The organism is Treponema sp. Marseille-Q3903, from assembly GCF_014334335.1.
In the GTDB taxonomy this organism is placed as follows: Bacteria; Spirochaetota; Spirochaetia; order Treponematales; family Treponemataceae; genus Treponema_D.
This window is the reverse complement of record NZ_JACSEU010000002.1, coordinates 1-57,671: the sequence shown is the minus strand read 5'-3', so window position 1 is coordinate 57,671 and position 57,671 is coordinate 1. Positions and strand designations below refer to the sequence as shown.

Below are 57,671 nucleotides of genomic sequence, written 5' to 3'. Positions count from 1 at the left end.
TCTATATGTTCCCGGATATAAGGTCTACCGGAATGACAAGCGAAGAATTTGCGACTGAGCTGATTCAAAAATACAATGTCGCTGTTGTTCCCGGAAGTGTATTTGGAAAAGCCGGTGAAGGTTTTATCCGCTGTTGCTATGCAACCGGTATCAATAAAATTAAAATTGCCCTTGAACGAATTAGTGAAATGGTAAGAGATAAAAAGAAGTAAAAAAAAGTTTTATAGTTTTATTAAAAGGACTTTTAAAAGATGATTATTTCAATTTTAATCGCATTTATCGTTTTTGCAGCTCTAGTTTCGCTTATTATTATTGTACGTGGTTTCATAGGAAAGAAAAATAAAACTTATAGAAGCTCTTCGGATAGAATCAGAAAAAGAGGTTCTTCTCATGTTATCAGGGAAGCTGAAAAAAAACTTTCTCGTGACCCTCACAACATAAATGCTCTCGAGACTCTTGGTGAAGTCTACTACACCGAAAAAAACTGGGAAAAAGCTTGGGCAATTTACAAGACGCTTCATGATATTGCGCCTTCGCACGTTGAAATCGATATTGTAAAATGCACTCTTCGTATGGGAATTGCTGCGTTCAATCTTGAAAAGTACGAAGATGCTGCAAAATCGTTTATGGTTTCTCTAAAAAGAGACCCTGAAAATTTTGAAGCTAATGTTTATCTAGGAAAATCATTCAATAAACTCGAAAATTACGATAAGGCAATTTTTTGTTTTAAAAAAGCGCGTATGGTGAATCCTGAAGATAACGAAGTAAACGCTCTTCTTGGCATAAGCTTTTTTAATTTTCAGAAATATCGTGAAGCGCTTCCATTTTTAAAGCGTGTGATAGATGAAGATCCTAACAATAAAGAAGTCCTTTTTGATTTGGCAGTTTCAATGTCCGAATGCGGAATGGGAGATAAAGCGCTTAAAATTTTTGTTCACCTTCGCCCTGATCCTTTGTATGGTCCTCAGTCGTGCCTAGAAGCGGGAAAAATGCATGAACGCTCAAAAGATTTTGCCAGTGCAATAAAAGATTATGAAATCGGATTGAAACTTCAGTATGTGCCGGAGCAAATCCTTTTTCAGATAAAGTATCGTCTTGCTAGCACTTACATCGCGATGAACGATATTTCAAATGCGCTGATTTATCTCAAACAGATTCAAAATGCAAAATCCGGATATAAAGATGTCGATATTCTTGTTGCTCGTTATTCGGAGTTGAACCAAAATAAAAACCTTCAAACTTATCTTTTATCAGGGACGAGTGACTTTGTTGCGCTGTGCCGTAAAATTATTTTGAGTTACTACAAAGATTCGTTTGTAAAAGTTGAAGATGTTCAGGTTGCTTCTGAATGCGTAGAAATCATCTGTTCTGTTGAAAATTCTAAGTGGGAAGCAAAACAGATGTTCCGTTTTTATCGCAACCAAAATGCGCTCGGTGATATTTATGTTCGAGAATTTCACAGCAAACTCCGCGATGCAAAATGCGATGGAGGTTTTTGTATGACGATGGGCTCTTTTTCGGAATCTGCTCATAAATATACGGAAGGACGTCCTATAGATTTGATAGAAAAAGAAGAACTCGTAAAAATCTTGAAACGCATCAACATGATGGGCTAAATAAATTGATGTGTTGAATGAACATTTGTCTTTTTAAAACCGATGAATTAAACAAGCCTCTTTCTTTGCATGATCAACGCGGCGAACATCTTATCAAGATTTTGCGCAAAAAAGTTGGTGACGCTTTTACTGCGGGAGTTGTCGATGGCAAAGCAGGAATCGCAACAATCACGGAAATAAATGATGATGGAATCACATTTTTTTTTGAGCCGAAATGGGAAGGGAAAAAACTCAATCCTCTGGAAATGATTATAGGGATTCCTCGTCCAATCCAGCTCAAACGTCTTCTTCGCGATATTGCGGCTCTCGGCGTATGCAAAGTTCATTTGACAGGCACGGAACTCGGCGAAAAATCGTATATGAAGTCTGCACTTGTTGAAAAAGGTTCTGCATATAAAATGCTTCTTGATGGAACTGTTCAGGCTGGAAGCACGCATGTTCCGGGATTTGCAATACATCAGACGCTTAAAGAATGCCTTGATTCCATTAGCGATGATTCTATAAAATTTGCGCTCGACAATGTAAATCCTGAATGTAGTCTGTCTCAAGCTATGGTTGATGCAAATATAAGCGCTGCGGAAAAAATATCCGACGGAGAAAACTTAGCTGATGGGAAAAACTTTGCCGCCGAAAAAAAACATGTTATTGCTGCGATTGGCAGTGAACGCGGTTGGACAGATAAAGAGCGCAAACTTCTTGAAGATTATGGTTACACAAAATGCGGAATAGGTGAAAGGATTATGCGGACAGAAACTGCGGCGACTGTAGCCGGTGCGATAATCTTATCTAATTTGAAAATTATCTAATCTGAAATTATCTGAAGTTGAAAACGGAAATATTTTAAAACCTACTTTTACAATTTTGGAAATACAATTAAAATATAGTAAAAATTAGAGTGCTTTTGGGCAGCATTTTAAGACAGCATTTTGGAATTGGAGTTTTTATGGATAACGCAAAAATCAAAGAAATCCTTTTAGATATATCTCCGGCAGACATTGATTTTTCTGTGATTCAGACAGGTAAAGAAAGCAAGAGAGTAAACGGCTTTTATAAACCGGATACACACGAAATCTATATCCATAATTTGAATCTAAAAACCGACAACATGCTCATCTATACTGCTATCCATGAATATACACATCATCTTATTACAATAGAAAAACAGAAGACAGATCCTACTTATGGAAACTCATGCAGAGTTCATACTCAAGAATTTTGGGCAAAGTTCGGAAAGCTTCTTGCAATTGCGGAAAATAAAAGATATTACAAAATCGGTTGGGAAGATAACGCAGAGCTGAAAGAACTCACTGAGGATATTAAAACAAATTACCTTGCAAAAAATGGTGAACTTATGCAGCAGTTCGGAAAAAAACTTGCCCGTGCTTTTGACCTTTGCAAACAGGCAGATATACGCTATGAAGATTACGTTGACCGCGTTTTGTGCTTGCCTCGCAGCACTGCCAAAGATATCCGCAAAGTAAGTGAAATCGACGTAAATCCTGCGATTGGGTTTGACAATATGAAAGTTGTTGCAAACATTCGAAAAAAGGACGAGCGTGCAGAAGTTGAAAAAGAATTTCTCAACGGTGGAAAAAGTCCGTCGTCAGTTCGCGAAATGATGAAACAAAAGTCATCACAACAGAGTGGAAATGACCCTAAAACAAAACTTGAAAAAGAAAAATCTCGTCTTGAAAAAACAATCGCGCAACTCACGCAGCGTCTTGAATATGTGGAGGAAAGCCTTGCAAATCTCTAATCGTGTTCGAAAGTATGCATTTATTTTTGCAGCCGCAGTTTTCGTTTTCAATTTGTTTGCGCAGAAAAATCAAAATTCAGCGACGGAAACTCTGGCTATGCCCGAGATGCCTGACATGCCGGAAATGCCTGATATGCCGACTGTTGGAGGGGCGTTTTATACACCGAGTTTTCCATCACGCACGCAAAACAATACTGCAACATCTTCTGAAAATCAGAGCGCAGGCACTCAAACCTCTCTTTCTTCTCAATCAAAAAAAGGCGAAACTGTAATCACAAACGCAGACTCGAATACTGACATCATTTCTTCACTGATAAAAGACAATCAAACTTTGACTGCAAAAGATATTTCATCGCTTCACGATTCGGGGCTGTTTGACAGTTTAACATCGCTGAATTCTGTCAACAATGCTGGAATTTCAAATTACGCAACTACTTCGTCGACGAATGTTTTGCTTCAGCAGATTTTGAACAGGCTGAACGAATTAAAATCGGTACAAAAAAATGCAGATTCGGTTCAAAAAGAAGCGTTGCAGGATACGCAGACAGATTCTCAAACGTTCAAAAAACGCCAGCCGTCTATTTTGCGTTTTAAAATCAACGGATATAATATTGCCGACTCTTTGTCAGATGTGTTTTTTAGCAAAACAGAACCTGACGGAACTTTTCTTTTGACAGGTGACAGAAAATATTACACAAATCAAAAAACGAGAACAGAGACTTTTTATTTTTTGTTTAAAGCAGTCAGCACAAACGGTTCTTCTGTGACGTATAAAGTTCAGCCGAGCATTGTCCAAGATTCTAAAAATGAAAATTCTTTTGTATACAAACTTGCTGAAACAAAAAATCTTACGGCTGAAAAAACAGGAAACCTTGTCATAATGCATTTTTCAGATAAAACACTTTCTGCGGATCTTCTTTTGAATATCGACAATTGATTTTGCGCATTTTGCACGTGAAAAAAGGGATTTTGTATGGAGAGAAAAGGATTTTGCATTTAAGGGAAAGGCGTTTATGGATTTGAAGATTGGATTGGAAATGTGTAAAATCTCCGGCGAATACATAGAAATAGTTGCTTCAAAAATGGAGTCATATATCAACGAGATTATACTTTTCAATTCCGCATATAATCTTACAAACACAAGTGACCACGATGAACTTGTTGTGCGTCATATTCTCGACTCTATCGCAGGCTTTTCAGAAATTAAAAAAATAGTTGATAAAAAGCTCTCAGGTGGTGCGGGCAACGTTCTCATTGGAGATATCGGTTCAGGAGGCGGATTGCCCGGAGTTCCTTTGGCAGCTGCTTTTCTTCCATACGAAAACGTAAAGATAAATCTTGTTGAGAGAATGAGCAAGCGGTGTGCTTTTTTGGAGAATTGTGCTGCAATCTGCGGATTAAAAAATGTAGAAGTTATATGCTCAGAAGTAGAGAAAATTCCTGCTCAAACTTATGATGTGATAACTTTTCGCGCTTTTCGTCCGCTCGATGAAAAAATGGCAAAGACTTTGCTTCGTATTGTAAAAGACGATGGAGTACTTTGTGCGTATAAAGCAAAGATTGAAAATATAAAAGAAGAGATGAGTTGTATCAAAAATTTGGTCCCGGAATATGAAATAAAAACTTTAAATGTTCCGGGAATGAGCGAATCGGAGAGAAATCTAGTGTTGATTTACAAAAAATAGGAGAAATAATATGGATTTATTCAATAAAAAAGAACGAGCTTCTGCCGAAGTTGTAGTGCAAGATGTTGTAAAAGTAAAAAAAGGTGAAAGAGTCTTGATAATCGCAAACCCTGAGACTTCGGAGATTGCGCAGGATTTATTTACTGCCTGCAGCGAAGCGGGGGCGTTGTCGACATTGATGTATCAGCCTTCGAAGACAAGTTTTGATAACGCAAATCCTGAAGTGCTTGCAGCAATCGCTTCGAATCCTGATGTGTGTTTTTCAATTTCAAATATCAAGCTCGGTAAAGATCCTGCAGGGGCTGCCAATCCTTATAAAACAGAAGACGGTCATGAATATACTCACATTTTTGACTATCTTGTTGACGGAAAAAAGACGATGAGAGGTGCGTGGACTCCGGGTCTTACAACCGAGATGATGAACAGAACTGCGCCGATTGATTATAAAGAATTGCAAGGGCGCTGCTCCAAACTCGGAGAATACTTTGAAGATGTTGTCAGCGTTCATGTGACATCTCCCGGCGGAACAGATTTAATTGTTCCTGTAGACGGCCGCAAACTCATGTTTGACGACGGGGATTTTTCTAAACCTGGTCTTGGCGGAAATATTCCCGCAGGAGAAGTGTTTATAAGCCCTGTAGTCGGAGGCTGTCAAGGGACAATCGTCTATGACGGTTCAATGACTTTCAGCGACGGAGACTCAATCATAGAAACTCCAATCGTGTGCAATGTTGAAAACGGATTTGTCTCTGATATAAAAGGCGGCGCAGAAGCAAAACGGCTTTTGAAGACAATTACAGAAGCGGAAACAAGGGCGCTCGCTTATGAAAAAGATGGGAAACTCCCTGAAGGGCAAGGTGCCGTTTACAAAAAAAATGCGCGCAATATCGGGGAGCTTGGAATAGGCTTAAATCCTTCCGCAAGAATTACAGGCAATATGCTCGAAGACGAAAAAGCGTTCAGAACGTGTCACTTTGCAATCGGCGAAAATTACGACAACGACGCTCCGTCTTTGATTCACCTTGACGGAGTTGTTCGTGAACCGACAATTGTTTTGACTTACAGAGACGGAAAAGAACGCACAATTTTAAATGGCGGTGAGCTTCAGATTGAAGACTAGCTTATTGATTATGGAAAAACCGGTTTACTGAAACAAGAAAGTTATAGGAAGATGTATATGAGATTAAACAGATTTTTTACAATTACAACAATTTTTATTGCATTTACATTTTTTGCAAGCGCAAAAGACTCAAAACAAAATCATGAAATTGAAAAGCTCAACAAAGTTTTAATCAGCATGAGCCGGCGTTGTAAAGACGCAATTCCAAACGGAAAGCCGGAAGAGTTTCTTGCAGATTTAAAAAGAGTGCTCGCAACAGAAACTGATTTTTCATCATCCGATTTGAGCCCTTTCTATCTGATTGATAAAAAACATCTCGTCGGCGGAGATTACGAGCCTAAAAATCTAGTTCACCTTGTAAAAAACGATCTGTTTGACATCAATAAACAAAATTTGAGCCTGCGTCCAGAGGCATACGAGGCTCTAAAAACTCTATCACATGCTGCACTCTCTGATGGAGTTCGACTGATGGTGAGTTCAACATATCGTTCCTATGAATATCAAAAAAATCTTTTCGATTATTGGGTAAAAGTTGACGGTCTTGAAGAAGCTGAAAGAGAAAGCAGCCGCCCCGGTTCAAGTCAGCATCAGCTTGGAATGGTCATAGATTTTGCTCCAGTCGATGACGCATTTTTTTCAACAAAAGCCGGCAAGTGGGTCAATGAAAACGCTTATAAATATGGTTGGAGTTTGAGTTTTCCACAAGGATATGAAGATGTAACAGGATATCGCTGGGAATGCTGGCATTTCCGTTACATCGGTGTTGAGGCATGCAAATTTCAAAAAAAATGGTTTAGCGATGTTCAGCAGTTTATGATTGAGTTTATAGACGCATGGAAAAATTACAAAGACTGATTTATAGGAATATTTAGGATTTTTTTAGGAAATATTTATGGGAAACAAACTTAATGTAAAATTGATTGCTCTCGACTTAGATGATACGCTTTTGGACGACAATAGAGAAATTGACGATGGAAACGTTGAAGTGCTTAGAAAATGTTCAGAAAAAGGCATTTACATTGTGCTTTGTTCGGGGCGAGCAGAAGATGCAATTCTCCCTTTTGTAAGACGAATTGAAATTGCCGGCGAAGAAGGCGGAAGATATATCATCGCAATAAACGGGTGCAGCGTGTACGACATGCACAAACGCCAGCAGATTTTCTGCCGAAAAGTTGAACCGGAAATCTTACAGCGAACAAATGAAATTGCAGAAAGTTTCGGTTTGTTTACAGAAGTCTACACGGCAGACTCAATTTATTACGGTAAAGAGACAAAGTGGACTAAACTCGATGCACAGTTGTGCGGACTTAAAGGCGTTCTAGTGAAAGATTTCAAAAAATTGCTTGAAGAGCCTTTTACAAAAATGCTTGTTCCGGGCGAACCTTCTGTTTTGCTTAAACTTCAGGATGTATTAAAAAAAGAGTTCGGAGAGCGCGCTGTAATTTTTACGAGTAAACCATACTTTCTTGAAATTCTTCCGCCAAACTGCGGCAAAGGAGAGGCTATTCTCTGGCTTGCGAAACACGTCGGAATTGACCCAAAAACTACAATGGCGTTCGGTGACAGCATGAATGATGAAAATATGATTGAAAGATGCGGATACAGCGTTGCAATGTGCAACGGTCTTGATTACATAAAAAGTATTGCTGATTTCGTCACAGATAAGACTAACAATGAATGCGGGGTCGGCGACTTTATTTTAAAAAATGTAAATCTAGATTAATTTTTACATGGATATTTTTTTTGATTAGTACAAAATTTAAATATCTGTTAGAATGTGTGCGTTATGGAAAATATCGATATCGAAGAATTTGATTATATAATTATAGGAGCTGGGGCAGCAGGACTTGCTTCTGCACAATACGCTGCACGTGGCGGTCTTAAAACTGTAATCCTTGAAGGAATGGCAGAAGGCGGTCAGATAATGCAGATTACAGAACTCGAGAATTATCCTGGTGTTTTTCCGGTCGTAAACGGAATTGATTTTATAAAAAAAATGAGAGAGCAGGCTGTATCTTTTGGAGCAGAAATTCAGACAGCTCAAGTTCTCTCAATCGACAAAATTGAAAATAAGTTTGTAATAAAAACGAAAAATAAAACTTTCACAGCTCCGTTTTTGTGCATTGCGACAGGAGCCGTCCATAGAAACTTAGAAGTTCCGGGTGAAAAAGAACTTACAGGGCGCGGAGTGTCTTATTGTGCAGTCTGCGATGGACCTTTTTTCCGAAACAAAAAAATTGTCGTGATTGGTGGCGGAGATTCCGCATGCAGCGAAGCGACGTATCTTTCTTCAATTTCAGGTGATGTTTCTATAATCCACCGTCGCGATTCATTCAGAGCGCAAAAATCAGTCATAGATAAAATGCTTGCGGCCGGCGTAAAACCTATCTACGACACAGTTGTAGAATCGATAAACGGAAGCAATAAAGTTGAGTCGGTTACGCTTAAAAACGTAAAAACAGGAGAAACTTCGGAATTTCAAACAGACGCCGTGTTTATATTTACAGGGATGATTCCTCAAACAGAACTTGTTGGAATGCTCCCAAAAGATGATACCGGTTATTTAATCACCGATGAAAATATGGAAACTTCAATGCCAGGATTGTTTGCGGCAGGAGACGTCAGGAGTAAACCATTCCGTCAGATTGTAACAGCGGTTGCCGACGGTGCAATTGCGGCTCTTACAGTTGCGTCGCGAGTTGAGAACTAAAAGATGTACATAAAAAAAATAACAGCATCGCTCGTTGCGTTAGTGATTTTTGCAGTCGTGGTGAATTTTGATATTTGTGCTCAATCTTCAGAACATGTAGATTTTTGGTCTGATATTCCGAATGAAAAACTTGCAGCGACACTCATAGACGAAATGACAGACTCAGAACTGCTTTCACAGACTTTTATGTTCGGTTGGGCAGGAGCGGAACCTTCGGAGCTGCTGTATCAGTGGGTTGCACGCGGGCTTGGAAGTGTGAAAGTTTTTGGCTGGAACACTGACGATATCAAACTTGTCGCAAAATCAATCACTGGTTTACAAAAAAAATCAGCTGAAGGGCGTTTTAAAATTCCTCTTTTTGTTGCAACAGATCAAGAAGGCGGTTGGATTCGCCACGTAAAAGGCGATACTTCTATCACTCCCGGTAATATGGCAATCGGTGCAAGCGGATACCCTTCAGATTCGTGGTACAGTGCGTATTACATCAGCAAGGAGCTCAAGGCACTCGGAATCAATATGAATTTTGCTCCCACTGTAGACCTCTTTACAAATCACAATTCTACGATTATCGGGACGCGTTCATTCGGTGAAGATCCTGACAAAACAGGCATTCTCGGAGCCGCATTTGTTGCAGGTTCGGAAGCTGCCGGCGTTATTCCAACTGCAAAACACTTTCCCGGTCACGGCGACACTGAGTTGGATTCGCACGGAAAACTTCCTGTAATCGATATAAGTTTTGACACATTTAAAACTCGCGAAATTATCCCATATACTTATCTTATCAAGGAAAAAGTCCCTGCAATTATGTCCGGTCACTTGAGTTACCCAAATATTGATAATTCCGGGGCTCCTGCTTCTCTATCAAAATATTTTCTTACTGATTTGCTCCGCGATCAGCTTGGTTATCAAGGGCTTATCATCACTGATGATATGATGATGGTCGGCGCTACAGTCTATGCTGGTACAATGTCAAATGCATTTAAAATTGCGCTCGAGGCCGGAAACGATATTGTTTTGAGCTCTACAACTGCACGCCTGAATGAAGCATTGTGGATTAAAAATCTTGAGCTTATGACAACTGATGAAAAGTTCCGTCAGCGTGTAAAAGACGCCGCCTACCGAGTTATTAAAACAAAACTTGAATATTTTAAAAGCGAAAACAGCGCTCCACTTTTCCCCGACTCAAAAGATGTTGATAAATATATCCCGGACAGAGATGGTGAAAAGTTTTTTATAGAGCAGGCTTGCCGTTCAATTACAGTCGAAAAACAAGGGAGTTTGCCAATCACAAGAGACACTGCCGGCAAGATTCTTTTGATGGGGTCTCTTCATGAATTTTTTAAAGCCGCAAAAGAGCGTTTCCCGGATGCCGGAGAATTTTCTTTTACTTATGAAACGGGTCCAAATGAAACTCAGTGGGTTTTAGACAATATTGGAAAAGTTGAAAGTGGGTTTGATACAATTGTAATCTGCGTCTCAAATGAAAATCATGTAAAAATTGCAAACTATTTTAAGAATTCTCGCAAAAAAGTGATAATCCTTTCGACTATGTCGCCAACACTTACAGCAGACTTGCAGTGGGCAGACTCGATTTTGTTAGGCTACAGCTGGAGATGCGGCTACACGATGGAAGCTCTTATGGCAGTTGTAAACGGCGAATATGTCCCAAAAGGTGTCCGCCCATATAAAGATTAGCTGTTACCAGTCACACAGTCACTAAAAGACGGGATTTCCCTCAATTTGTTGTATTTTGAGTCGTAATCGTGCGAATTCGGTCTTATCCCTAAAATCCTTTCATTTTCCGCCTGCAATTGAAACTTTATCATCTGTTTAAAAGCGTTCATCATCGGTTCAGGTTCTACATCTTTATCTACGAGAGACTGAGATTGCATCTCTTTGATAAGGTAATAGCAGCTTTCAACAGTCGATATGTATTCAGGGCGCGGCTCGTGCTTAAAAGTAAAAATTGAACGGTATTCTCCTTCGAATGAAAATTTCGGCAAATCAAAAAGGAATTTATTGCGTTCAATAAGTTTTCGGGCACAAAACCATGTTGAATCGAGGATTATCACAAGGAGTTTTTTCCCGTTTAAAATCTGTGAAAGACCTTCCTTTTTTGCAGTCCATGCATCTTTTGCGGGATAGAGCATGACAGGAAAATACTGAGGGTCGTGTAAAAGAGTCTTTAACCGCTGATTGTTTTCAAAATCAATTCCAACAAGAATTTCAGAATCTTTTAGAGAAATGTGAGCGATATTACCTGTTCCCGTTCTCTGCCTTTTTGCTTCTTTTGTGTGCATGAGCAATACGAATTTAATTCCGCAGTCGATTTCTTTTGTGTATTTGCACAAACATGCAGAAAGTGGTTTATAGCATCTGTAACAGCGTTCGCTCATAAGGTAAAGTATCATAAATTTTTACAATAATCCAGAAAGCGTGAAAGAGATGTCGAAAAAAAAATGGTATAAAAACAAGCTTTACAATAAGAATATCTTGATATGTAGTTGTTCATTTTATAGCTTTGCGAGACATAATCAACTATTTTCGCAATTTAATTTTTTTTATAAAAAATATTGACAGAAAATTTATGGAGTGATATATTCAAAAAAAAGTTAGTTATGACTAACAAAAAAAATATGATTCTTATAAAATAAGATTATAAAAGGAGAAATATATTTTATGAAAAAAGGACGGTTATTATTAGCAACTATAGTTTTTGGTGCTATTTGTCTAAGTGCATGTAGCAAATCACAGCATGAAGCAAGTAAGGAAGATTCAACAGTGCCTGCACGTCTTATTAACAAAGAAGAGGTACGCATTGCAATACCTGCGGCTAAATTTGAAGGCGGGTTTGATCCTTGCCGTGGTTGGGGAACTTTCGGTGGAGATCCGATTTTTCAGTCTACATTGACGCGAGTGGATGTAAATAATAACCTTGGTTTCGACCTTGCCACGGAGTATAAAGTTTCAGAAGACAAAAAAACATGGCAATTCACAATTCGAGATGATGTAATGTGTCATGACGGGCAAAAACTCACAGCGAAAGACGTAGCGTTTACTTATAACAAAGCAAAAGAGTTAGGTTTGGCTATGGATTTTTCTTTTCTTGAGAAATCTGAAGCAACTGATGAAACACACGTACAGTTTGAGTTAAATACGCCAAATTCTGCATTTTTATATTATACATCGGTTTTAGGCATTGTCCCGGAACATGCTTATGGAAAAGACTATGCCGAAAAACCTATTGGAAGTGGTCCCTATAAATTTATTTTTGAAGATAACGGCAGTCAATTGATTATGGAGAAAAATGAACAATACTATAAGCCTTTTGACGGATTTAAAAGAGTAGTTTTGCTTTCAATGAAAAAAGATCAGGCTTTTGCTGCTGTGCAAGCGGGAGAAGTTGATGTCGCAAACATAGAGAATAATCTTGCTAATGAAAGTATTCAGGGATATCACTTGAAACGACTTCCTTCTTTTGACTTTAGAAATATCAGTATGCCTCAAGTAAAACCTCGAGCTCTTGAGGATGGAAGAGAAGTGGGAAATGAAATTACGTCGGAATTAACAATTCGAAAAGCTATTGCGGTAGGTATCAGCCGCAAAGAGATTATAAAGAATGCCCTTTACGGTTATGGAGAAGTTGCTTTTGATATGTTTGACAGGCTTCCGTGGGGGATTAAAGATGATTTCAAAGACTTCAAAGACGGGGATGTTGAAAAAGCGATAAAGATTCTTGAAGATGACGGATGGGTATTAAACGGCGATGTTCGGGAAAAAAATGGAAAAAAAGCAGAGTTTACTTTGATGTATCCTACAGGAAACCTTCATCAATTGATTGCAAATGCTTTTGCGGAAGAAGTTAAAAAATTAGGAATTCATGTTACTCCTGAAGGATTAAGTTGGACAGACATTGCACCTCGCATTAGAAAAGATCCATGTGTTTTTGAAGGCGGATTCTATAACCCTGACAGAATTCAGGGAGCTTATCAGAGTAAATATGCTTTTAGCAATTCATGGGATAACGTGAGCGCATATCAAAATTCAGTAGTCGATGAGCATATTGAGGAGGCTTTAAAGGAAAAAGATCCTGTTAAATCAATAGAAGAATGGAAGAAAGCCCTTTGGGATGGGCAGACAGGAGGAAGCATCCTTGGAGATTGTGGATATATTACAATCTGTTATTTGGAACATCTTTATTTTATACGTGACGGTGTAGATATCGGCAATCAACGAGTACATCCTCATGATCACGGGATTCCTATTACTGCAAATATTGACGAATGGACTTATAAAAAATGAGATATTCATATTCCGGGAAGATACTGACACGGTTTATTTCACTTATATTGGCTGTCTTATTGTTGACTTTTGGACTTATGGAAGCTTCTCCAATGGATCCGGTCGAAACCTATATAGGGAGTATCAAGCGTATCAGTACGGAACAAAGGCAAATGATTCGTGAACGTTGGGGTGTTGATAAGCCGCTCCCAACAAAAATCTCAAATTGGGCAAAAAATGCAATTAAGGGAGATCTCGGATATTCAGTTACATTCGAAAAAGATGTTTCTGATGTTATACGGCAGGCATTTTCGAATTCTTTGCTTTTGATTTTAACTGCTTGGATTTTGAGCTTTGTATTTGGGGTGCTTTTGGGTGTGCGGGCGGCGATCCGCCAAAATCGATTGACAGACCGTGTAATCAAGACTATAGCATATCTTTTTAGCTCCATCCCTGCATTTTGGTTTGGAATATTGCTTTTGCTTACATTCAGTGTAAAGTTGAAATGGTTTCCGATTGGGTATGCTTCTCCGATCGGAAAGTCGGAGAATATCTTATTTTTCGAAAAGTTATACCACATGTTCCTTCCTGCATTAACTTTAAGCATAATGGAAATTTCTACTATTTGTATTTATACACGAGAAAAGCTGATTGAAATATTGGACAGCGATTATGCTCTTTATGAATATGCTCGAGGAAAATCCGTTATGGAAGTTGTAAAAGAACATGGAGTCAGAAATATCCTTTTACCTGTTGTGACTTTACAATTCGGTTCGATCAATGAAATTATAGGCGGTACTCTTTTAATTGAATCGGTTTTTAGCTATAACGGAATTGGTCGAATTACGATTCAGGCCGGGTTACGGGGAGATCTTCCTCTCATTCTTGCAATTACAATAGTCACTGCAACTATTGTATTTATCGGTAATTTAATTGCCAATATACTTTATCCCCTTATTGACCCGCGTATTAGGGAAGGGGTGGCAAATTGAAAAATTCACGTATTCGCACATTATTTATGATATGCAGTGCGATAATATTACTGTCGGTAATATATATATGGGGCTCAGCTTTACCGAAAGAATTATATGATGTCAATTTTAAAATGCGCGATACAGCTCCGTCGTGGAGTCATATTTTTGGATGTGATTGGATGGGACGAGATATGTTTTATCGCACATTAAACGGAATGACAATCTCTATCCGTATAGGACTATTTGCCTCCATCATTTCTTGTATCATTGCAATTGTATTAGGGATTGCTGCGGCGACATTAGGAGAGAAAGTCGATCAGTTTATTTTGTGGTTGATTGATCTTTTCCAAGGAATGCCACACATGATTTTCTTGATTTTTATTTCAATTTTATTGGGAAAAGGAGTACGAGGTATCCTTATTGGTGTAGCGTTGATACACTGGCCTCGATTAGCACGGGTTGTTCGGGCAGAGATCCTTTCTATAAAGAAACGACCTTACATTTTAATCAGCGAGAAATTAGGAAAAGGAAAGCTGTATATTGCCGTCCATCATATTTTCCGGCATATTATTCCACAATTTATTATTGAGTTGATTTTGATGTTTCCTCATGCCATTTTACATGAATCGTCAATAACTTTCTTGGGATTCGGAATCCCTCCCGACCGCCCTGCCGTCGGTGTTATCCTTTCGGAATCCATGAGATACCTTACTCAGGGGAGTTGGTGGCTTTCAGTGTTTCCCGGGATTATGCTTCTGGGTATAGTCCTTTTGTTCGATACCATAGGGAATAATCTTTCAAAGCTTATTCAGGCAAAAAGTGCACAACTTTAAAAAGGGGGAGATATGTCCATACTTAAAGTAGAGCATCTCAAAGTTCAATTTCAAATGTATATAAAAGGATTGTCTCAAATACAACAGCAGACTATTCATGATGTTTCTATTGAATTGGAGAAGGGTGAAATCCATGCGGTCATAGGCGAATCGGGAGGAGGGAAATCTCTTCTTGCACATGCAATTCTTGGAATCTTGCCGATAAATGCTAAAACAGATGGAAGAATTTATTATAAAGGAAAACTTTTAGAGCCAAAGAATTTGGCCGATTTTCGCCGTGATAATGTAGGATTTATACCACAGTCAATCAGTTTTCTCGATCCGTTAAAAAAGACGGGATATTACATGCAGAATAAAAATAAATCCAAATATGCAAAAAAATATGGGTTATTCGGTTTAGATGAAAAGGACTTACAAAAATACACGTTTCAACTTTCTGGGGGAATGGCTCGCAGAGTTCTGGTTTACAGCGGAATTATGAATGATAAAGAAATCATTATTGCAGATGAGCCAACACCGGGACTGAACAATGCGTTAGCTAAAGAAATATTAAGCGTTCTACGAGATATGGCGGACGATGGAAAATCGGTTCTTCTCATCACTCATGATATTGATGTTGTTATGGATGTTGCAGATCGGGTTTCAGTTTTTTACGGAGGACAAATATTGGAAACCGTAAGAGTAGAGTGTTTCAAGTCCGGACGATTGGAACATCCTTATACACGTGCAATATATGAAAGTCTGCCTCAAAACGGTTTTAAGAGCGTAGAATTTGATGAAATCAAAAAAAAATGTGTGAAGCTGGGGCTCCCTTTTGAAAGGAACATCATAGTATGTTAGAAGTAAAAGATTTAACCTTCCGATATTTGAAAGGCAAACCTCTATTTGAAAATTTTAATTTGAAACTGGAAACTGAAAAAATAACCGGTCTCTGCGGACCAAGCGGATTCGGGAAATCAACATTGGCAAAACTTATTGCAGGATATATAAACCCATTAAGGGGAGAAATCCTATATAACGGTAAACCTTTTGAAAAAGGGTATCAAAAAGTACAATTGATATATCAACATCCTGAATTGGCAGTTGACCCTCTATGGCATATGCATGAAGTTCTTGCCGAAGGGAATGAGATTTCTCGGAGCGTACTTAGAAACATGGGGATAAAAGAAGAATGGAAAGATCGCTTCTCCAGAGAGCTGAGCGGAGGGGAATTACAAAGGCATTCAGTTGCCAGAGCATTGGGTAAAGGCACGGAGTATGTTATTTGTGATGAAATAACAACGATGTTGGATCCTATTTCACAAGCATCTTTATGGCATGGTTTGATTAACGAAGTAAAAAAAAGGAACATCGGGTTATTGGTGATTACGCACAATCTATATCTAGCAGAGAAAATTTGTGATTCAATTATAAATTTAGATAAGCCGTATTAAGACTGTGATAACGTCTTTATGCTGCAAAATCTCAGTTGTATTCCATAAAAGTGTGAAAGAGAGATGTCGAAAAAAAATATCATTCTTTTGTCCAGCTCTCCTTTTTATCTGACTTTTTGCATATCATTTTATAACCGAAATCAACAATGCGCTGGTTTGCATGTGAAAAAAATGATATTATAAATCAATCTGAAATCAGAGGAAAACATGGATACAAGGGCAAACACTCTTTTTACGATTTTTATATTTATTTTTTCATCTGCGGCAGTTTCGTGCTCTCTAAAATACGAGGAGCCTGTTTCTGTTGAATCGAAAGTTCCCGAATTTATTTTCCAAGATACTGCGATGTCTCGTTATCAGAGTAGCAAGATTAAATTGCATGTTACAGCAGAGCGTTTGGAACAGTACAAAACAAATTCCGAAACTTATGCAAAAGGTGTCAATTTTTCAACTTTCGATAGTGATGGCAACATCTCGACAAAAGGTTCCTGCGGATATCTTTCAATTGATGCAGAAAAAAAACTCTACGAAATGTACGACAATATCGAGCTCGAAAACATATCCGAAAAGACAAAATTTTATGCTAATACATTAAAATGGAATGAACGCACTGAGCAGCTTACAGGGGGTCGCGCTGATATTGTAAAAGTTGAAAAAGAAGATGCAATTATCAGAGGGACGGGCTTTTCCGCAAGTGGAATAAGTAAATCTTTTTCGTTCAGAGGTAATGTAACAGGTGATATTCAAACAAGTGAAGTTCAAAATGAAAAATAGTCTAAAACGAATAACAGTTCTCATTTTTGCTGTTTTTTTTTCAAATATTGTTTTTGCTGAAAAAATTTTATTTTCGGCAAGCAGGATGAGCGGCAAAACCGGTGAAAAAAATACGACAACTTCTCTTTCAGGAAACGTCTATATAAAAACAGATTCAATGGAGATTCAGGCAGATGATGTTGAACTTTCAGGAGATGATTATCGGTACATAAAAGCTGATGGAAAGATTACAGGAAAAAATTTTGATTCCAATATGGAGTTTGAGTGCGATTCTCTTGAGTTCGACCGCATTACAAAAGTTGCGGTATTAAAAGGCAATGTGAACCTTGACGACAAAGACAATAATGTAAACGTAAAAGCTCAAATCATCAATTATAATCAGGAAACGGAAATTGCGATTATTCAGATAAAGATTGTCCTAACTCAAAAAGACAATGTCTGTTCTGCGTCATATGCTGTTTATTACAAAAAAGATCAGATGCTAGAGCTTTCGGGCAACGCACAGGTAAAGCAGGGTGAAGATACTTTCCGTGCTCAGGAAATCACTTTCAACATGGATACGCAAGATATCACGCTCGGTGGAAACGTAAAAGGGACAGTCACAGATAAAAAAAGTAAGTCGTCAAAAACAGATGCAGCTTCAAATACAGAATCGGACAATTCTAAGCAAGATAAAGACAAATCAAAAGTCGAATCAGGACAATCTTCCGATGCAAATGCCGGTGAAAAGCTTAAAGACGCGGAGAAATCACATGGAGAATAAAACAAAAGACAATGTTGAACAAGGCAAAAAATCAGATAATTTCCCTCACTCAGAAAGCCACATTCTCCGTGTATCGAGTTTGTTTAAACAGTTCGGTCATAAAAAAGTTGTTCGAGGAATTGAATTTCAAATGCCGATGGGTGAAGTTTTGGGACTTTTAGGTCCAAATGGGGCAGGAAAAACAACAACATTTTACATGGTAGTCGGATTTTATAAACCTACTGCAGGAGATGTTTTTCTCGATGAGCAATGCATCACATCTCTTCCGATGTATAAACGTGCAAGGCTCGGCATCTCCTATCTTCCTCAAGAACCGTCAGTTTTTCGCAAATTCACTGTCGAAGAAAATATTTGGTCAATTCTTGAAACGCGCCGAGATCTCTCAAATGCTGAAAAAAAAGAAAGGCTCGAATCCCTTATAGACGAATTTTCAATTGAAAGAATTCGGAAGCAAAAGGCATTTACGCTCTCAGGTGGTGAACGGCGTCGTACAGAGATTGCCCGCTCGCTCGCTATGGAACCGAAATTTCTCCTTCTTGATGAGCCTTTTGCAGGAATCGACCCAATCGCAGTTGCCGATATCAAAAACATGATAAGGCTTCTTGCCAAACGCGGAATCGGGATACTGATTACTGACCACAACGTTCGCGATACGCTTGAAATTACAGATCGCGCAATCATCATAAATCAGGGGACTATAATGACGCAGGGAACAAAAGAAGAAATTTTGTCTAGCGAAGTCGCACGCGAGATTTATCTTGGTAAAGATTTTTCTATGTAAGTAAAAGTAAGTAAAACAAAGTTCCTATAACGCTTCATTACATAAACAATCACTGTAAGCTTTTTCATATTTCGCATATTGTTGAAAGTGGAAATTTTCAGTTTGACATGGACTCGTTCATACGGTATGATTGTAACGAATTATTCTAAATTTTTTAAACAGGAGTTGAATTATGAGCAACGTATTGCTGTATATTGCTCTCCCTGTTGTTGGAATTGTTCTTGGATGGATTATTCGCTGGATTTATGCCAGATTTCAATTAACTGCTTCTGAGCAGAAAGCTGACCGTGTTAAGCAAGATGCAATAAGGGAAGCTGAAGCACAAAAAAAAGAAATTTTGTTAAATGCGAAAGATGAGCTCATTCGGGAAAGAAATCAGCAGGAGCGAGAGAATCGTGAACGCCGCGCCGAGGTGCAGCGGTTTGAAGCCAGAGTAAACAAAAAAGAAGAATTACTTGAACAGCGTGCAGCAGAATTTGAAAAAAATGAAAAAGAACTTGCAGATAAAAAATCTGCAATGCTGAGAAGAGAAGAAGAACTTTCAAAAAAGGAAGATCTTTACAGACAAGAACTCGAAAAGATTTCGGGACTTTCCGTTCAAGAGGCAAAAGATCTCATCATTAAAAATCTTGAAAATGATGCACGTCATGACGCTCAGGCTCTCATCAACAAAATTGAACAGGAAGCGCAGCTTAACGCTGAAAAAAAAGCTAAAGACATTCTCATAACGACAATTCAGAGAATCGCTCCTGAAACTACCGGCGATATCACAGTTGCTACAGTTTCATTGCCTAGCGACGAGATGAAAGGTCGTATCATAGGGCGAGAAGGACGTAACATCAGAACGCTCGAAACTCTTACAGGTGTTGATATCATAATAGATGATACTCCTGAAGCTGTTGTAATTTCGTGCTTTGATCCTGTCAGAAAAGAAATCGCAAAACAATCTCTTGAACGTTTGATTTCCGACGGCCGTATTCACCCGGCACGCATTGAAGAAATTGTCCAGAAAGTTACGCATGAAATCCAAAATAAAATCTACGAAGAAGGTGAAAAGGCTTTGTTCGATCTCGGTATTCACAACATGAATACAGACGGTATTCGTGCACTCGGTCGCCTTTACTTCCGAACAAGTTACGGACAAAATGTTCTTACACACTCTAAAGAAGTTGCTATGGCTGCAAGTCTTATCGCAGCAGAAATTGGTGCAGACCGAGAACTCGCAAAACGTGCAGCCATCCTTCATGATATAGGAAAAGGAGCAGAATCCGATTCTGATCAAAACCACGCAGAAGTCGGTGCTGAAATGGCACGTAAGATGGGTGAAACGCCTGCAGTTATAAATGCGATTGCCGCACACCACAACGATGTTGAACCATCGAGCATCGAGGCAGTTATTGTGCAGATTGCCGACGCAATTTCGGCTGCACGTCCCGGTGCTCGTAGAGAAACAATCGATAACTATGTAAAACGTCTTGAAAATCTTGAATCGATTGCGGAGACATTCCCTGGCGTTGAAAAAGCTTATGCTATTCAAGCCGGTCGAGAAATTCGAATTCTCGTCAATAACGAAAAAGTTTCTGATTCAGATGTAAAAGAGCTTGCAAGAAATATTGCTAAACAGATTGAAAGCGACCTTCGTTATCCTGGTCGTATTCGTCTCACGATGATACGAGAAACGCGTATAATTGAATATGCACGTTAGTTTGCAATTTTCGTGAATACATTGCTTTTTATTTTCGCTGATGCGTTTATAAATTAGGAGGTGAGGGACTGTCCTTTCTTTTTGGACAGCTCCTCTTTTTTTTAGAAGTTACTGTTCAAATAGAATATTATTAAATTGTCAAAGCTGTTGTCACCACGCGGCATGCGATTCCACGCAATCCCGAGCGATGGATAATATTTTGATTTACTTCTATGAGAAAAATCGTATTCCGCAGAAAATCTAAACCCATTGCCCCATGGTGAACGGCTGGTTATTTCTACATTTTTTTCTCCTATTGAGGTTTTTATTGAGTCGGTTCTAAAGCCAAATACATAAGAGATTCCGACATTGAAGCCGCCAATGTTCGGATAAATCTTGATTCCCAATGGAAAAGAAAAATGGAAATGATTAGAATGTTTTTTTGAATCCCATAAAAGGTCGCTAAAAAAATCACCTCCAAAGAAAAATGTTGCTTCTTTTACTATGATTAAATTTATGTAAAAATCGGAACCAAAAACTATCTTATTCGGGCGCAAAATGCTGTTATCGGCTTCTATTATTGTTTTTGAATTGTATATGGGCACTCCTGTCAGAACTCCTGCCGAAAAACCGATCTTATTTTCAATTGCAAATGATTTTGTGTATGGAATAATAAACAAAAACAATAAAAATAAAGCGTGCAAAAATAATCTACGTTTCATGTTTTATTTCTCCGGTAAAGTTATCTGTAAACAACCTTAAATCTTTGGAATACAAGTTTTATATCCTCTGTAAATTCAAATCCGAGAATTGCTCCTTCGTCTTCAAGATATTCAATCTTTTTTTGACGCCATTCTTCAAGATTTTGATCTTCACCTTCAAGTTTTGCCATCTCCCAAGTAACTTGATTAAAAGGGACTATCTCTACAGATTCAGTCTCGATTATGCAGCGAGGATTATTTGCACGATCGAGAACGACGTACAATTCTCCTGAAAGAGGGAGAGGCTCTCCGTCTATTGTGTAAGTTGCCCATGTCGTGAAAAACGCATTTTTTTTGCCTGAAATCACAAGAGCAATGAGTTCATCGCTGACAAAACCTTTTGCTTCAAAAATCAGGTCGCCGGAACATCGGTCACTTTCTTTTCGGCCTGTATCTTTTATAAATTTATTCCAGTATTGATCGATACGATTATTATTATTTGTCACGTCTGTCATTGAGCCTATCCTTTATTTTCGGCTTTTTATAATCATCACAGTCAGCGAAGTTATAAAACAGACTGATGGTAAAATTACAAAGATGAGAGTTGTTATTGGAATTCCGAATAGACTGTATTTTGAAACTACAAAAACTCCTAATTTTATCAACAGCTCATAGACGAGTGCTGCGTATGAAAACAAAAATCCTGCTACCATCATTGTCCATGCAAAATCCATTGTGCGCGACATCATAAGTATTGCCAAAAATGCGACAATTCCACCTGCAATCAGTTTGATTATAAATAATAAGATTTCCGGAGACATGCTGACCTCATTTTTTATGTAACTATATTTATTTTCGACTTTTAATAAGCAAAAGGTGAATTTTTTAGCGACGTGAATACACCTTTATCTGCTCCAAATGGAACTATAGAATGTTTGTTGTAATCGGGGTTGATCGCAATTCCAAGTTTTAGACAGAATCTCACAAAGTCATCATATTTTTTTTCAGGGACTTTGCAGCAAAGATAAGGTCCATTGCGTTCAAAATATTTTGTTAGAACTTGATCGTATATAAACCAATCTTTTTCGCTTCTCTCTTGAATAGCTTGAATCAAATTGTATGTTGCACGAGTGATAGCGGTCTGCATTGCAAAAGGTAAATAAACCTGTCCTTGTAATTGAGAATTTTCTTCTATCAGATTGGCTTTTACAGCCAGTATAAATATAGTGTCTGTCCAAGGAAGAGGAGGAGCAATGACCATGCAGTCAATCTCGCTGTTTATTTTTTGTGGCACGGCCCACGGAATGTAAATTGAAGTGCCTTTTTGAGAGATTTTTATCGCTGCTTTCATTGCACAGACTTTATCGGAAAAGAAAAATATTTTTCTATCCGATGCAAGAAGTTGCGAAATTGCTCTCTGCAAACGAGAAGATTCTTCACAGATAAAACTTCCTGTCTGACCACGCGAAAGAACATTTTTTAAATGTGTAAAAGCGCTTCCGCCTTGCCAGCCAAGTATTGCCCGCCCGTCTTCCTGATACATGTCTGTAATTCTCACTCCTTTTTTTGTGTATAAAAAACAGTCGCGAGCTCTTGTGACAGGTCCGTAGAGGTTGAACAGTTCTCTTGCAAAGTCGGTCTTATTCATAAAATTCATTATAACAAAAAACAGGTGCAATGTCTTGCAACACCGCACCTGAAAACTTGGTATACAATTTGTTTTATAGTTTACCGGCTTTTCTTTTTCTTTGAAACAACGTCAAAAATTACAGCAAGAAGAAGTACCATACCTTTTACAGCTCTCTGCCAGTTCATATCTACACCGAGAATCGACATACCGTTGTTCAATACACCCATGAAGATTGCACCGACTACGGCACCTGAGACAGTTCCTGTTCCACCGTAAGCAGAAGCGCCTCCGATAAAACATGACGCAATCGCATCCATCTCGTAGTTTGTTCCGCCGGTCGGTTGCGCAGAATTGAGGCGTGCAACAGTTACGAGAGCTGCAACAGCAGAAATAAATCCCATATTTGTGTATGCAAAGAACATTACATTGTTTGTGTTTATTCCGGAAAGCTGTGCGGCTTTTACGTTTCCGCCAATTGCGTAAAGGTAACGACCAGGGACAGTGTTTTTTGTGAAGTAAGAATACACAGCGATGATTATTCCAAGCAAGATCAGTATTACAGGAAGTCCGCGGTCACGAGCAAGGAACTGACCAAGAATGATTATTACGATTGAAAGGATTGTGAGCTTTGCAATAAAAGAACCAAAAGACGGCACTGTATAATTTTTCTTGATTTTTTTCTGACGGCTTACAATTTCCAAAATGATGTATGCAAGCACACATATTAAACTGATGATCAATGTGACCATAAATGTGTATTTGTCGATAAATTCATCAAAAAGGTCAATTTCTCCGAATCTTTCGATTGTCGCTTCGCTTGGAGAAGGAAGGAAGCTTTCAAAAAGATTCAGATATTTTTGTGGAAATGGAGCGATAGGTTTACCATCGAGAACGATTGTCGCAACTCCACGCCACAATAGCATACCGGCAAGGGTCGTGATGAACGGAGGAATGTGTATGTATGCTATGAAAAAACCGTGAAAAGCGCCTATCATAGTTCCTATAAGGAGACAAAGACATATAGAAAGCCATACCGGCAGTCCAAGTGTTACAATGAAGACTCCTGCAAGTGCGCCGACGAGTGCTACTACCGAACCTACAGACAAATCGATGTTACCGCCTGTGAGGATACAAAGGAGCATACCAGTAGCAAGGATGGCAACATAGGCGTTCTGTCTGATAATATTAGTGATGTTTGCCGGTGCAAACAAAGAACCGTGGTCGGCAATCCTAATCAGGACTTCAAAGAGAATCATCACGCCGACGAGTACAAAAATCATTGTATTAGATTTGAATACTGACTTAACTGTGCCTGAAATTTTGTTATTTCTTTGCATTTTATTTAACTCCTAAATTGTCATTTTTTCCAGCATTGATAATTTCTGTCATGATTTTTTCCTGAGTGGCGTCTTTTCCGTCCATCTCAGCAATCATTTTTCCTTCATTCATCACGTAAATGCGGTCGCACATACCGAGAATTTCAGGCATTTCTGATGAAATCATTATCACAGATTTACCTTCTGCTACCATTCTATTTATAATGCAGTAGATTTCATATTTTGCACCTACGTCTATACCTCGAGTCGGTTCGTCGAGGATGAGGATATCAGGCTCTGCAAAAAGCCATTTTCCAAGAAGTACTTTCTGCATGTTTCCGCCGGAAAGGTTTCCTACATTTTCTAAAACCGTAGCACATTTTGTATGCATTCCTTTAGCCATGTTTTCCGAATATTGACGTTCTTTGTCAAAATCAAGAATCCAGTTTTTAGAAATTTTTTCGGGTTTTGCTGCAGTCGTATTCTTGCAGATAGATTCTGTAAGGATAAGTCCGTTTCCTTTGCGGTCTTCTGTTACGTATGCAATCCCTGATTTTATTGCAGATTTTACATTAGGGAACGAAACTTCTTTTCCGTTCAAATATATGTGACCATGTATGTTTGTGCCGTAAGAACGTCCAAAAATGCTCATAGCGAGTTCCGTTCGACCTGCACCCATAAGTCCTGAAATGCCAAGTACTTCGCCTTTTTTCAGATTAAAGCTGATGTTGTCGCAAACCTTAATTCCTTCGAATACAGGATGCTCAACGCACCAATCCTTTACTTCAAAACAGACGTCTCCGATATGATGTTCTCGCTTAGGGAATCTGTCTGTGAGACTTCTTCCTACCATTGCCGAGATGATTGTATCTTCAGTAAAATTATCGTTTGTTTTATCAAGGGAAGTGATTGCTTCTCCATCGCGGATAACAGTGATTTTATCTGCAACGTAAGAGATTTCATTCAATTTATGCGAAATGATGATAGATGTCATTCCCTTCTTTTTGAATTCAAGAAGCAAATCGAGAAGATGTTTTGCTTCTGTATCGTTTAGAGATGCTGTAGGTTCATCGAGAATGAGAAGTTTTACATTTTTTCCAAGCGCTTTTGCAATTTCAACAAGCTGCTGTTTTCCTACACCAATATCTTTAATTAAAGTCTTGGAAGAATCTTTAAGTCCTACCATTCTTAAAAGTTCATCAGCTTTATCGAATGTTTCGGACCAGTTTATTTTTGCTTTTGTTCCTTTTTCGTTGCCGAGGAACATATTTTCGCCGATTGTGAGAAGTGGTACGAGTGCAAGTTCCTGATGAATAATTACAATACCTTTTGATTCGCTGTCTCGTATTGTCTGGAATTTACAAACCTCACCATCATATATGATGTCTCCGGTGTATGTTCCGTATGGATAAATGCCACTCAAAACATTCATCAAAGTTGATTTACCAGCTCCGTTTTCGCCACAGATTGCGTGGATTTCGCCTTCTTCAACTGTAAGATTTACGTTGCTGAGTGCTTTTACACCAGGAAATACTTTTGTAATATTTTTCATTTCCAATAATGTTTTAGCCATTGGAACCCCTCTTTTTAAATTTGATGATTGTATAAAGAAAAGGACAGAACTGTCCAAAAACTTCAATTTTTGGACAGTTTTTTCAATCCCAGTAACTGTTGTCTATTTCAACTGAGCTTCTGTGTAATATCCAGAGTCAATCAACAATGCTTTGTAATTGTCTTTAGTTCCAAATACCGGTTCGCAGAGGTATGAAGGAATAAATGATTTTGAATCTTTAGGATTTTTTGAGTTGTTGTTGTATGTTTTTGTATCATTTACAGGAGCTTTTTTACCCTGAAGGATAGCGTCAACCATTTCAACTACTTTAGAAGCGAGAGTACGTGTATCTTTGAAGATAGACATAGCCTGTGTTCCCTTGAGCATGTTTTTTACAGAAACAACATCACAGTCCTGACCTGTAACGATTGGGAAGTTAGCAGCTGTATAGCCAGCAGAAAGAAGAGCGTTTGTTACACCGATTGCTGTTGTGTCGTTTGAACAGTAAACAGCGTCAAGTTTTGTTCCTTTTGGACCGTATTTGTTAGATGTGATGAGGTTTTCCATACGTTTCTGAGCTTCTTCTGTAGACCAGTTCAATGTAGCGCACTGAGCTTTTTCTGTCTGACCTGAACGGCAAACGATAACGCCTTTGTCCATGTATGGTTTCAAAACATCCATAGCTCCTCCAAAGAAGAAGTTTATGTTGTTGTCGCCTGGGTCTCCTGTGAAGAATTCCATATAAACAGGGTCTGATTTTGTTCTTGTTTTAAGGTTTAATGCGTCAACAAGATAATCGCCCTGAATTGTACCTACTTTGTAGTTATCAAATGTAGCGTAGTAAGAAACTGCATCTGTATCCATGATGAGGCGATCATATGCAATTACAGGGATTTTCTTTTTCTTTGCTGTTGCAAGAACGTTTGAAAGAGAAGAACCGTCGATTGAAGCGATTACGAGAACCTTACATTTGCTTGTAATCATGTTTTCAATCTGTGATACTTGTGTTGGGATATCATTTGCAGCGTACTGCAAGTCTACCTGATAGCCGGCTTTTTCGAGTTGAGCTTTCATGTTAGCTCCATCCTGATTCCAGCGCTGCAAGTCTTTTGTAGGCATAGAAACACCAACTTTTAATTTTGCTTTTGCAAATGCAACAGTTGATAAAGTTACAACTGCTAAAAGAATAGCGATAATTTTTTTCATAAGAAAAAACACTCCTGATTTTTTTTATTTTAAGGTCAACGACCCTTACGTCTAAGAGTATAAAATCAATCTTGCAGTCAAGAATAAAAAAAATCTAAAAATTTTTGCTATTTTCTGTTATCAGACTAGGTGATTTTGCGTATGTCCGATGTACAAATCTGGATTTTTTTGTTGTGGTTTTTATGCTAGTTGTGCAGGCGGTTTGTACATACAGTGCAGGGCGATTTATGTCGTTTATGAACGATTTGTGTCTGGTGTGTAGAGCTGTCTATATCGGTTATTGAGTGAATTGAGTGATTTGTCCGATTGTGTAAATCAATTTGTTCTGTATATAGAAGTTCTGTTGTGAAAACCGGAATCTATTATCACTTCGTCGAGGTTTGTTTTATCTACCAAAGTAGGTTCAAGCCATACTCCGGGAATCTCACCGAATCCGTTGTTTATGGTTTTTATTTCAAATTCTTTTGAATATATATTTTCACCGCGCGCAAGGGCAACTGCATATTCTGCCGCAATCTCTGCGAGTTTTATGATAGGTTTGTAAATTGTAAAATCTTGTTTTCCCTGTACAATATATTGGCAAGCTGCGATGTCGGCGTCTTGACCGCAAATTGGAATATGGGTGTCGGGATAATATTTTGAAAGAGCAGAGATGACACTCGCTGCTACTGCATCGTTTCCGCAGACAAAAGCATCAGGTATTTTTTCATTTTTAATTATGTTCAATGCTTCCTTATAAGAAAGGTCGTAATTCCATCCTTCTGTATAATAGATATGAGAGATTGTCACAGGAGTACCTCTAAGAACTTTTGTGATACCGTCTTTGATTAAAGTTGTATTGTAATCTTCTTTTGGGCCTAGTATGCAATACCATGTGTTCCCTTTCACTATTTTCATCAGCCCGATGCCCATTAGCTCTCCAACTTTTTCGCTGTCTATTGTGATGTAAAGGTCTATGTCTGCATTCAAAGTCAGGCGGTCGTACGAAATAACCGGAATGCCTTTATTTTTAATTTTCTGAATTGAATCTGTAATCGAATCCGCATCTTTTGGAAGAACGACGATCACATCTACATTTCTTTCAAGAAGGTAGAGCAATTGACGATTCTGCTCTTCAATGCTGTTTCCTGCATTTTGAACAATTGTCTCAGCTCCGAGTTCACGAACTTTATTTATAAAAATATCTAAATCGCGCTGCCAGCGTTCAAGTGCAAGCGTGTCTATAGAGAACCCGATTGTTATTTTATGGGTGGAAGTTGAATCGGTTTTTTCTGTAATTTTCTGATTTTTTTTATTGCATGATATATTCAACAAAGATGAGATGATAAACAACGTCAACAGACAAAAAAAATTAACGAACAAGTTTTTAAATTTCATCGTTTTAATCCTGCCTTACTTTTCTGTATTCTTTTGGTGAAAGCCCATATTTATTTTTGAATATTCTGCTGAAATAATTTTGGTCGTTGTAGCCGACTTCTCCCGTTATCTCCTTTATAGACAAATCTGTTTCTGCTAGCATCTGCCGTGATTTTTCGAGCCGCTTATCGGAAATAAAGTTGATATACGTTACGCCTTTTTCTTCTTTAAAAAGTTTACTCAAATAAAATGAGCTTACGCCGACAGTGCATGCCATCTGTTCAAGTGAGATATCTTCTGAAAGCTTTGAATCTATTATTTCGCAGACTTTTTTTATTATTGGATTGCTGTCAAAAGATTTTGCTTCGGAAATTGTTTCTATGCATTCAGATAAAAATTTTTGTGTAAACTCTTTTATCATGTTTAAATCGTTTTCGTTGCTTAAAACAGAGAATGCGTTTTCAAAGTTGCTGCTGGCAAAGTTTTTTGCAATTTCTTTTGTTGAATTGTTTGCCGTCACAATTATTTCAAAAAAAGAGTTTTTGATTTTATCGGCAGGCAGTTTTGAGAAAATCAGCTCGCTTGAAAAAAGTTCAAGAAAAGATTTTACTCCGTTTGCGTCGGCAAGCTTGAGTTTGTTTATTATCTGATTTTTGAATTCTTCAGTGCTGTTTTGATTAGCACTGTATTCAAATGATGAATCTTGAATCCGGCTTTTATTTTCTATGCCCGAAAAAGCGATGCCGCCGGAAAACTCTGTTTTGTTCAATGCTGAAAGCGCTTCGTTGTACGATGATTGCAGCAGCGTTATGTCGGAGTTGATTTGGCTTACTCCGCAGCGAATTCCAGCCGAAATTGTATAACTCAGAGTTGAATAGATTTTATTAAACTGAGCTTGCACATCTTCATAATCAGGAGTCTGCGAAAAAAGAGGAAAGTAGACGGCGATTCTGTTCATCATAAAGGAACTGACAAGACAGCGGTGCTCTGTATTTAAAAGCTCATGAATTTTTAAATAAGTGTTGTATTGGTTGTCTGAGTTTATATTTGGAAATTCTAAACATGCAAACACCCACTTGTTATCTGAAAGATTAAAATATTCAAGATATGAAGAAATATCTGTCGTTTTGTCGTTGTTGAATATGCAAGCGTATATAAAGTCGTTTTCGATCATCGGCGAAACAAGGTCGAGTTTTTTATGGAGCTCAATATCAGCGCTCATCTTGCCTTTCTTTTTTTGAACTAAATCCATTGCTCCACGGATTGTCTCGATTACGACATTGCGGTTTACAGGTTTTGTGATGTATTTGTATGCTCCAAGGTTGATAGCTTCTTGCGCATATTGAAAGCGGTCAAAAGCGCTTAAAATTATAAACACGATGTTCGGCTTTAACTTTGTGATTACGTCTACAGTTTCTAATCCGCTCAGCCCCGGCATGTTGATATCTATGAACAGAATATCGATGTTTTCTTTCATCACAGTCTCAATTGTTTCTGTCCCTGAAAGCGCCGTGAAAATTTTTGCTTTATCAGAAAAGTTTTTATTGATGATGAATGAAAGAGAATCTATTACTATCTGCTCGTCGTCCGTAACTAAAATATTAAACATTTTTTGGAATCCTGATTATAAATTTTGTCCCTTCACTGTTGTCGCTTTTTGTTATATCAAATAAATCGTCGCGGCGGAACTGCAACTTCAACCTTAAAAACACGCTTATCAAACCTGTCCCGTTGTGAGACGAACGATTGTCTATCAGTTCAGAAGGAAGCCTCGTTATGCCGCTTGAGACAGCTTGAAAGACTGCTTTTTTAGTTTTTTCAGACATGCCTTCGCCGTTATCGGAAACTGTTATTACAACATATCTGCCTTCTTCGTATATTTTTAAAGTGACTTTGCATGTCATATTTTTGAGTCCGTGCTTTATGCAGTTTTCAACAAGCGGTTGAAGAGTCATAGAAGGAATCTGCTGAGTGAAGCGGGTTTTTGGAATATCTTTTGTAAATATCAGGCGGTTGCCAAAGCGGACTTTCATAATGTATACAAAGTTATCTATAAGTCCGAGCTCTTCATCTATTGAAGCTGTTTTTTTCTGTTGTTGAATGTTGTAACGGAAAAAATCTGCAATCTGTTCAATAAAATAACATGTCTTATCGGCATTCTCCATCATCGCAAGTTGGGCGCCGGTGTTTAACGTGTTGAACAAAAAATGAGGGTTTATCTGATTTTGCAAAGCGCGCAGTTGGGCGTCTGTGTAAAGAGACTGCATTTCAATCTCCTTTTCTTTCAGCTCCGCTTCCGTTCTGGCTTTTTCCCAAATCGTATCAATATATTCGCGGATGCTGATTATCATTCTGTCAAATGCTTTACATATATTACCGATTTCGTCGTTTGAATTATTGTTGAAAAGCGGAACATCAAAATCTCGTTTTGCGACTTTATGTGCAACTTCGGAAATTTCAAAAAGTGGAGCCGTAATCGAAGTGATTGTAAAATACAGCAAGATAAAAATCAAAAACACAAATATAACAAAAAAAAGAATGCTGAGAGTGCGAGTCATTGTGATTTTTCTGTGGTTTTCTTCGTAGTTTGCAGCGTTTTGATTCAGCCTTAAGTTGTTCAGCTCAAGGATTTGTGATTGAAGATAATTGTAAGAATCGAGGCTGTGCTTGTAAAAAAAATCCATCTCTTCAAGGTTGTTAGCGCGTCTTGCAGCAACTGCATTTCCGCTGTAATAGATAAACGACTCCGTAAGCTGGTGAACTATATATTCTTTTTGAATGATTTCGTTTCGTGAAGGAAACTCCTGTGTGTCATGATTTAATATATCCAATTTATTTTTTGAATTATAATAGCTGTCTATGCTTTCAAATGTCCTGTAGTTTACGTAATCTTCCATCGCGCGTTCAGTTGCGGAAAGTTTTTGTGAAAAATATGTAAGTTCCGAATTCGACTGATAAGATTCGCTCAGCGTTTTCATTGAATAATTGTCGAGAAGCATTGTGATGATGAGGCTTGAAGTAAGAAATATGATTGCGATTGCTATGCTGAAAAGGATTCGCCAGCGGAGACTTTTATTTTTAAGATACTGTTTTATTTTTTTTATCATCCGGGCGACCTGCTTATTTTTACATCAGCTGTGATATAACTGTTTGCATAACCTTTTGTTCGATATTCGAACAGCTCTTCTATGGCCGACTCCCCGATTTTTTCAGGATTTTGCGAAATCAATTCGCTTATATATCCTTTTTGAAGATAGAGATGGCAGACCTCGTTGTTCCCGAACCCAATCAGTTTATATTTGTTGTCCACAAACTGTTCTAAAAGAACTTGTGCCATCAAAATCGTATCTTCCTCATTGAGGCATATAAAAATATTATTTTTGTTTGAAAACTCAAGAGATGGGTCGAATTTTTCAAGCACATAGCTCTGAATTGAATTGTAGTTTTGCAGAGCAAGTTGAAGACTTGAAATCATATTGTTTGAGTTGAGCGCTGTCGAATTGCTTATAATATATGCGTTTCCGCCGTTTTTAAGAAAAGAGGCTGTCTCGTCAGCGAGCTTTTTACCGAGCTCCCAGTTGTTTATTCCGATGTACGAAATCTGATGGAGGTTGGGAGAAAGTTGACCTATCGTTACAAGCGGTATTTCGGGTTCGTCTTCACGGCAAAGCAAAATTGGAGTTTCATCCTGTGAATCAATATATGCGATTATTCCATCGCATGTCAGATACGAACAATAATTTAGAAGTTCCTGAAGTGAAGATTTTCCGGCAAGCGTTTGCGGAACGTGGAGCTCAACTATGCAGTTATATTTTTCGGCAAGACTTAAAGCACCTTTGTAGACTTCTTCGAGAAAAGTTTTATTTTCATACGTGCCAGTCACCATCACGTGATACATGCAGTTTTCATCTGTATTTTCTTTGCCTGCCGTAGAAGAAATTGTCCTAGATGTGTAAAAAAAAGAGTAAGCGAAAACTAAAATAAGAGAAAGAAACGCAATCAGCGTAAAAAACAAAGAGGTTTTTTTAATAAAGTTTATTGCTTTCTGTTTCATCTGTATTCAAAAAGAATCTTGTCATCTTCTTTGTTGTAATCAGCAGTAACTTTTCCGCCTTTTTCAAGCTGTCCGAACAAAACTTCATCTACGAGCTGGCTCGCAATTTGGTCTTCAACAGTTCTTGCGATGTTTCGAGCTCCAAATTCGCGTGAATATCCTTTTTCTGTAAGGAAATCTGCACATCTGTCCGTAACTGTAAGGTGAACTTTCTTTGCAAGCATGAGTTCTGCGAGTTTTCCGATTTCTTTTTTGCATACTTTTTTTGCTACGGCGATGTCGAGCGAGTTGAACGGAATCACTGCATCTAAGCGGTTTCTAAATTCAGGAGGAAACTCTTTATTTACAGCTTCGAATAAAGATGCCTGCGAGTTTTTATTGCTCTGTGAACCAAATCCGATACCGCTACGTTCAAGTTCCCTTGCTCCTGCGTTGCTTGTCATGATTATTATGCATGAACGGAAATCAGCTTTGCGCCCCTGATTGTCTGTAAGCTGACCATAATCCATCACTTGCAAAAGCACGTTGTAAATATCTTCATGTGCTTTTTCAATTTCATCAAATAAAATGATTGAATGAGGATTTTTGCGGACGTCTCTTACAAGTTGCCCGCCTTCTTCAAAACCGACGTAACCCGGAGGCGAACCGACCAATCGGCTGACTGTGTGTTTTTCCTGATATTCACTCATGTCGTAGCGAAGCAGCGGTTCTTTGAGGACTTTAGCAAGGACTTTTGTCAATTCTGTCTTGCCGCATCCTGTAGGACCGACAAACAAAAAACAAGCTTCCGGGCGTTCGTGATTTCTAAAGCCTGCACGCGCCCTTTTTACCGCATTTGCAAGCGCTTCTATTGCACTGTCTTGTCCGTAAATATCTTTCCCGAGCTGATTTCCTATTGTTCTAAGTGCGTCCTTCTCATTGCCTTTTACGTTTTCCAGCGGAATCTTTGCGATTTTTGCTGTGATTTTTCGAATTGTGTCGGAAGAAACTGAAGAAACGAGTTTTTGCGGTGCGATGACTTTATCAGATGAAAGAACTTTATTGTGTCCTTTGAAACTCCCTGTCTGTTTGATATGCATATATGCGCCTGCTTCATCTATTATGTCGATAGCTTTGTCAGGCAGACGTCGTTCCGGCATTGTCTGAATAGAAAGTTTTACAGCTTCTTCTACTGCACCTGGCGAATACTTTACGTTGTGATGTTTTTCGTATTTTGGGAGGAGACCTTTTATGATTTTTACTGTTTCTTCAGATGTAGGTTCAACAATATCGATTTTTTGGAAACGACGAGCAAGAGCTCTGTCTTTTTCAAAATTTTTGCTGTATTCGTCGTATGTCGTAGAACCGATGAATTTAACTTCGCCTGTTGCAAGAACAGGTTTTAAAAGGTTTGCCGCATCAAGTTGCGAAGAGCCGTTTGTGCCTGCCCCTATAATCATGTGTATTTCATCTATGAACAAAATTGATTTTTTATTTTGTTTCAGTTCATCTAAAATAGAGTGAATTCTCTCTTCAAAATCTCCTCGGAATTTTGAGCCTGCGAGCAAAAGTCCCAAATCGAGCGAGTAAATCGTATAATCTTTCAGAATGTCAGGAACGTTTCCTTCTACAATCCGTTGCGCAAGCCCCTGCGTGATTGCGGTTTTACCGACTCCAGCATCTCCAACGTGGAGTGGATTGTTTTTTGTGCGGCGGCAGAGAACTTGGATTGTTCTTTCAATTTCGTCTTCGCGACCGACGAGGTTGTCGTAAACTCCATTTTTTGCGAGTTCCGTCATATTTATCGTAAAGCGTTTGAGCCCGCCAACGTTGTTAGAACTGTTTGGGTCAAATCCAGGTGTAGTTCCGTTTCCGCCGATTCCGGGCTGTCCGCTGAGCGGTTGACCTTTTTTGAGAGGACGGACGCGTGTGATGTTCTCCATCAATTTAAGCCTGTCAACACCGCTGACTTTTAAAAAATAAGAGCAGTAGTTTTTGCTTTCATCTATCATGCTCATCAAAATATCTGTGATATCAATTGTGTCTTGTTCGCTCGAAATGCAATGGAATACAGCACGGCTCATCACAGCTTGAAAACCTGCTGATTCAACAGGGCTTTTTAGAATTTCAGGGTTTGCGTTTTTTGAAATCACAGGCACTTTTGTCGCAAGAAAATCTGCTACATTTGAACGGAGTTCCTTTGTGTCGGAACCGCTGTTTGCCAAAAGCTGCTCGACAAATTCGTCTTTTATAGCAGTTGCAAGAACATGCTCGGGAGTAAAAAATTCATGGTGAAAATCTTTTGCAATCAGGAGAGATTCCGAGAGAATCCTGTTCAGCATTGTGCTTACTTTCATCTGTTTGATGAACCCCTGTTGTTTATTCTGTACGCTCATTCTTCTACTTCAACCCTCAGTGGAAATCCATTTTTTCGTGCAGCCTGAATTGCGAGGTTTGCCCGAGAGACTGCAATATCATAAGTGTAAGAGCCCGCAACCCCATATCCGGTTTCGTGGACTGAACGCATAATCTGTTCTGCCTCTTGATGAGATTTGTCAAAAATCGACACAAGAACATCTACAACAAAATCCATAGTTGTAAAGTCATCATTGTAAAAAACAACTTTGCGTTCAGGAGGAAGTTTGAAAGATGTATCTTCGGCTAATCTGTTGCCTGCATCGGAATATTGATTATTCAAATCACCCATACTCTAAATATAACATAAATCGAACTAAAAGGAAAATTCAATATAGAACATTATCGTGCGTTTTAAAGATGATTTGCACTAACTGCTTTGTAATCAAACTGTCATTGGTGTATAATCTTTTTATATGAGAAAGAAATTAAAATTTAAGTTTGAATTTGATGCGCCGGTTACAATCACTTTTGCTGCTGTTTCCCTGCTGATGTTTTTATCTGATACTTTTATTTTTAAAGGCAAGCTCGGAGTTTTTATGAAATCGTCAACTGCGGCTTCGGGTGAACTTCCATTTGTTGCGTCAAATTTTTCTTCATATCTCAGTTTTATATTGTATCCGTTTGTTTACACAAGCTGGGGAGTCCTTTTGACAAGTCTTGTTTTCATCCTTTTACTCGGTCCTGCTATGGAGCTGCGTTACGGTTCTGTCGTAATTGGAATCATGATGTTTGTCTCTGCGATTTTTTCCGGTGTCCTCAACGCCTGTTTTTGCAAAACAAGTTTGACAGGTTGTATTTCGATAGTTTTTATGATGTTTTTCCTAAATTCTTTTATGGAACTTTCGAGAAATAAAATCCCTCTTTCTTTTGTGATTGGATTTTGCCTTTTTATTTTGTATGAAGGGTTTGTCCAGGCAAATGGGATTGTTCAGATTATCATTTTGATTGCAGGCGGTTTGTGTGGAAGCCTGCTAGCGTTTCTCACTTCTCCAAGAGCAAAAGCGGAAAAAAGGAGAGCAGATTATATTGAAGAGTTAGACAGCAGAAGCCCTCGCAATAAAAAAAATAACCGTAATTCTGACGATGATGACGGAACTACGGTTATCGGAACATTGAAGTTCTAAATTATCTGTTTTTTTTGTATTTTTTACCTTTATCCGAAGATAGGTCTTACTCTGCTTACAGTGTCACAAGATGCCAACTTTGCGATTATTTCATCACTTACAAAGCCGTCAACATCGATTATGTTGTAAGCGATATCTCCGCGCGCCTGATTTATAAACGATGCGATGTTTAGTTTTGCATCGCCGAGTATAGACGTGAATTTAGAAATCATATCAGGGATATTTTTGTGGCATATACAAAGGCGAGTTCCGCCGGAAGGAATTGGATTTTCTGTAAGCGTCTTAGGGAAATTTACAGAATTTACGATATTCCCATTTTCAAGAAAATCTTTGAGTTCGCTGGCAGCCATGACAGCACAGTTGTCTTCTGCTTCAGGAGTTGAAGCTCCGATGTGCGGCAAGCATATAACATTTTTATGGTTGAGCAATTCTTCTGCAGCAAAGTCTGATACTAGGCAGCTAACTTTTCCGCTGTCGATTGCAGCGAGCACATCGGCATTGTTTACAAGCCCACCGCGTGCTATGTTTATGATTCGGACTCCGTTTTTCATATTTTTGATTGCGGCAGCGTTTATCATTCCTTTAGTGTCGTTTGTTTGTGGAACATGAATCGTGATATAATCTGCTTTTGCGTACACTGAGTCGAGCGTTTCTGCAAGTTTAATCTTTTTATCTAGAAATAAAGCTGATTTTACAGACAAAAACGGATCGTAACCGATTACCTCCATTCCAAAATGCTGAGCGAGGTTAGAAACCATTGCACCAATAGCCCCGAGCCCAATTACTCCAAGCGTTTTTCCCATCAGTTCCGGACCTACAAACTGGGATTTTCCTTTTTCGGCAATTGCAGGAATCTCATCACCTTTGCCTGCAAGTTCATTTGTCCACTTATTTGCATCGATAACTGGACGGCTTGCAAGAAGCAATGAAAGCATTACGAGCTCTTTTACTGCGTTGGCATTTGCACCTGGAGTGTTGAACACTACGATTCCTTTTTCTGAAAGTTCGGGAATCGGGATATTGTTTGTTCCTGCCCCTGCACGTGCAACTGCTTTTACATTGTCTGAAATCTGCATATCGTGCATTTCTGCAGAGCGAACGAGGATTGCGTCAGGATTGTTGATGTCTGTTGCAATTTCATAATTATCACGGTCAAGAACATTCAGTCCTATTGCAGCAATCTTATTTAAAGTTTGAATTTTGAAACTCATATCATATTCCTTAAAAATTATTTTATGTGAACAAGTGCAAGAAAACGCATGATATAAAAATCATATTTTTCAATGCAAAGCTGTGTTCAGCATTGTTTAAAATTACTTGTTTTCTTCAGCAAATTTCTTCATAAATTCAACGAGAGCCTTGACCCCGTCGAGTGTCATAGCATTGTAGATAGATGCGCGCATTCCGCCGACTAACCTGTGCCCTTTTAGATTTACAAGCCCTGCCGCTGTCGCTTCCTTTACAAATTTATCGTTTATCTCTTTTTCTTTTGCAATGCTTGCTTCATCGGTAGCACCGGTAGAATATTTTGTAAGGAAAGGCACGTTCATCAAAGATCTGCTTCCTTTTTGTGCAGTTGCATGATAGAAATCACTGTTGTCTAGGAAATTGTAAAGATAATCGGCTTTTTCAACATTGAGCTTGTGAATACCTGCAGCTCCACCTTTGCTTTCAACCCAATGCAAAACTTTTCCAAGCACATAGATTGTATAGCACGGAGGTGTGTTGTACATAGAACCGTTATCTGCGTGAGTTTTATACATAGACATCGTAGGAGTTCCCGCACGGCATTGCTCCGGTTCTGGAATTAAGTCTTCACGGATTATCACGAGCGTTACGCCGGCAGGGGCAAGATTTTTCTGAGCACCGGCAAAAAGAAGCCCGAACTTTGAAACGTCGAGCTCTTCAGAAAGGATGCAAGAAGATATGTCTGCTACAAGCGGGATGTTCCCAGTATCAGGAATATATTCGTAATGAGTTCCCATGATTGTATTGTTAAAACAGATGTAAGCGTAGTCGTAATCGCCCTCGATTTTGTCTACTTTTGGAATATACGAATATCCTTTATCTTTTGATGAAGCTATCACGTCAACTTCAACACCGAGATGCTTTGCTTCCTGAGCAGCTTTTTTTGCCCATACACCTGTTTCAATATACGCAGCTTTACCGGAGTGAATACCTAGATTTTCTGCAACCATCGCAAACTGCGTAGAGCCTCCTCCCTGCAAAAAAAGAACTTTGTAGTTTTCCGGGATTTTCATAAGCTTACGAACCATCGCTTCCGCATCTTCAATTATAGGCTCATATACATTTGAGCGGTGGCTCATTTCCATCACCGATTGCCCGGTTCCTTTGTAATCAAGCATCTCTGCTGCGCATTCTTTAAGAACTTCTTCCGGTAGGCAGCTAGGACCTGCACTAAAATTGTACACTCTACTCATTGTTATACCTCTTTGTTTTATTGAACCACACAGGCACCGCATAAAAATCAGCGGGACAGCGTGGAATCTATTTAATTAAATTTAGAGCGTTTATGATGGAAAGGTTTTCCACTTTTACTCCATTTGAAACCTTTATCACAACGTTCGTCATATTTACAATTCCTTTTATTCCAGAATCGACAAGCTTGTCTGCCATATTCTGAGCTGATTTATCGGCAACAGCTAGAATTGCGTATTCTATTTTTTCATGCTTTATAACCCTCGCCATATCGTCCGAAGGGTAAAGCGGAAAAATCGAACGCAAAATTTCGACTCTGTATAAGTTTGAATCGAAGCCGGCTTTGATGGAAAAATTGCTTTCTTCAAACAAGTTTTCATCGAGCAAGGCGGCACCAAGTCTTCCTAATCCAACAATGCATAGATTTTTTGATTCCAAACCGAGCAGTTTTTCTATAGAATCCCGTAAATCATTTGCATTGTAACCGTTTGAAACGCCTTGGACATTCAAACCGCACATTTTTTTTACCAGAAATAAATCATGTCGGATAAGCGAATCTTTCCAGCATGTTTTTTCACTTATTTCCGCTGATGTAATCCGTTTGTCTTGCCATTCTTTCAAAATCTGAAGCAGCTGAACGAGCCTTTTTTTAGTGGCTTCCGGTAAATCAGTTACAGTTTGCATTATAAATTTTAACCTCCGGCATCGTCAATTTGAAATAAGATGATAAAAGATAAAACAGAGTGAAATCATCGTAAAATTTGCTTTTTTTATTGATTATTGTTAAAAAAATAACAGTAAAGCTGAAATAAATCAACATCAGTTCGACAATCAGGCTTTGCGGGAAAATTTTTGTGGGAAAACATTTGCGCAAAACATCTATTGATATTGAAATGATATTGAAAACAGCTTTGCAGGGAATCACTTGTTGCAAAAGCTCTGTTGCATCTACATAGAGAGAAATCGTATCGAAATGATTTTAAACAAAAAAAAGAGAAATCGGGAAAAACTACGAAACCCGATCTCTCTCAAAAATTAGGAGGCTGAATTAATTATGCGCGTAAGCGACTGATATACTTGGAACAAGTTGAGTTTCAAAGTAAGCAGAAACTTGCTCGCTGAACAGCTGGTCGAGCATTTTTTGGTAAGATATTATCTTTCCAACGTAGTTCAAAGTAGACTGTGGAGTCTTATTTGAACGAACACGTCCCGTTCCTGCGTTATACATTGCAAGCGCAGAGACTTCGTTGCCGGCTGTATTTAAGCAAAATTTAAGATGCGTCATGCCGTATTTTGAGCTTATCGACGGATCAAAAAAATCTGCTTCTTTTAGTTGTGGGAAAGAGTTACTGTTCAACTGGAACAATCCTCTATCAAGCGTATTGTTAGAATTTCTATTGATTGCTTTTGTGTTGTAATTGCTTTCCGTATGAGCAAGCGCAAATGCGAGCGAAAGCGGAATATTATTTTTTTCAGCTTCTGTAAGGATTGCCTGAACGACACTTTTATCTCCGGCAATTTGAAAATAAAACCATTCGACAGCTGTTCTTGACAATGGTTGTCTGTAAAGCCTTAGACCGTCATCTACATTTTCCGACATCTTCAGTAAAGAAACTTCAGTAAAATAATCTCTAAAAGCTGCAGAAAGTTCTTCTTCGGTTTCTTCTGAAAGATCTGCAATCGTTATTTGAGGAGACTTAAATCTCTTATCAGGTGTTTCTTCATTTGGAAGCAAAAAATGCGTCAACAATCCCGCTGTAACAAGAAGAATGCTAAGAAAAGATACAGAGAAACATGTTTGTGCAAAACGATTTGCTTCTTTTTTACACTGCATAAAATATCCTTTTGTCTGTCTAAAGACAACGCGGGTATAATGCCACAAATGAAACAATTATGCAAGCGAATTTTGAAGAAAAATGATGAAAAAAATATGTTTTTATTGCAAATGCTGCGTTTTCTTGCGGTTAAGTACATGTATTGACTGTTCAATACAAAACAATCATATCTGACGGAATCTTTTCTGTTTTGCTGAAATAAACGTACTGTGCATGCTTTAGAGCAATCGTTTCCATAAAGTTTTTGATATCTTTAAGCTCGGATGGGAGTTCATAGCCTGCAACACTTACACAATCTTTTACACGGCGGGCAGCGTGATTATATGAGTTGATGAAGCGTTCAACTTGTTCTTGAGTTTGGAGAGGTTTGTCTACAATCGGAACAAGAATTGCAAAATCTCCCAAATCATCGAGTTTTTTGAGTTGTTCTCGGAGCAAGGAGAGGAATTCTTCATTATAAGAGTCTTCCTCAATTTCTACTGTGCTCCATGGTATTTCTATACGGCGGAAAGCCGACGTGTCGACAGCAGAATTGTCTGCAATTTTGTAGAGTTTGTTTGCTTTTACTGTGAAGACAGGAGTGAGTTTCATGTGAACCTCCATTCATGTTAAATAAAAACTGTCGGGGATGTTAGCCCGACAATTATTTGAGTAAAACCAAATATTATTTGGAAAAATCTATTCCGTTAAAATACGGATAACTTCAGCTTTATCTTGTGTGTCAAGAATTTCCTGACGTTTTTCAGGACTCTTAAAAAGAAGGCTTACTTCAGCGAGGAACTGAAGGTGAGGCCCTGTTTTATTCACTGGAGACAATGTCATGATAAAGATGCGGCATGGTTCCTGATCTAGAGAATCGAAATCTACAGGATTATCAGAAATTCCAATACAAGCAACCAAATCTTTTACAGTGTCTGTTTTCCCGTGAGGAATTGCGATTCCATGTTTCATTCCTGTTGACATTTTGCGTTCGCGGTCCAATACACATTCGCGTGCAGCAGCTTTGTCTGTTACTTTTCCGGCTTTATACAAGACGTCGAGCATTTCGTCAACGATTTCTTCTTTTGTTGTGCCTTTTAAATGAAGGTCTACTGTGTCTGTAGTTAATACTGTTCTTAAGTCCATAATGTAAATGTTATTTCCACTTGCGAAAATTGTCAAGTAGAAAAATCCCCTAAGTGCTTAAAATATCGGTATAAGTGCGATTGTGTTGTGTGTTCCAAAGCTATCGATTTTGCAAGAGGCGTGAAACATTTTCGTGAAACAAAGAATTGTGGATAAAGTGTGGACAAATTGTAGGTTATTTTTCGGTTTTGAATTATCAAAAATAAAAATGTAGGTTATTTTGTTAATGTACACTAAAAAAAATTAAGTAGCAGTAAAGTTGTTGTTTGTAAATATATATACTGTAATGAAATACAAAGTTTTTTGATAAATTCTTAAAAAGATGAAAAAAAAACGATAAAATCTATTGACATGTCATTTTGACACATTTTTAGCATAAATGATGTGGATAACTTGTGCGTAAATTGTGTGCAACTTGTGTATAAATACGAAATTTCTGTGAATTAATGCAGTATCTTTATGTGTGATATTAAAGATAAAAAAAAATCCAGTCTGAAACTTTATTCAAACTGGATTCTAAATCTACCGGTGCAATTTAGCCTAGAGAAACTTCTCCGTCTTCACTTATTGCAAGTATGGAACGGCAACCCGAACACCTGAAACGACCGGCTTTTGTAGCGCGCAACCTCTTATTGCAAACAGGGCAAGTGATTATGATTGGAAATAAAGAAGCTTCCGTAGTGCTCGCTGCGCTGTTAAAAAATGCAATAGCTTCATCAGCGGAATTCTTGATGTTAAAGAATTGTGAAAATCCGAGAAGCTGAAAAACTTCATACACTTTAGGTTGGATTTCAAGGAGGACAATATCTCCGCCCTTTGGCTTAAGAATCTTGAGAAAAACTGTAAACGACCCAATTCCTGTTGATGAAACGTAGCTCAGCGAAGAGCAATTAAAAATTAAGTTCACAAAGCCTGCTTCAATCGCTTTTGTAATCTGCTTTTGGAAAAAAATGGAATTGTATGTGTCAATATACCCTGTAAGGTATACAAAAAGTCCGCGATTAACTTTTTCAGCTTTTCTTAGAGTTATAGTGAGACTATCATCTTTTTCTGAATCAAAACCCGGAACTATTGCGTTGTTATCCATAAAAAATCCTATCTATATTTCTGATATTATATATAACAAATGACTTTTATGTCAAACCGATTATCGGCAATGAAGTATATTTTCTACATTTAGTTTTAATTAAATATTATTTATTTATTTGACGATAATAGAAATATGAAGAAAGCGTTAAATTTATTTGGAATGTATTTTCTCTTTTTTATCAGTGGTACAATAGCTATTGCAATTATTTATTCATTTTATATCAATATACAAAACTATGTTGCAGGCTCTGAAATAAAATTCTTTTCTAATGTTGATATGGTTAATTCTTTGTTCACAGCTTTGTATTACATGATTATCCTTATATGTCCGCTTGTTTCGTATTACAGAATCAGGCACCCCGGTGGAATATGGCAGTTTATTTTTTATGTTCTGATTTGTCTTATAACATGGGTTGTCCTACTGCCTTGTCTTTATTTTGCTGAAGATTTTTGTTATAAACGCTTGCCGCATCAGACTAAGGAAGTGACACTTTCTAAAAACTATTTCCGTCAGTTAGATAACAAGATTTACTATCTTATAGATGATTTTAATATTTCCGAAGCTGATTCAAAAACCGAAGAGACAACTGCTGTCATCATTGATACAGATGAGAACGGTAAAGTTAAATACAAAAATATTAAAAATGATAAATTGCTTGATTTAATAAAAAAAGCTGCACCTTATAATGAATTGCTGGTTAAAGAAACTTTTAGTTATGATGGAATTCATCTTCCTGTAGACGTAAAAGCTATCATCAAAGCCGGACGAAAAAATCTCAAAAGCGGAATCACTTATTTTGCAGCTTTTCTTTCTATAGGTTTTATCATAAGTTCTCTTTACAGCCTTACAAGTTTTTTTAGCTGGAAGCTTTTGAATGCCGTTCTGCTGTTCTTTATGACTGTAATAATTCTTGTTGTAAATTCTCTATATTATTTGAGTTTTTTTAATAAAATCATCGTGAGAATTTCAGACAATGGATTTTTCGCTCTGCTTTCAAAGTTTACAAACGATCCGTTTATTTTTATTGTCAACTGCGCTTTTATGCTGCTGTTTATCATAGTCGGGCTTGTGCGTTTCTTTGTCAGCCTTCACAGAAAAAATGCAATATAGGAGAAAGTAGATATGAAAAAAATTTTGGGCATTTTATCTTTCTTCCTTGTGTTAGGGGTGATTTTTTGTATTTCAATCGGGTTTGTAAAAGGCATTCCTATTTCTGTTCCCACAAAATCTGCTTTTGTTTATAAATTATTTACAGGATTGGAATATTTTTTAATTTATATTCCTGTGATAACTATTACCGGGTTTGTTGTAAGCTGTGCAGTATATTTTGGTCGCAATCCTGAAGGCAGTACATCTCGTTTTTCAAAAGCAATGGTTGAGCGCTATAAAAGCGTGATGATTTCTTCAATAGTAATTGTTTTTGTGCTTTCAATTTCAACTGAAGTTTTGGGAGTTTTTATAGGGCAAAAGAAGCAGAACATCATAAACAGACCGAAACTCATAAATGAATACATAAAAGTCGGCAACAACCTTTTCGATAACGGCTACTATGAACGGGCAATGCTTTATGGTGATGCAGCATTAAAACTAGACCCGAATTCCGTCGAGGCGTCAAGTTTAAAAGATAAAGCCGATGTAGAATTAACGCGTGCGAAAAACAGCAATATCCGCATCAAACTTTACGAATCTGTTGAAGAGGCGGAAAAAGTTGACCGCGTTCGGATTGAGCCGGGGCAATTAAAAGAAGTGTACGAATATTATCAAAAGTCTAAAGAAGCGTTTGATAAAAAGCAGTGGTTCAACGCTCACTATTTTGCAGAACTTGGAATAAAACTCGCTTCTCCGAAAGACCCTAACTTTGAAGAATTGAAAAAGCTTTCAACAGCAGCGTGGAACAATCTCACTGAATATCACAATCTTGAAAAAACTCGAGACCAGAAGCTTTTTGATATGAAATACAAAGGATATTTGGCACTTGTCGAAAAAAATGATTTGAAAGCGTATTATATTTTCCGAGAGCTCTATCAGTCGTCACGCGAATTTCAGTCAGACCCTGATGTTGTATTTTATCTTAAGATCGCAGAAAACCGTATAAACGAACGATTCTTTTTTATAGATGAAACTCTGGAGCTTGAAAGTTTTGAAAATGCCAACGATGTCCACTTTGTCTGCAATTATAAGGACGGTTCACGCGATATAATTTATTTTAAGGGCATGACAGCTGTTGAAGGAACAGGTGATTCGATTCAGTATCTTCGCAGCTTGACAATCGAGTCTATAAACAGAAACGGCGAATTATTTAGGACGATGAATGTTCCTTATGCAAAAGTGTTGCCTGTTTCTGTGAACACGTTGACTCCAAATACAAAACAACTTATGGGAATTGATGAAAAAATAAAAAAAGTTCCTTACTTAATGTTTAAATCGGTTGAACGCGATAAACCCGGAAAAACGATAGAACCGCAGTATATTTATGCAAATGGTGAAACTTCTTCAAATCCGGATTACATGCTCCTTTCAATATCTTATGATGATCTTTTAATGCTTGAGCACAATTCGGGTAATCCGCAAAATATGCAACTTTTGACACTGATAAACGCTGCTTTTAAAGCCGACTCTCACGGTTTTTGCGGGCAAATCTATAGTCATATAATGATGAACAGGCTCTTTTATCCATTTTGGATTTTGATTCTGTTTGTTCTTCTGGCATCTTTGGCGTGGAACAATAGAATTGAGCAAAATCAATATGTCAAGTTTTCGTGGGCGTTCGGATTTGTACCGGTCCTTGCAATTTCTTCTGTTTTTTATAAGATGTCGCTGTTTGTCTTCAAAATATTAAACTATGTTTTACTTTGCGGATTCGGAATTGCGCGGGGGATGATTGCGGGAACAGTATTTTACACGCTTGTTTTGATTTTTGCTTCAATACTGTTCCTCGCAAGATGTTCCAGAAAATGATTAAGAAAAACTAGAATTTATATCCGCAAAATACCTGAAATCCTATCTGGTCGGTAGCTTTTTGAAATTTATATTTTGCATCTTTTGAGAATAAGGCTCTTGCGGAGTTATGCAATCCTAATCCATAAAAGAAAGTGTGATTTTTTTTGTGTGAAATGATGAAATCAACCGACACTTGATTGTAAAGATGAAATAAAAAGCCGAATTTCGTAAGAAATTGTAAATCAAAATTTGCATCTTCAGATTGATATAACGAGACTGAAGCCCCACCCTGACCGCAGATGTTTGCTCCCCAAGCGTTCCAGCCGACATCGCCTCCTATAAGCCAGTGCAGTCTGTTTTCCGACGGAAATTCAAAAATGTAAGATAAAGAACCGCCTTCCGCATGAAAAGGGAACAGATGAAAACCGTCCGTAAATGTAGGCGCGTTTTCTTCCGCGTATACGCTGAAGACATCTTTGTCCAATGAAAACTGAATCCTGTGTTCCGCAAATAAAGAACAGGACAGTATAAAAAGTGCTGATAAAAAAATTATTTTTTTCATAAAAATTCCTCACTCATAAATATAGATTTATTGATAATGTTCCTAGAACATTATTTATTAGAATAGGCTGCGACTAATTTTGTTTGCATAGAATTTGCAATCTCTGCAGGAAAAACTTGGAATCCGGCAGACATATCGTAGCTTCTGTCTAAATATCGCCAGCTTTGCCATACCAAAGCAGAGCAGTATATTAGAGATCTGCTTTCTTTTGATAAAATCCCATAACCGATTCCCATAGAGTTTTCTGCATAATCGGCTGCAGCTCCATAGTCATTTTTCATTATTTCTGCATGACAACAATAGAGCCCCTAAACTTAAAACAAATAAAATTGTTTTAGTTAATTTTTTTTTCATAAAAGTCTCTTTTTTCCCGACACCGTCCGCATGTATTTTTTGTAACAGAGAGCGTATTTTTTTTCTATAAAGTACCACTGCGATATATATCTGTCAATGTTTTTTTTCGAAGTATTTTTTAAAAGTGTTCAGGCAATCCGCAATTCTTTTTGACGCTGATTTTCAAAAGCGGCTTTTCAATCATGTGCTATTGCTCTAAATCATCTATAGAATTATAATAAATCGTTATTTTCTTTATTTTCTTTTAGAAGGTTTTATATGACTTTAGAAATGCTCGATAAGGCTGTTCGCCGTGTTCCAGACTTTCCGAAACAGGGTATTCTTTTTTATGACATAACAGGCATATTGGTCAATCCTGATGCACTTAAATTTGTCATTGAGCAGATGGTTGAAAAATATAAAGATGTCGGAATTGATGCCGTTGCAGGTGTTGAAAGCCGCGGATTTATCTTTGCAGCTCCGTTGGCAGAAAGGCTAGGCATTCCTCTTGTTTTAATTCGCAAAAAAGGCAAATTGCCAGGAGATACATATAAGTGCAGCTATTCTCTTGAATACGGAACTGCGACAATAGAAATTCACAAGTCCGATGTACAAAAAGGTCAGCGTTTTCTTGTTGTAGACGATTTGATTGCAACAGGCGGTACGCTAGAGGCGTCTAAAAACCTGATTGAGCAGGGCGGCGGCAAAGTTTCCGACTTTTTTGGTGTGATTGGACTTCCGTTTTTGAATTATGAAAAAGTCCTCGCGCCGGCAAAGGTGACTACGCTTTTAAATTATGACGTGGAGTAAAACTTATAATAAGGAATTCTTATGATTAAACTGCCATCAAAATATAAATCGATTTTAAATACGCAAGAAACAGAACATGCGATTGTAGCTATAAAAGATTTTTTTCAGCTTGCGCTGAGTACGGAACTCAATTTAACTCGCGTAACTGCTCCTCTTTTTGTAAGTGCAGGACAGGGAATCAACGACGATTTGAACGGAGTTGAGCGCCCGGTGAGTTTTCCTGTAAAAGCTTTGAATGATCAACGGATGGAAATTGTGCAATCGCTTGCAAAATGGAAGAGATTGAAAGTTACAGACCTTGCACTTGAGCCTGGATTCGGTATCTACACAGATATGAATGCCCTTCGTCCTGATGAAGACCTTGACCCTATTCATTCAATTTATGTTGATCAGTGGGACTGGGAGATGGCAATCGACCCTAACGATAGAACTGTTTATTATCTTCATGAAATAGTAAAAAAAGTTTACCGCTGTCTACAGCGAACAGAATTTTTTCTTTACGATCGTTATCCGTCTATAAAACCTGTTCTTCCAAAAGATATCAAAATTTTGTATGCAGACGACTTGCAGAAAAAATATCCGAAGTTGACTCCAAAAGAGCGCGAAGATAAAGTTACAAAAGAATACGGTGCGGTTTTTATCACAGGAATCGGTGGAAAACTTCATGACGGGACAATCCATGATGGGCGAGCTCCAGACTATGATGACTGGATTACAGAGAGCGGGGACGGTCACCGTGGATTGAACGGCGACATCCTCGTATGGGATTCTCTGCTTGACTGCGCTTTGGAACTTTCATCGATGGGTATTCGCGTAAGCCCTGAAAGTCTTAAAGCTCAGCTCCAAGAACGCGATATGATGGAAAAAACAAAGTTTAAATTTCATTCAAAACTTTTGAAAGGAGAGCTCTCTCAGACTCTCGGCGGCGGAATTGGACAGTCAAGGCTCTGCATGTTCCTTCTTCGCAAAGTTCACATCGGTGAAACTCAAGTCAGTGTTTGGACAGACGAAATCAAGGAAGATTGCAAAAAGCGTGGAATCGTTTTATTGTAAAGCTTGATGAAGAACGAATACAAATTCGGATTGGAAGAGCTTGAATCTCAGATTTTAACTCTTTCCGAAAAAAAAATAACAGAGCTCACAATTGTTGACGAAAGGGTTGCCAAAAATAAGCAGCTTCTTTTGCGATTGATAAATCTTATTGAAAAACATGCACAAGATGTATTTGTCTCTTTTCTTGTAGATGCAAGCGTTATTGACCGCGAAGTCGCCGCTGCAGCATCTCGCATTTTCTGCTCTCTTGAAATTCCGTTTGAATGTACAGAAAAAGGCGGAAAAATTCTGTTCGATCGAAAATTTTACGCAAATAAATCGAAAATTTTGAACGATGCCGGGATTGTTTTCGGTTTTGACATCACCTATGCAGTATCTGTCGGCGACACGTTGAAATCGTTTATGGAGCGTCTTGATTTTGCCGTTCAACAATATCCGAATCACATAGATTTTCCTCAGACAGAGGTCCGTTATTCTGACATTAAAGATAAATATATTGAATCGATTGAGCCGAAAGTCACAGGTCTGTTTTCGGCAAACGACATACGTTATTGCAGGGACGTTTCTTTTGCGTGCAGAACTTTTTATTCAAATGGACGAGCAGTTCCGTGGTTTCTTTCTGTGCTGAAACCGCTGCGCATTCACCCTTCAAGTTTTTTTGCCGATTTTGCAGAATGGCAGCGATGTAACAACTGTGATTATAAAAGCGGGTTTGTTCCCGAAAATGAAAATCACAAATCAATAGAAAGAATGCAGTTGCTTTTTCTTGATGAAAAGTACGAAGAAAAACATTGCCACAACCTTTTGACGCTTGTCAACGATATTGTAAGGTTGAACGGAGCGATGGCAAGACTTGCGGGCGAAAATGAAAAATCTACGGTGGAAACTTCTTACAATCCTGACGACATTTTTGGCCCTGAATCATTTGACATAGCTTCTTTTTCGGAAAATGTCTGCATGGAGCAATGCAAAGTCAACATTTTTTTTAACGGCGAATTTCCTGATTACGAAGTTCAAGGGAATTTGTAAAACGGTGCGTGCGTGCGCGATAGAAGATTCAATATGATTTGCATTTTTTTTGATTATGAATAAAAAATTTTCGTTCAGCACATCTGAAAAAATAAGACTTGATGAATTTTTGCGGAGGGAATTACCGCTTGCGTTGAACAACTCACCGTCCGATTCTAAAATCTCAAATTCAAAAATTCGCAGATTGATTATGTCCGGTTCAGTCTCTGTTGATGGCAGACAGATTATGCGTCCTGCTTTTGAGCTGCACGGCAATACCAATTTGTCAGTAAACTTTGACAGTGAAAAGTTTTTTTTTGAAAAACAACCTGACGATGTCGAGTTTGAATTGTCGGACAAAGATGTTTTGTTTGAAGATGAAAATCTTATATTTATAGACAAGCCGGCGATGTTTCCAACAGAACAGACAATCACGGGAAATAGAGCAAATCTCCACGACGAAGTTGTCAGCTATCTTTGGAAACGGAACTGCTCTTTGAGGAATCCTCCTTATGTCGGAATTATGCACCGCCTTGACCGCGAGACCAGCGGAGTGATTTTGTTTACAAAAAATAGAATCATCAATAAAGAAGTTTCCGCTGTCTTTCAGTCGCACGATTTCACAAAAGAATATTTTGCTGTTGTCGAAAAAAAGCTTTGCAAAAATAGTGAAAAACTTAAAACTCTTTTTTGCAAAGTTGGAGACGCCATTACTGTAGAAAAATTTATTGGCCGGGTCAGTGGAAAATCTCAGACAGGAAAATGGGGCAGTTTGAAGGAGACGAGGGGCGGTCAATATTCAAAAACGAATTTTAAAATCCTCAAAGAATGCAAAATTGAAGGGAAAGATTGTTTTCTCATTGAATGCAGCTTATTTACCGGACGGACTCATCAAATTCGCGTTCACTTGAGTGAAGAAGGAATGCCTATTCTCGGCGATAATCTTTACGGCGGCAGCTCTGCAAAAAGGATGTATCTTCATGCAGCTCGTCTGTCGGCAAATTCAGGTGAACTTAATTTTGATGTTCGTTCCCCTGTTGACTGGTGATTTCTGTTTATGTTCTGTACGGCAAGGCAATTGTTATGAAGAGTATAATTTGGTAAAATAAATTATAATTTTTTTATAAAAAGAAGGTATTACAATGTCATTTGTAGATGAATTGCTCAAAAAAGCAAAAGGTATCGGTAAAACTATAGTTTTGTGCGAAGGAGAAGACAGACGAGTTGTAGATGCTGCCTCAAAAATTGTAAAAGAAGGAATCGCGAAAATTATTCTTATCGGTTCTGATGAAGACATTAAAGCAAGTGGTTCAAATGCAGATTTGAGTGGAGTAAAAATTATTGATCCTGCTAAAGACTCTAACGCAGACAAATATGCAGAGATTCTTTACAAAGCTCGCGAAGGAAAAATCAACAAAAAGACAAATGAGCCTGAATATGCCGATGTTGCGGCTGCAAAAGCTGCTATCTTAAAAGATCACACAATGTACGGGGCTCTTATCCTTAAAGCAGGAGATGCTGACGGTTTTGTATCAGGTGCATGCCATTCAACAGCAAATACATTGCGTCCTGGTTTACAGGTAATAAAAACTGCGCCAGGATTCAACACTGTTTCTTCTTGTTTTATCATGGTTGCTCCTGAACATGGCAATAAATACGTTCCTGATGGAGTTGCTGTTTTTGGTGACTGTGCTATAAATATTGAACCGACAGCAGAACAGCTGGCAGATATCGCAATCGCTTCCGCATATACTGCAAAGAAGATTGCAGGAATTGATCCGCGTATAGCAATGCTTTCTTTCTCTACAAAAGGTTCAGGAAACGATGCAAAATTCTATGATACTGTGACAAAAGTTCAAAAAGCGACGGAACTCGCAAAAGCGGCTCGTCCAGATTTGGAATTGGATGGAGAATTGCAGTTTGACGCGGCAGTTTCCCCTGAGGTAGGAGAACTCAAAGCTCCAGGAAGCAAAGTTGCGGGTCATGCGAATACATTTATCTTCCCGAATATCAACGCAGGCAATATCGGTTATAAAATTTGCCAGCGCATGGGTGGCTGGATGGCGATTGGTCCTGTATGTCAGGGTTTTGCAAAACCGTTGAACGATTTGAGCCGCGGCTGCAACGTAGATGATATCGTAGCGACAGTTGCTGTAACTGCCTTGCAGGCTTAATTAATATTTTATTGAGGTAGTTAATGGCACAGCGAAGAGTTGTAGTTACAGGCTTAGGATGCGTTTCGTCTGTTGGAAACAACGTAAATGACAGCTGGAACGCTGTAAAAAATGGCAAAAGTGGAATAGCGAATATTACTCTTTTTGATGCATCCAAACACCTTGTTCGTATTGCCGGAGAAGTAAAAGATTTTGATATAAACAATTACGATATTGACCGTAAAATGGCAAGAAAAATCAGCCGTGTTGGAAAATTTCTACTTGGGGCAAGCATTGAAGCCGTAAATGATTCCGGTTACACTGCTGAAACAATTGGAAAAGAAAATACAGGAATCATAACAGGGGTAGGAATCGGAATATCTGAAGAATGCGATAACGCATATAGTAAGTATTATGACCCGAATTGCGGCGTAAACAGAATCCCTCCGTTGACCGCTCCTTTTATTTTGAACAATGAGCCGTCAGCCGGTGTCGCAATGCACTTTGGAATTCACGGGTCTGCATGGACTCTTTCGACAGCTTGTGCTTCCGGAACAGATGCTCTTGGGCTTGCGCTAGATATGATACGAATTGGGCGCATGGATGTGTGTCTTGCAGGCGGTGTCGATGCAAATGTAACAGGGTTTGATATTGGCTGTTACCAAGCACTTTCCGCACTTACGACAAAGTTCAACGATAATCCAAAAAAAGCAAGCAGACCGTTTGACCGTGACCGCAGCGGTTTTGTGATGGCGGAAGGTGCGGCTGTTCTTATTCTTGAAGAATACGAGCATGCAAAAAAGCGCGGTGCACACATCTATGCAGAATTAGCCGGCTATGGCGGAAGTTCAGATGCCTATCATATTACAGCTCCGTGTCCTGATGGGGCAGGTGGAGTTCTTGCAATGAAAAAGGCGTTTGCAGATGCGGGAATGACTCCTGAAGATATTCAGTATTACAACGCACACGGAACTTCAACTGTTGCAAACGATGTTTCAGAAACAATAATGCTGAAATCGGTTTTTGGGAAACATGCATATAAACTTCACATATCTTCAACAAAAAGTGAAACAGGTCATCTTGTTGGGGCGGCAGGAGCAATTGAAGCGATTTTTTGTATCAAAGCTCTTGAAGATAATTTTGTTCCGCCAACAATCAATCTTGATAACCCTGATGTTGAGCATGGCTGTGATCTTGATTACACGCCAAACAAAGGAGTTGAATGTGAATTGAATGCAGTCGCAAGCTGTTCACTTGGATTTGGCGGACACAACGGCTGTGTCATATTTAAGAAAATTTAATATAGTAAATCTAAAACTGCTTTTGCATTTTTTTTACTGAGTTGTTTGCGTCGCAAACTTGTTATAAACAGCACATTTTTATTTCATAAATGTGCTTAAATTCGAATCGAAATTATTTCGATTTATTTTTTTTGGGAGTATAAAATGATTATTAAACCAATGGTTCGTTCAAACATGTGTCTCAACGCTCACCCAATCGGATGTGCTAGAGATGTAGAAAATCAGATTGCTTATGTAAAATCACAGAAAGTAAAACGCGGAACAAAATCTTTGAAAGAAGGCGGAGATGGTCCTAAATTTGTACTGGTTTTAGGATGTTCTACAGGTTATGGACTTGCAAGTCGAATTTCGGCAGCTTTTGAATATGGCGCAGACACAATCGGAGTTTCTTTTGAAAAAGCCGGTACGGAAACAAAAAGCGGCACTCCAGGCTGGTACAACAACCTTGCTTTTGACCGCGCAGCAAAAAAAGATGGACTTTGGTCAGAGACATTCAGTGCAGATGCTTTTAGTCACGAAACACGCAAGATGATTATTGACGAAGCTAGAAAACACGGAAAGAAATTTGACTTGATAGTTTATTCATTGGCATCTCCTGTTCGTTCAGATCCTGATAAAATTGACCCAAACAGTCCGGAAGGAAATCATATTCTATATAAATCTGTCATAAAGCCGATTGGAAAAACTTATGCAGGAAAAGGAATTGACATTCTTACAGATACTTTGAAAGAATCGGCAGCTGAACCTGCAAATGAAGAAGAGATTGCAAACACTGTAAAAGTTATGGGTGGTGAAGACTGGCAGTTGTGGATAGATCAGCTTTTTGATGCCGGAGTTCTTTCCGAAGGTTGCCGCACAGTCGCATATTCATACATAGGTCCTGAGTTGAGCCACGCAATTTACCGTGACGGAACAATCGGTCAGGCTAAAAAACATTTGGAAGCGACAGCTCATTCACTGAATGAAAAACTTTCAAAAGAATTGAACGGTGCTGCTTACGTTTCTGTAAATAAAGGGCTCGTCACACGTTCGTCTGCAGTTATCCCTATCATCTCTTTGTATCTTTCAATACTGTTCAAAGTTATGAAGGCAAAGGGAACTCACGAAGGATGTATTGAGCAGATGGAACGACTGTTTGCCGAACGCCTTTACACAGGTGAAAATTCCTCAGCAGGAAAAGTTCCTGTAGATTCCGAAAACCGCATCCGCGTTGACGATTTAGAAATGCAACCTGATGTTCAAGCCGAAGTCGACAGATTGATGGCGAAAGTTACAGATGAAAACATTGCTGAAATTTGCGATCTCAAAGGCTACAAACACGACTTTTACGCTACAAACGGTTTTGATGTTGAAGGCGTAGATTATTCGGCAGATGTTGCAAGAATGGACCGGATTTAAGTTTGTTGTTTATCATCTGATGGCGAGAATGCGTTCTTGGTTGCACTTTTGCGCCTGTTGACAGCACATTTGCGCCATTTGTAGCATATTTGCGCCTGTTGTAACACTCTGTGAAATCTATTAAAATTAATAAAAATTTCACGGAGTATTACGATGCTGGACGGCCGTCATTTAATTCAGCCTGATGATTTAACAGTTTTCGAAATTGAAGAAATTTGTTCGTTGGCAGAACAGATTATTGTTGATCCTAAATCATTTCAAGATGTGTGTCGTGGGAAAATTCTTGCGACACTTTTTTTTGAGCCGAGCACTAGAACTCGTCTTTCGTTTGAGGCGGCAATGCTCCGTTTAGGCGGCTCAGTAGAAGGCTTTTCAGATGCGGACAGCACTTCGGCATCAAAAGGAGAAACACTTGCAGATACAATCAGGGTAGTTTCAAGCTATGCAGATGTAATCGCAATGCGTACTCCAAAAGAAGGAGCTGCTCTGCTCGCAAGCAAGTATTCGTTGTGCCCAATCATAAATGCGGGCGACGGCGGTCACTATCACCCGACACAGACTTTGACAGACCTTGTCACAATCAGGCGGCTTTTAGGAGGGCTTGAAAATCTCACAGTCGGTTTTTGCGGTGATTTAAAATTCGGGCGAACAGTTCACTCGCTCGCCGAAGCTCTTCGCCATTTTAAGGGCAACAGATTTATCTTCATCAGCCCAAAAGAGCTCACAGTCCCTGATTATCTGATTGCAAATGTCCTTGAGCCTGCCGGAATAAAATATGAAATAGTTGAAAGCCTTGATGCTGTTATTGACCAGCTCGATATTCTCTACATGACACGAGTTCAAAAAGAACGCTTTTTTAATGAACAGGATTATATTCGTCTTAAAGACAGTTATATCCTTGACAAAGAAAAAATGAAGGCGGCAAAGAGAAAAATGATTGTGCTTCATCCGCTTCCGCGTGTCAATGAAATCACGCCTGAAGTTGATGATGATCCACGTGCTGCATACTTCAAACAAGTCAAGTACGGAATGTATGCGAGAATGGCTTTGATAGCAAAACTTACAGGAAGTTTATAAAAAATCATGCCGATAGCGCAGAATTTTTATGGGAGAATAAAATGTTAAACGTAAACACAATCAAAAACGGTCTTGTAATCGACCATATTCGGGCTGGTAGCGGCTGGGAAATTTACCAGTGGCTTGGTTTGAACAAATCGCATTTTACATCCTGCTTGATTCAAAATGTTCAATCGCAAAAATCCGGGAAAAAAGATATCATAAAAGTTGACAACATCATAAACATCGATTATTCAGTGCTCGGTTTTATAGATCCTGATATATGCGTAAACGTCATTGAAAACGAAAAAATTGTTCGAAAAATCAACATGGAATTGCCTGCCCGAGTTCAAGGAGTTTTCAACTGTAAAAACCCGCGCTGCATAACACAAACTGAACATTATGTAAAACCTACTTTTATCCTTGCTGACAGAGCAAAGTGCTTGTATAGATGCGAATACTGCGACACATTGTATGTTGCAGGCGGCGAAAAATCTAAAAACTAAAACGGCTTGTTTTTGTGAAAACTGGAGGTGCATGATGAAAGCAATATTGATTTATAACGCTCGTCTTCTTGATGAATCTATGGACACACCCGGCGCCGTCCTTTTGATCGACAGCAAAATTCGTTCTGTATTTCAAGGATATTATACAACTTCTGGAACTCTCGAAAAAATAGCCCGTGCAGTGATGGATGAAGACGGTCTCGATGAAACAACTAAACTTGAACTTTACAATGCACGCGGGCTCTCCGTTACTCCGGCATTTATAGATATGCATGTCCACATGCGTTACCCGGGACAGACTCAAAAAGAAGATTTACAGAGCGGACTTCACGCGGCGGCTTCCGGTGGATTTGGAACAGTTGTCGCTATGCCTAACACAAATCCTGTAGTTTCTTCTATTGATTTGGCAATGAAAATTGAACGAGAGGCTGTCGCTATAGGTCTTACACATCTTTTTCAGACAGTCAGCATTACAAAAGATTTTGGCGGAACAGACACTTCACACCTTGATTTTATTGAAAAAAAATATGTTCCTGTAATCACTGAAGACGGTCATGATGTGTTGTCTGCATCTGTGATGCTTGACGGAATGACAAAAGCGGCAGAAAAAGGTGTGATAGTCAGCTGCCATTCCGAAGATAACACGCTCGCTCTCGATGCAATACCGTTCCGTAAGCAGGCACTTGATACAATGAAAGAGATTGGACTTTCAGCGTGGGGGACTTCAGATTCTGATTTTGATGAAGACGATGATGAAAATGCCGAAGCGATAAATCAGATTGATTTGAACCTGACAAAAGCAAACGATATTTTAGCGCTGGCGGAAGATTTAGCAACCGAGAGAAATATCATGCTTGCAAAAGAAGCAGGATGCCATGTCCATATTGCGCACGTGAGTACAGTCGGAGCAATCAATGCAATCCGCGTTGCAAAAGAACAGCTTTTAGATGAGCGTGCAGACTACAATGCAGACGAAGCCGACGCCGCTTATCAAGCTTTTGAAGACGGAAAACATTTTTTTCCGGTTGAAAGGGCTTCCGGCGGATTTGATATAACATGTGAAGTTACGCCTCATCATCTGGCTTTGTGTGGAACAGACGAGCCTTACATTCGCGCTCTCGTGAATCCGCCTTTGAGAAGTGAGGATGACAGAGTCGCCTTGCTGGAAGCATTGCGTGACGGAACTGTCGACGTAATTTCAACAGACCACGCGCCGCATACCATCGAAGATAAAGCTTCAGGCGCCCCGGGATTCACAGGGCTTGAAACAGCATTTGCTGTTTGCAACAGCGTTTTGGTAAAAGACTGCCAGTTCAGTCCAAAAAGGCTCAGTCAGTTGATGTCTGCAAACCCCGCTCGTATTTTAGGACTGCAAAAAGGTTTATTAAAGCCTGGATACGACGCAGATATTGCAATTGTAGATTCCGAAGAGCAATGGACAGTAGACACTTCTCTGTTTTACAGCAAAGGAAAAGCTAGTCCGTTTCAAGGGAAAACGCTTACCGGCTATGTAAGAGGTCTGTTTATTGATGGACGCCTCGTGGTTGAAAGATAGAGCTAATTGCGTACAAATTCAGCTTTATTGCCGACTTCATCGTCAACGATTAATTTTCCATCTTTTTGAGAATATTTTGCCGGCTTGACATGCAGTTTTAAAAATGAATCACCATCATCATCTGCTGATGAAAAATCATGAAGAGTTCCATTTTTTAGATAATTCACAGGTTCAAAAATTATTTTTTTTGACGATAAAGAAAAATTACCGTTTATGACATATTCTGAGTCTGAAGATTTTAAAGAATTCAAAATCTCTTGTTTTTGTTCGTCCGAAAACAGATTTTCATATTCTTCAATGTATTCGATTTTATTAAAAGCTTGTGAAATTGTCTTTGAAAAACTGCCGTCTTCATTGAACAAATATTTTATCTTTTGTTTCATAAAAAAATGTGCAAAAACAGAAGTCGGGTCTTCTTTATCATAAAACAATTCTGTCTTTACAGTTCTGTTTAAGTTCCATTCCCCCATCAAAAATGATGGATCTTCGGCTTTGCACGAAAAAAAAGCAAATAAATTTGACGAAATTAAAACGATGGCAAAAAAATATCTAAAAACTTTCATCTAAAAATACACCCTCAGATTTGTTAATTTTCTTTTGAATTTGTTTAAATCAATAAATGCAGAAAATCCGTCATCGTCAAAAATATGCAATGACAAAGGAACTTCTGATTTTATAATTTTCACCGTCTCGTTTTCAGTTAGTTCAGATTGCAGTCTGATTAAAACAGAAGATTTTTTGAATGAATCTATATATAAGGT

57 protein-coding genes (1 of these 57 running past the window's edge) are annotated in these 57,671 nt (G+C 38.5%); 33 read left to right on the top strand and 24 right to left on the bottom strand.

Translation table 11 applies throughout. The features are described from left to right. The 11 genes from H9I37_RS10305 to H9I37_RS10255 form a co-directional block, all read left to right on the top strand. Positions 1-212: the final stretch of a pyridoxal phosphate-dependent aminotransferase gene (locus H9I37_RS10305; protein WP_187382637.1), read on the top strand. Its footprint begins 958 nt before the window's first position; only the last 212 of its 1,170 coding nucleotides appear in the window; the start codon falls outside the window, past its left edge; the stop codon is at positions 210-212. 39 nt (positions 213-251) lie between these two features. Next, positions 252-1,616, top strand: coding sequence for a tetratricopeptide repeat protein (locus H9I37_RS10300; RefSeq protein WP_187382636.1), 1,365 nt, complete (start codon positions 252-254; stop codon positions 1,614-1,616). 17 nt (positions 1,617-1,633) lie between these two features. After that, positions 1,634-2,422 carry an RsmE family RNA methyltransferase gene (locus tag H9I37_RS10295; protein ID WP_187382635.1) on the top strand — a complete coding sequence of 263 codons (789 nt, stop codon included), beginning with the start codon at positions 1,634-1,636 and terminating at the stop codon, positions 2,420-2,422. Positions 2,423-2,559: 137 nt separating this feature from the next. Continuing rightward, positions 2,560-3,372, top strand: a complete 813-nt coding sequence (locus tag H9I37_RS10290; RefSeq protein ID WP_187382634.1) for a hypothetical protein — start codon at positions 2,560-2,562, stop codon at positions 3,370-3,372. Next, the gene (locus tag H9I37_RS10285; RefSeq protein WP_187382633.1) at positions 3,359-4,309 is read left to right on the top strand and encodes a hypothetical protein; all 951 of its coding nucleotides are present in this window, start codon (positions 3,359-3,361) and stop codon (positions 4,307-4,309) included. Before H9I37_RS10290 ends, H9I37_RS10285 begins: the two co-directional genes overlap by 14 nt. A 76-nt stretch (positions 4,310-4,385) precedes the next feature. After that, on the top strand, positions 4,386-5,057 hold the full coding sequence (gene rsmG / locus H9I37_RS10280; RefSeq protein WP_187382632.1) for a 16S rRNA (guanine(527)-N(7))-methyltransferase RsmG: 672 nt from the start codon (positions 4,386-4,388) through the stop codon (positions 5,055-5,057). Between the two features lie 10 nt (positions 5,058-5,067). Then, positions 5,068-6,177 (top strand): aminopeptidase, encoded by a 1,110-nt coding sequence (locus H9I37_RS10275; RefSeq protein ID WP_187382631.1) that lies wholly within the window; start codon positions 5,068-5,070, stop codon positions 6,175-6,177. 57 nt (positions 6,178-6,234) lie between these two features. Continuing rightward, positions 6,235-7,032: a M15 family metallopeptidase gene (locus tag H9I37_RS10270; protein WP_187382630.1), complete on the top strand. Its 798-nt coding sequence runs from the start codon at positions 6,235-6,237 to the stop codon at positions 7,030-7,032. Positions 7,033-7,069: 37 nt separating this feature from the next. Further along, a complete protein-coding gene (locus H9I37_RS10265) occupies positions 7,070-7,900 on the top strand; it encodes a Cof-type HAD-IIB family hydrolase (protein ID WP_187382629.1) in 831 nt (276 codons plus the stop codon). Between the two features lie 63 nt (positions 7,901-7,963). Further along, positions 7,964-8,887, top strand: coding sequence for a thioredoxin-disulfide reductase (gene trxB / locus H9I37_RS10260; protein WP_187382628.1), 924 nt, complete (start codon positions 7,964-7,966; stop codon positions 8,885-8,887). A 3-nt stretch (positions 8,888-8,890) separates the two neighbouring features. Continuing rightward, entirely contained in the window at positions 8,891-10,582 is a 1,692-nt protein-coding gene (locus tag H9I37_RS10255; RefSeq protein WP_187382627.1) for a glycoside hydrolase family 3 protein, read from the top strand. Here the strand turns inward: H9I37_RS10255 and H9I37_RS10250 are convergent. Next, positions 10,579-11,283, bottom strand: a complete 705-nt coding sequence (locus H9I37_RS10250) for a tRNA-uridine aminocarboxypropyltransferase (RefSeq protein WP_187382626.1) — start codon at positions 11,281-11,283, stop codon at positions 10,579-10,581. The genes H9I37_RS10255 and H9I37_RS10250 overlap by 4 nt on opposite strands. A 283-nt stretch (positions 11,284-11,566) precedes the next feature. Here H9I37_RS10250 and H9I37_RS10245 point away from each other — a divergent pair, with 283 nt between their 5' ends. The 9 genes from H9I37_RS10245 (at position 11,567) to rny (ending at position 20,431) form a co-directional block, all read left to right on the top strand. Then, a complete protein-coding gene (locus tag H9I37_RS10245) occupies positions 11,567-13,189 on the top strand; it encodes an ABC transporter substrate-binding protein (protein ID WP_187382625.1) in 1,623 nt (540 codons plus the stop codon). Positions 13,190-13,341: 152 nt separating this feature from the next. Beyond that, positions 13,342-14,160, top strand: a complete 819-nt coding sequence (locus H9I37_RS10240) for an ABC transporter permease (protein WP_255422572.1) — start codon at positions 13,342-13,344, stop codon at positions 14,158-14,160. Then, the gene (locus tag H9I37_RS10235) at positions 14,157-14,975 is read left to right on the top strand and encodes an ABC transporter permease (protein ID WP_187382624.1); all 819 of its coding nucleotides are present in this window, start codon (positions 14,157-14,159) and stop codon (positions 14,973-14,975) included. The genes H9I37_RS10240 and H9I37_RS10235 overlap by 4 nt, the downstream gene beginning before the upstream one ends. Positions 14,976-14,987: 12 nt before the next feature. Further along, a complete protein-coding gene (locus tag H9I37_RS10230) occupies positions 14,988-15,815 on the top strand; it encodes an ATP-binding cassette domain-containing protein (protein ID WP_187382623.1) in 828 nt (275 codons plus the stop codon). Continuing rightward, complete coding sequence (locus tag H9I37_RS10225; protein ID WP_187382622.1) at positions 15,809-16,408, top strand: ATP-binding cassette domain-containing protein; 600 nt, start codon at positions 15,809-15,811, stop codon at positions 16,406-16,408. Before H9I37_RS10230 ends, H9I37_RS10225 begins: the two co-directional genes overlap by 7 nt. Positions 16,409-16,615: 207 nt before the next feature. Continuing rightward, the gene (lptC, locus tag H9I37_RS10220; RefSeq protein ID WP_187382621.1) at positions 16,616-17,182 is read left to right on the top strand and encodes an LPS export ABC transporter periplasmic protein LptC; all 567 of its coding nucleotides are present in this window, start codon (positions 16,616-16,618) and stop codon (positions 17,180-17,182) included. Continuing rightward, on the top strand, positions 17,172-17,945 hold the full coding sequence (locus H9I37_RS10215) for an LptA/OstA family protein (protein ID WP_187382620.1): 774 nt from the start codon (positions 17,172-17,174) through the stop codon (positions 17,943-17,945). The genes lptC and H9I37_RS10215 overlap by 11 nt, the downstream gene beginning before the upstream one ends. Next, positions 17,935-18,726, top strand: coding sequence for an LPS export ABC transporter ATP-binding protein (lptB, locus tag H9I37_RS10210; protein ID WP_187382619.1), 792 nt, complete (start codon positions 17,935-17,937; stop codon positions 18,724-18,726). Before H9I37_RS10215 ends, lptB begins: the two co-directional genes overlap by 11 nt. 172 nt (positions 18,727-18,898) lie before the next feature. Next, positions 18,899-20,431 carry a ribonuclease Y gene (rny, locus tag H9I37_RS10205; RefSeq protein ID WP_187382618.1) on the top strand — a complete coding sequence of 511 codons (1,533 nt, stop codon included), beginning with the start codon at positions 18,899-18,901 and terminating at the stop codon, positions 20,429-20,431. A 101-nt stretch (positions 20,432-20,532) separates the two neighbouring features. Here the strand turns inward: rny and H9I37_RS10200 are convergent, their stop codons facing one another. The 13 genes from H9I37_RS10200 to H9I37_RS10140 all read right to left on the bottom strand — a co-directional run bounded on the left by H9I37_RS10200 (position 20,533) and on the right by H9I37_RS10140 (position 34,911). Further along, on the bottom strand, positions 20,533-21,132 hold the full coding sequence (locus H9I37_RS10200; RefSeq protein ID WP_187382617.1) for a hypothetical protein: 600 nt from the start codon (positions 21,130-21,132) through the stop codon (positions 20,533-20,535). A gap of 20 nt (positions 21,133-21,152) precedes the next feature. Beyond that, entirely contained in the window at positions 21,153-21,626 is a 474-nt protein-coding gene (locus H9I37_RS10195; RefSeq protein ID WP_187382616.1) for an ASCH domain-containing protein, read from the bottom strand. A gap of 12 nt (positions 21,627-21,638) precedes the next feature. Beyond that, positions 21,639-21,932 (bottom strand): hypothetical protein, encoded by a 294-nt coding sequence (locus tag H9I37_RS10190; RefSeq protein ID WP_187382615.1) that lies wholly within the window; start codon positions 21,930-21,932, stop codon positions 21,639-21,641. A 41-nt stretch (positions 21,933-21,973) separates the two neighbouring features. Next, a complete protein-coding gene (locus H9I37_RS10185) occupies positions 21,974-22,759 on the bottom strand; it encodes a PLP-dependent aminotransferase family protein (protein WP_187382614.1) in 786 nt (261 codons plus the stop codon). 80 nt (positions 22,760-22,839) lie between these two features. Beyond that, positions 22,840-24,078: a multiple monosaccharide ABC transporter permease gene (mmsB, locus tag H9I37_RS10180; RefSeq protein ID WP_187382613.1), complete on the bottom strand. Its 1,239-nt coding sequence runs from the start codon at positions 24,076-24,078 to the stop codon at positions 22,840-22,842. A 1-nt stretch (position 24,079) separates the two neighbouring features. Next, positions 24,080-25,630, bottom strand: a complete 1,551-nt coding sequence (gene mmsA, locus H9I37_RS10175) for a multiple monosaccharide ABC transporter ATP-binding protein (RefSeq protein ID WP_187382612.1) — start codon at positions 25,628-25,630, stop codon at positions 24,080-24,082. A 102-nt stretch (positions 25,631-25,732) separates the two neighbouring features. After that, positions 25,733-26,815, bottom strand: coding sequence for a substrate-binding domain-containing protein (locus H9I37_RS10170; protein ID WP_187382611.1), 1,083 nt, complete (start codon positions 26,813-26,815; stop codon positions 25,733-25,735). 315 nt (positions 26,816-27,130) lie between these two features. Then, positions 27,131-28,192: a sugar ABC transporter substrate-binding protein gene (locus H9I37_RS10165; protein ID WP_187382610.1), complete on the bottom strand. Its 1,062-nt coding sequence runs from the start codon at positions 28,190-28,192 to the stop codon at positions 27,131-27,133. 4 nt (positions 28,193-28,196) lie between these two features. Continuing rightward, positions 28,197-29,780 carry a response regulator gene (locus tag H9I37_RS10160; RefSeq protein WP_187382609.1) on the bottom strand — a complete coding sequence of 528 codons (1,584 nt, stop codon included), beginning with the start codon at positions 29,778-29,780 and terminating at the stop codon, positions 28,197-28,199. Further along, positions 29,773-31,278 (bottom strand): sensor histidine kinase, encoded by a 1,506-nt coding sequence (locus tag H9I37_RS10155; protein ID WP_187382608.1) that lies wholly within the window; start codon positions 31,276-31,278, stop codon positions 29,773-29,775. Before H9I37_RS10155 ends, H9I37_RS10160 begins: the two co-directional genes overlap by 8 nt. Then, the gene (locus tag H9I37_RS10150) at positions 31,275-32,225 is read right to left on the bottom strand and encodes a substrate-binding domain-containing protein (RefSeq protein ID WP_187382607.1); all 951 of its coding nucleotides are present in this window, start codon (positions 32,223-32,225) and stop codon (positions 31,275-31,277) included. The genes H9I37_RS10155 and H9I37_RS10150 overlap by 4 nt, the downstream gene beginning before the upstream one ends. Beyond that, complete coding sequence (locus H9I37_RS10145) at positions 32,222-34,600, bottom strand: AAA family ATPase (protein WP_255422571.1); 2,379 nt, start codon at positions 34,598-34,600, stop codon at positions 32,222-32,224. Before H9I37_RS10145 ends, H9I37_RS10150 begins: the two co-directional genes overlap by 4 nt. Next, the gene (locus H9I37_RS10140; RefSeq protein WP_187382606.1) at positions 34,597-34,911 is read right to left on the bottom strand and encodes an ATP-dependent Clp protease adaptor ClpS; all 315 of its coding nucleotides are present in this window, start codon (positions 34,909-34,911) and stop codon (positions 34,597-34,599) included. The genes H9I37_RS10145 and H9I37_RS10140 overlap by 4 nt, the downstream gene beginning before the upstream one ends. Before the next feature lie 124 nt (positions 34,912-35,035). Between H9I37_RS10140 and H9I37_RS10135 the strand changes: the two genes are divergently transcribed. Continuing rightward, positions 35,036-35,746: a rhomboid family intramembrane serine protease gene (locus H9I37_RS10135; protein WP_187382605.1), complete on the top strand. Its 711-nt coding sequence runs from the start codon at positions 35,036-35,038 to the stop codon at positions 35,744-35,746. 29 nt (positions 35,747-35,775) lie between these two features. On the opposite strand, the gene H9I37_RS10130 is transcribed toward H9I37_RS10135, so the two are convergent. The 7 genes from H9I37_RS10130 to H9I37_RS10100 all read right to left on the bottom strand — a co-directional run bounded on the left by H9I37_RS10130 (position 35,776) and on the right by H9I37_RS10100 (position 42,232). Next, positions 35,776-36,957: a 3-phosphoglycerate dehydrogenase family protein gene (locus H9I37_RS10130; RefSeq protein WP_187382604.1), complete on the bottom strand. Its 1,182-nt coding sequence runs from the start codon at positions 36,955-36,957 to the stop codon at positions 35,776-35,778. A 102-nt stretch (positions 36,958-37,059) separates the two neighbouring features. Next, positions 37,060-38,187, bottom strand: coding sequence for a 3-phosphoserine/phosphohydroxythreonine transaminase (gene serC / locus H9I37_RS10125; protein WP_187382603.1), 1,128 nt, complete (start codon positions 38,185-38,187; stop codon positions 37,060-37,062). Positions 38,188-38,254: 67 nt separating this feature from the next. Further along, positions 38,255-38,869, bottom strand: a complete 615-nt coding sequence (locus tag H9I37_RS10120) for a redox-sensing transcriptional repressor Rex (RefSeq protein WP_187382602.1) — start codon at positions 38,867-38,869, stop codon at positions 38,255-38,257. 364 nt (positions 38,870-39,233) lie between these two features. Next, entirely contained in the window at positions 39,234-40,019 is a 786-nt protein-coding gene (locus H9I37_RS10115) for a transglycosylase SLT domain-containing protein (RefSeq protein WP_187382601.1), read from the bottom strand. A 151-nt stretch (positions 40,020-40,170) separates the two neighbouring features. Beyond that, positions 40,171-40,611 carry a hypothetical protein gene (locus H9I37_RS10110; protein WP_187382600.1) on the bottom strand — a complete coding sequence of 147 codons (441 nt, stop codon included), beginning with the start codon at positions 40,609-40,611 and terminating at the stop codon, positions 40,171-40,173. Positions 40,612-40,698: 87 nt separating this feature from the next. Further along, a complete protein-coding gene (locus H9I37_RS10105) occupies positions 40,699-41,145 on the bottom strand; it encodes a PTS sugar transporter subunit IIA (protein WP_187382599.1) in 447 nt (148 codons plus the stop codon). A 535-nt stretch (positions 41,146-41,680) separates the two neighbouring features. Beyond that, entirely contained in the window at positions 41,681-42,232 is a 552-nt protein-coding gene (locus H9I37_RS10100; protein ID WP_187382598.1) for an STAS domain-containing protein, read from the bottom strand. Between the two features lie 135 nt (positions 42,233-42,367). Between H9I37_RS10100 and H9I37_RS10095 the strand changes: the two genes are divergently transcribed. Further along, on the top strand, positions 42,368-43,345 hold the full coding sequence (locus H9I37_RS10095; RefSeq protein WP_187382597.1) for a hypothetical protein: 978 nt from the start codon (positions 42,368-42,370) through the stop codon (positions 43,343-43,345). A 12-nt stretch (positions 43,346-43,357) separates the two neighbouring features. Then, positions 43,358-45,193, top strand: a complete 1,836-nt coding sequence (locus tag H9I37_RS10090) for a hypothetical protein (protein WP_187382596.1) — start codon at positions 43,358-43,360, stop codon at positions 45,191-45,193. A gap of 10 nt (positions 45,194-45,203) precedes the next feature. Here the strand turns inward: H9I37_RS10090 and H9I37_RS10085 are convergent, their stop codons facing one another. Next, entirely contained in the window at positions 45,204-45,737 is a 534-nt protein-coding gene (locus H9I37_RS10085) for a hypothetical protein (RefSeq protein WP_187382595.1), read from the bottom strand. A gap of 50 nt (positions 45,738-45,787) precedes the next feature. Beyond that, positions 45,788-46,018 carry a hypothetical protein gene (locus H9I37_RS10080; protein ID WP_187382594.1) on the bottom strand — a complete coding sequence of 77 codons (231 nt, stop codon included), beginning with the start codon at positions 46,016-46,018 and terminating at the stop codon, positions 45,788-45,790. Positions 46,019-46,349: 331 nt separating this feature from the next. Between H9I37_RS10080 and H9I37_RS10075 the strand changes: the two genes are divergently transcribed. The 10 genes from H9I37_RS10075 (at position 46,350) to H9I37_RS10030 (ending at position 56,910) form a co-directional block, all read left to right on the top strand. Then, on the top strand, positions 46,350-46,880 hold the full coding sequence (locus H9I37_RS10075; protein ID WP_187382593.1) for an adenine phosphoribosyltransferase: 531 nt from the start codon (positions 46,350-46,352) through the stop codon (positions 46,878-46,880). Between the two features lie 21 nt (positions 46,881-46,901). Continuing rightward, positions 46,902-47,933, top strand: coding sequence for an aspartate--ammonia ligase (gene asnA, locus H9I37_RS10070; protein ID WP_187382592.1), 1,032 nt, complete (start codon positions 46,902-46,904; stop codon positions 47,931-47,933). 6 nt (positions 47,934-47,939) lie between these two features. Beyond that, the gene (locus H9I37_RS10065) at positions 47,940-48,962 is read left to right on the top strand and encodes a radical SAM protein (protein WP_187382591.1); all 1,023 of its coding nucleotides are present in this window, start codon (positions 47,940-47,942) and stop codon (positions 48,960-48,962) included. Between the two features lie 55 nt (positions 48,963-49,017). Then, the gene (locus H9I37_RS10060) at positions 49,018-49,989 is read left to right on the top strand and encodes an RluA family pseudouridine synthase (protein ID WP_187382590.1); all 972 of its coding nucleotides are present in this window, start codon (positions 49,018-49,020) and stop codon (positions 49,987-49,989) included. A 94-nt stretch (positions 49,990-50,083) separates the two neighbouring features. Beyond that, complete coding sequence (gene pta / locus H9I37_RS10055) at positions 50,084-51,115, top strand: phosphate acetyltransferase (protein ID WP_187382589.1); 1,032 nt, start codon at positions 50,084-50,086, stop codon at positions 51,113-51,115. Between the two features lie 23 nt (positions 51,116-51,138). Then, positions 51,139-52,395, top strand: a complete 1,257-nt coding sequence (gene fabF / locus H9I37_RS10050) for a beta-ketoacyl-ACP synthase II (RefSeq protein WP_187382588.1) — start codon at positions 51,139-51,141, stop codon at positions 52,393-52,395. Positions 52,396-52,539: 144 nt separating this feature from the next. Next, positions 52,540-53,793 (top strand): enoyl-ACP reductase FabV, encoded by a 1,254-nt coding sequence (gene fabV / locus H9I37_RS10045; RefSeq protein ID WP_187382587.1) that lies wholly within the window; start codon positions 52,540-52,542, stop codon positions 53,791-53,793. A gap of 153 nt (positions 53,794-53,946) precedes the next feature. Beyond that, the gene (gene pyrB / locus H9I37_RS10040; protein WP_187382586.1) at positions 53,947-54,870 is read left to right on the top strand and encodes an aspartate carbamoyltransferase; all 924 of its coding nucleotides are present in this window, start codon (positions 53,947-53,949) and stop codon (positions 54,868-54,870) included. 41 nt (positions 54,871-54,911) lie between these two features. Continuing rightward, entirely contained in the window at positions 54,912-55,355 is a 444-nt protein-coding gene (locus tag H9I37_RS10035; RefSeq protein WP_187382585.1) for an aspartate carbamoyltransferase regulatory subunit, read from the top strand. 31 nt (positions 55,356-55,386) lie between these two features. Further along, positions 55,387-56,910, top strand: coding sequence for a dihydroorotase (locus H9I37_RS10030; RefSeq protein WP_187382584.1), 1,524 nt, complete (start codon positions 55,387-55,389; stop codon positions 56,908-56,910). Positions 56,911-56,912: 2 nt separating this feature from the next. On the opposite strand, the gene H9I37_RS10025 is transcribed toward H9I37_RS10030, so the two are convergent. Continuing rightward, positions 56,913-57,473 (bottom strand): DUF5004 domain-containing protein, encoded by a 561-nt coding sequence (locus tag H9I37_RS10025; RefSeq protein ID WP_187382583.1) that lies wholly within the window; start codon positions 57,471-57,473, stop codon positions 56,913-56,915. Between the last annotated feature and the right edge of the window lie 198 nt (positions 57,474-57,671).

Coding starts and splice junctions, on each gene's coding strand:
- H9I37_RS10300 (WP_187382636.1), top strand. CDS start 252: ATGATTATTTCAATTTTAATCGCATTTATCGTTTTTGCAGCTCTAGTT.
- H9I37_RS10295 (WP_187382635.1), top strand. CDS start 1,634: ATGAACATTTGTCTTTTTAAAACCGATGAATTAAACAAGCCTCTTTCT.
- H9I37_RS10290 (WP_187382634.1), top strand. CDS start 2,560: ATGGATAACGCAAAAATCAAAGAAATCCTTTTAGATATATCTCCGGCA.
- rsmG (WP_187382632.1), top strand. CDS start 4,386: ATGGATTTGAAGATTGGATTGGAAATGTGTAAAATCTCCGGCGAATAC.
- H9I37_RS10275 (WP_187382631.1), top strand. CDS start 5,068: ATGGATTTATTCAATAAAAAAGAACGAGCTTCTGCCGAAGTTGTAGTG.
- H9I37_RS10270 (WP_187382630.1), top strand. CDS start 6,235: ATGAGATTAAACAGATTTTTTACAATTACAACAATTTTTATTGCATTT.
- H9I37_RS10265 (WP_187382629.1), top strand. CDS start 7,070: ATGGGAAACAAACTTAATGTAAAATTGATTGCTCTCGACTTAGATGAT.
- trxB (WP_187382628.1), top strand. CDS start 7,964: ATGGAAAATATCGATATCGAAGAATTTGATTATATAATTATAGGAGCT.
- H9I37_RS10255 (WP_187382627.1), top strand. CDS start 8,891: ATGTACATAAAAAAAATAACAGCATCGCTCGTTGCGTTAGTGATTTTT.
- H9I37_RS10250 (WP_187382626.1), bottom strand. CDS start 11,283: ATGAGCGAACGCTGTTACAGATGCTATAAACCACTTTCTGCATGTTTG.
- H9I37_RS10245 (WP_187382625.1), top strand. CDS start 11,567: ATGAAAAAAGGACGGTTATTATTAGCAACTATAGTTTTTGGTGCTATT.
- H9I37_RS10240 (WP_255422572.1), top strand. CDS start 13,342: ATGATTCGTGAACGTTGGGGTGTTGATAAGCCGCTCCCAACAAAAATC.
- H9I37_RS10230 (WP_187382623.1), top strand. CDS start 14,988: ATGTCCATACTTAAAGTAGAGCATCTCAAAGTTCAATTTCAAATGTAT.
- H9I37_RS10225 (WP_187382622.1), top strand. CDS start 15,809: ATGTTAGAAGTAAAAGATTTAACCTTCCGATATTTGAAAGGCAAACCT.
- lptC (WP_187382621.1), top strand. CDS start 16,616: ATGGATACAAGGGCAAACACTCTTTTTACGATTTTTATATTTATTTTT.
- H9I37_RS10215 (WP_187382620.1), top strand. CDS start 17,172: ATGAAAAATAGTCTAAAACGAATAACAGTTCTCATTTTTGCTGTTTTT.
- lptB (WP_187382619.1), top strand. CDS start 17,935: ATGGAGAATAAAACAAAAGACAATGTTGAACAAGGCAAAAAATCAGAT.
- rny (WP_187382618.1), top strand. CDS start 18,899: ATGAGCAACGTATTGCTGTATATTGCTCTCCCTGTTGTTGGAATTGTT.
- H9I37_RS10200 (WP_187382617.1), bottom strand. CDS start 21,132: ATGAAACGTAGATTATTTTTGCACGCTTTATTTTTATTGTTTTTGTTT.
- H9I37_RS10195 (WP_187382616.1), bottom strand. CDS start 21,626: ATGACAGACGTGACAAATAATAATAATCGTATCGATCAATACTGGAAT.
- H9I37_RS10190 (WP_187382615.1), bottom strand. CDS start 21,932: ATGTCTCCGGAAATCTTATTATTTATAATCAAACTGATTGCAGGTGGA.
- H9I37_RS10185 (WP_187382614.1), bottom strand. CDS start 22,759: ATGAATAAGACCGACTTTGCAAGAGAACTGTTCAACCTCTACGGACCT.
- mmsB (WP_187382613.1), bottom strand. CDS start 24,078: ATGCAAAGAAATAACAAAATTTCAGGCACAGTTAAGTCAGTATTCAAA.
- mmsA (WP_187382612.1), bottom strand. CDS start 25,630: ATGGCTAAAACATTATTGGAAATGAAAAATATTACAAAAGTATTTCCT.
- H9I37_RS10170 (WP_187382611.1), bottom strand. CDS start 26,815: ATGAAAAAAATTATCGCTATTCTTTTAGCAGTTGTAACTTTATCAACT.
- H9I37_RS10165 (WP_187382610.1), bottom strand. CDS start 28,192: ATGAAATTTAAAAACTTGTTCGTTAATTTTTTTTGTCTGTTGACGTTG.
- H9I37_RS10160 (WP_187382609.1), bottom strand. CDS start 29,780: ATGTTTAATATTTTAGTTACGGACGACGAGCAGATAGTAATAGATTCT.
- H9I37_RS10155 (WP_187382608.1), bottom strand. CDS start 31,278: ATGATAAAAAAAATAAAACAGTATCTTAAAAATAAAAGTCTCCGCTGG.
- H9I37_RS10150 (WP_187382607.1), bottom strand. CDS start 32,225: ATGAAACAGAAAGCAATAAACTTTATTAAAAAAACCTCTTTGTTTTTT.
- H9I37_RS10145 (WP_255422571.1), bottom strand. CDS start 34,600: ATGAGCGTACAGAATAAACAACAGGGGTTCATCAAACAGATGAAAGTA.
- H9I37_RS10140 (WP_187382606.1), bottom strand. CDS start 34,911: ATGGGTGATTTGAATAATCAATATTCCGATGCAGGCAACAGATTAGCC.
- H9I37_RS10135 (WP_187382605.1), top strand. CDS start 35,036: ATGAGAAAGAAATTAAAATTTAAGTTTGAATTTGATGCGCCGGTTACA.
- H9I37_RS10130 (WP_187382604.1), bottom strand. CDS start 36,957: ATGAGTTTCAAAATTCAAACTTTAAATAAGATTGCTGCAATAGGACTG.
- serC (WP_187382603.1), bottom strand. CDS start 38,187: ATGAGTAGAGTGTACAATTTTAGTGCAGGTCCTAGCTGCCTACCGGAA.
- H9I37_RS10120 (WP_187382602.1), bottom strand. CDS start 38,869: ATGCAAACTGTAACTGATTTACCGGAAGCCACTAAAAAAAGGCTCGTT.
- H9I37_RS10115 (WP_187382601.1), bottom strand. CDS start 40,019: ATGCAGTGTAAAAAAGAAGCAAATCGTTTTGCACAAACATGTTTCTCT.
- H9I37_RS10110 (WP_187382600.1), bottom strand. CDS start 40,611: ATGAAACTCACTCCTGTCTTCACAGTAAAAGCAAACAAACTCTACAAA.
- H9I37_RS10105 (WP_187382599.1), bottom strand. CDS start 41,145: ATGGACTTAAGAACAGTATTAACTACAGACACAGTAGACCTTCATTTA.
- H9I37_RS10100 (WP_187382598.1), bottom strand. CDS start 42,232: ATGGATAACAACGCAATAGTTCCGGGTTTTGATTCAGAAAAAGATGAT.
- H9I37_RS10095 (WP_187382597.1), top strand. CDS start 42,368: ATGAAGAAAGCGTTAAATTTATTTGGAATGTATTTTCTCTTTTTTATC.
- H9I37_RS10090 (WP_187382596.1), top strand. CDS start 43,358: ATGAAAAAAATTTTGGGCATTTTATCTTTCTTCCTTGTGTTAGGGGTG.
- H9I37_RS10085 (WP_187382595.1), bottom strand. CDS start 45,737: ATGAAAAAAATAATTTTTTTATCAGCACTTTTTATACTGTCCTGTTCT.
- H9I37_RS10080 (WP_187382594.1), bottom strand. CDS start 46,018: ATGAAAAATGACTATGGAGCTGCAGCCGATTATGCAGAAAACTCTATG.
- H9I37_RS10075 (WP_187382593.1), top strand. CDS start 46,350: ATGACTTTAGAAATGCTCGATAAGGCTGTTCGCCGTGTTCCAGACTTT.
- asnA (WP_187382592.1), top strand. CDS start 46,902: ATGATTAAACTGCCATCAAAATATAAATCGATTTTAAATACGCAAGAA.
- H9I37_RS10065 (WP_187382591.1), top strand. CDS start 47,940: ATGAAGAACGAATACAAATTCGGATTGGAAGAGCTTGAATCTCAGATT.
- H9I37_RS10060 (WP_187382590.1), top strand. CDS start 49,018: ATGAATAAAAAATTTTCGTTCAGCACATCTGAAAAAATAAGACTTGAT.
- pta (WP_187382589.1), top strand. CDS start 50,084: ATGTCATTTGTAGATGAATTGCTCAAAAAAGCAAAAGGTATCGGTAAA.
- fabF (WP_187382588.1), top strand. CDS start 51,139: ATGGCACAGCGAAGAGTTGTAGTTACAGGCTTAGGATGCGTTTCGTCT.
- fabV (WP_187382587.1), top strand. CDS start 52,540: ATGATTATTAAACCAATGGTTCGTTCAAACATGTGTCTCAACGCTCAC.
- pyrB (WP_187382586.1), top strand. CDS start 53,947: ATGCTGGACGGCCGTCATTTAATTCAGCCTGATGATTTAACAGTTTTC.
- H9I37_RS10035 (WP_187382585.1), top strand. CDS start 54,912: ATGTTAAACGTAAACACAATCAAAAACGGTCTTGTAATCGACCATATT.
- H9I37_RS10030 (WP_187382584.1), top strand. CDS start 55,387: ATGATGAAAGCAATATTGATTTATAACGCTCGTCTTCTTGATGAATCT.
- H9I37_RS10025 (WP_187382583.1), bottom strand. CDS start 57,473: ATGAAAGTTTTTAGATATTTTTTTGCCATCGTTTTAATTTCGTCAAAT.